This window comes from Desulfofundulus sp. JL263-se, assembly GCF_056316025.1.
The window spans coordinates 2,567,396-2,625,066 of record NZ_CM149993.1; the positions used below are offsets into that span (position 1 = coordinate 2,567,396).

Sequence of the window (57,671 nt, forward strand, 5' to 3'; positions counted from 1 at the left end):
AAGTCCTATATATTTAATTAGCATAGTTTAGCGAAATATGAAAGTGCTTGATTTATAAGGCTTCGGAAAATTTGCTTTTGGTTTTGTAAATATGATTGGATGCAAAAATGTAAAGTTTGTCCCCACTGTGTCCCCAATTTGTCCCCAATAAAAGTGTCCCCAAGTCAATGTAAATCAATGCTTCCCAGAAATGCTGTCCCCAACAATATGTGATGGGATATGTCTTTCGCTACAATTTTCGCTTTCGATAAGGCCAAATATGCCTTAACATACATTTGCACCAATTGACCTTTAGGATGCTTGCGACCAGCATGATTGTTCCGGACAGGAAATTAAAAGCCTAATTTCAGCTGCAGCCTTCCAGGCAGGGGCGGCAGATGCCGATCGCCCAAAACCTTGGCTGCTACTGCGGCCTAAAATAAAAGGATGGTTACCCCCGGTGCCTTTTATTAAACTTTCCCCGGGCCGGGCAGACTGCCGGCCAGGCTGCTCACGAGCATTCCTCTTGGATCACATATGCCGGCAGACTGCCTTGCTTACGGGTCACAGACCGCGGCTGCGGCCCAAAGGATAACCGGCTACTGTATGTTCCAGAATACCTGTTTGCGTATTTTGGTTAAACCTTACAACTCCCAAACCGGAATGCACCCTGTCGGACGGCAGGGTGCACGGCTTTTTCCTGTTTATTTAATGTATGCCGGGCCGTAGGCCCATGGGGTAGCCCTTCCGCAGCAGCGGAAGGTTTCCCACCCGGTAGAAAATCTTTTCCTTACTTGTATTTTTCAATACATTCCGGAGTATCGTACCGGGGTGAATTTACTTTTGGTGAAACTTCATAGACACTGATTTTACCCTGGTAGGGCTGGAGTAAGCTTTTTAATTCAGCGGGCCGGCTGGAAGTCAACCATGCCTCCTGGGATTTTTCATCGGCTAATATTACCGGCATCCGGTGGTGAATATCTTTTATAAGCTGGCTTGCAGAAGTGGTAATAATGCAGCAGGAATAAATTTTACCGCCGTCGGGCAAAGTCCAATAACTCCATATACCTGCAAAGACAAAGACAGTTTTATCAGGCAGTATAATGCGCAGCGGCCGCTTACTGCCATTTTCCTTTTTCCACTCATAAAAGCCATCCGCCGGGATAAGACAGCGGCGGCGCGCAAATGATTCCCTGAAAGCCGGCTTTTTATCCACTGTTTCTGCCCTGGCATTAATCATTTTATAACCTATGGACGGATTTTTGGCCCAGCGGGGTATAAGTCCCCAGCGCATAAAGACGAGGCTCCTTTTACCACCATTAGTGCCAATAACCGGCACGTCTTGCCCGGGGGTAATGTTATATCTCGGGTTATAATTAAGTTCTCCATTGGCAAGCTTAAAGTGGTTTATAAGCGTTTGCCCGTCAACTGTCAGAGTATAACGCCCACACACCGGTGCTCACTTCCTTAAAGCCGTAAATATTCCTGTTTCCTGCATATTACATATAAATGATTAAAAAAATGATAAGGGTACGGGTGGTGATGATAGAAATGTCCTCGTACCCTCTATTTTTATCGGCACAAAGCAAATTCCATAACAAGGGTATCAGTAAACCCTGAAATTCCTAAAACAACTATAACTGTAAGTAAAGGCTGGCTGCAGGCACTCCTGTTGCACCCGGCATGGAAGCCGGGTGCAACCCAACTTGTCCAACTGCCTGCTAACCGCCAGCGTGTTTCAATCCTCACCCGGCATGGAAGCCGGGTGCAACTGTTTGCATGTTTCTGCCAATTCGCTCACGACGTTTGTTTCAATCCTCACCCGGCATGGAAGCCGGGTGCAACCTGGCCAATTATGACCATTAAATTATTTTGAAACTGTTTCAATCCTCACCCGGCATGGAAGCCGGGTGCAACGGCGGCTTGCGGCGGTGGCCGACGGATTCTTAAAAAAGTTTCAATCCTCACCCGGCATGGAAGCCGGGTGCAACCAGGGATGCGGATGAAATTATCTTGTGGCCCGAAAAGTTTCAATCCTCACCCGGCATGGAAGTCGGGTGCAACGAAAGCGGCGGGAACAGCTCTTATGCCGGAATAGGTTTCAATCCTCACCCGGCATGGAAGCCGGGTGCAACCTGGACACCCCGGACGCGGCCTTCCTACCGAATGTGTTTCAATCCTCACCCGGCATGGAAGCCGGGTGCAACCGCGTGCCCACCCCGGTATTTAAATCCAGGGACGGGTTTCAATCCTCACCCGGCATGGAAGCCGGGTGCAACTCCACCCACCCGTTTAAATACCCGTATATATCCCGGTTTCAATCCTCACCCGGCATGGAAGCCGGGTGCAACTGGACACCCCGGACGCGGCCTTCCTACCGAATGTGTTTCAATCCTCACCCGGCATGGAAGCCGGGTGCAACACCGTGCGGTTCCTGGCCGAGCTGCCTATTACCTTGTTTCAATCCTCACCCGGCATGGAAGCCGGGTGCAACCCCGAAAATTATATACAGGCCGACCTGGGAGGAAATGTTTCAATCCTCACCCGGCATGGAAGCCGGGTGCAACACAGGAATATCAAACCGCTTTGCGCCCAATTTGATTGTTTCAATCCTCACCCGGCATGGAAGCCGGGTGCAACTTATCACGGCAAGCATTTTTTTGACCTGTTCCCAGGTTTCAATCCTCACCCGGCATGGAAGCCGGGTGCAACGGGTTTACGCAAAAACAAACACTGGACAGAAGATGTTTCAATCCTCACCCGGCATGGAAGCCGGGTGCAACCCAATTGGAAAACGGTAAACGTGGAATCCCATCTCCTGTTTCAATCCTCACCCGGCATGGAAGCCGGGTGCAACGAGGGCACAATGCCGGAGGGTATGCGGGTGCAACCGTTTCAATCCTCACCCGGCATGGAAGCCGGGTGCAACCTTTCCTGTTTAGTAATTACTATTCCCCCTCGATGTGTTTCAATCCTCACCCGGCATGGAAGCCGGGTGCAACTTCAGCCACATGCCGTATTGACGCATTATGCGGGGTTTCAATCCTCACCCGGCATGGAAGCCGGGTGCAACATACCCACGTTTGAAGAGGTCCAGCGAGAGAATTATGTTTCAATCCTCACCCGGCATGGAAGCCGGGTGCAACAGCCGGTTCAAAATGGCCCAGGATTTTTCCTCCTGTTTCAATCCTCACCCGGCATGGAAGCCGGGTGCAACCAATTGACGATCTACCTCTGAAACATTACAATCCGGTTTCAATCCTCACCCGGCATGGAAGCCGGGTGCAACGCCACCAGAAACGCAGAACAGGCCCAAATTGCCCTTGTTTCAATCCTCACCCGGCATGGAAGCCGGGTGCAACTGACCAGGTACGATTTCAATGCCCGGGAGATTGATGTTTCAATCCTCACCCGGCATGGAAGCCGGGTGCAACAGAGGTTATAGTACCAAGTTCACAGGGTATACCTGTTTCAATCCTCACCCGGCATGGAAGCCGGGTGCAACGGCCGAGCTGGATATGGAATATAATTTTGACGATGTTTCAATCCTCACCCGGCATGGAAGCCGGGTGCAACTATGTTACACCTCCTACTGGGCCTTGCGGCTTAAGTTTCAATCCTCACCCGGCATGGAAGCCGGGTGCAACACCGAACCGTGCTGGACAACATGGTCTACTGGATGTTTCAATCCTCACCCGGCATGGAAGCCGGGTGCAACGCGAGGTTCTGGGTGTTACCGGCGAAATGGATGTTGTGTTTCAATCCTCACCCGGCATGGAAGCCGGGTGCAACAGTTCGCAACATAACTTCTTTTTCTATGCGGTTTTGGGGGCCGCCCTGCGCGAACCAGGTAACCCGTGAGTTTTTTGATAGGCCACAAGCACATCTAACTGGCCGGGCGACCTTTAAAATACTTAATCGCGATACTTCCAAGATTTCTGCTCCACTAGGGATCCGCGCACCACGCGTTTTGGTCCTCACCCAGCATAAAAAACTGGTGTAAACTTATGCTACTCGAATTTAGCCATGCCCCGCGGAGGCCTTTACAGAATCAACGGCCCATCGAAGTCTACATACCGGTCCTGACCGTAAACCCTTAGCGAGCTTCCCCGGCCGCCATGCAGTATATAGATGCGCAAGCTGTCCCGATTCTCATCGATGACTTTTCGGAGCTTGTAAATGAGTTCTTCAAGCTGGGCCGGTGTTACCCGGCACTCAAAAAGAGAATACTGAACCCGCTGGCCAAAGTTCTTGCAAATGGTGGCCACTTTCCGCAACCGGGCCTGCCCCTCCCTGCCATCCATATTCACGTCATAGGCAACAATGATGTCCATCCGCTTCATCGGGCAACAAACGGCGCGTACTCGGCCGCATCCTGGCGAAGGTGTCGCGCCAGCAGGCGCGCTTGGATGTGGGGGAGGAGCCCCACGGGCACCCGTTGGCCCAGCAGAGGATGGGTAAGCTCCTCCTGTTTCCTTTTCTGATAGGCCTCCAAGAAGGTTCGGCGAGCCCGGTCGGTCAATTGGATGGCGCCTCCCGGCCGTTCCAAGAAATCTTTTTTCGTTATCTGGCGACGGTTTAGGAGCGTCAGCACCAGCCGGTCTGCAAAAAAGGCCCGGAACTCCTCCATCAGGTCCAGGGCCAGAGCAGGCCGGCCGGGGCGCAGGGCGTGGAGGTAGCCGACCTGGGGATCAAGCCCGACCCCCTCACAGGCCGATACGCAGTCATTAACCAGCAGCGCATAAGCAAAGGAGAGCAAAGCGTTTACCGGGTCCCGGGGCGGCCGCTTCGTTCTTACTTCAAAGCGCAGAACGGGATCATCCACCAGGATGAGCGAACTTAATACCGAAAAGTATACGGCGGCGGCCCGGCCTTCGATTCCGCGCATTTCATCCAGATCCTCCGAGCTGTTCGCTTCCTTTAGGGCTGTTTCAAGTTGCCGGGCGGCCGGTTCAAGCCGGCAGGCAAGTTCCGGGTTGTCGCGCATTCCCCGGAGCAGTACGTGGCGGGCATTTCTAATCTTGCCGGCCACGAAGCGGCGTGCCAGAGTCGTGCGGCGGCACATATCTCCATAAGCCTCGTGCTGGGCACGCCGCAAAAGGACGTTGCCGGATACCGGCCCGGCCAGGCGGGCCCGGAACCGGCCATTCTGGTCAAACCATATTATAGTGCGGCCATCCTCGGCAAAGCGGTGAATCAAAAAGGGGCTTAAAAGTACGTTGCCAAAAATGGCCAGCCCTCCCAGGTGATGCAGGGGCACCTGGAGTCTTGGAACCCGCTCAACTTCCACCTTGAGCGTATCGTGATCCAGGTGAATGTAAGCACCCTGAGTTTGGACATATAAGGTGTTCAGGAGTTGATGTATCACTTCCATTCACGCTCCAGCCAGGCAGGAAGGTCGCGCAGGGCAAAGGGCATACAGGCATCCACCAGAGAACAGTCCCGGCAACGATTATCGGCTGCCGGCGGAGGCAAGAACCCTGTTAAGAACAGCATACGCACATCCAGGGCCACCTTTTCCACCTGCGAGCGGAGTTCGGGAGTAAAGCGAACTTCCCGCCTCCGGCGTGATCCGTGATGGTACATGGCTCCCCTGAGCACGGGCCGCCCCAGCATTTCCTCAAGGCATAGAGCCTGGGCGCAGAGCTGAACCTCGTCGGCTTGCCTGGCCCGCCGGGGACCGGCCTTGTACTCAACTGGATAGGGAGTTCCATCCGGCAGGAACTCTACCACGTCCGCCCTGCCGATTAATCCCAGACACTCCGACCAGAGAGGCACGGCCAGCTCAACTCGAACGCCTTCCGCATTGTAGTCGTCAGGAAGATCCACATTCTCGTGAACCCGCCGCCCCCGTAAAGTGAAGAGGTTTTCCTCCCAAACCTGTTCCAGGTGGATTAACGCGCACTGCCTGGGACAGTATACGTAGTGCTGCAGCGCGCTGATGGGGATAAGTTCTTCCACGGCTAGACCAGCCGGGTGAGGGTAACACCCGGGGGCACGTTCCCCTCCTCCACCATAACCTCATAGTCGTTGAAGCTGCGAGGCACGCTTACCCCTTCTTTCCGGCTCACCCTGACCAGCTCGAAGAGCTTGTGTGCCGGAGCATTGCCCTTAGCGTTCTCGTGTGTGAAAACCCAAAGGCCGCGCACATGCATCTCACCCCTTGAAGCTGAGCGGTCGTACTCGAAAAGGTTCCCCAAGGCCTCCCAAAGAGCCTCAAGATCTTCCTGGCTCACCTTGGTCTGCTGGGCCAGAAAAGGGTTGTAGAAGCCATGAGCCCGGTAAAGGCCATAAGGTACAATCGGTTTCCGACCCATCTCAGTGGTTCCTGTTGCCAACCGCTCCTGCGTGGTGCGAGCCTGACGGGTTATGGAGATATCCAAGGGAAAGATTGGATCCAGGGAGCGGGCAAAGGTCAGCTGCACGGGTCCTCTCACCTGCCCAGCATTCAAGCCCGTGGCAAGCACGGCCCCAAACATACGGATATCGAAGTACTTTGCACATAGCCGCTTGCGCGCTTCCTCCCGGGTTTCACGGGTGATGGCCTTGCCTTTGTAGCTCTTGGCTGCCTTCGCCAAGCGCTGGGCTAGTTGCTGAAGCTTTTTGGCAAGATCCTTCTGTTCTTCTTCAAGGCCCTCTGCAAGCAACCTGGCAATCTCCTTTTGCTTTAGAGCCTCAGCCGAGTAGATGAGTTGATCCCCGTCTACCAGAAAGCCCGCCTCTGCTTTGCACTGAAGCCAGGCCAGAAATTCCTCATCTTCCTGTTCAGTCTCGGTAAGAGATACCTGCAAGGGCTCTACTCCGGCCTCCTTGAAGGCCTCAAAAATAAGGGTATTCAGAGCTACCTCGCTTTTAATAAAAATATCCTTCTTGAGAACCAAGGCCACATAGTCCCGCACTTTGCGCTTCAAGGCCACATCAGTCATCAGGCCATGCATAGTCTCGGGGTCGATGCGGGGCAGGTTGCCCGCATCAGGATCACCGTTAGGGTTACCGCTCTTAACATCAAAGAGCAGAATGAACTCGTGCCGCCTATTGGGTTCTAGGTGTGCCTTTTTCACACTCACTGTGCACCTCCTCAGCTTTTTCGGCGGAGCTCCGCCCGCTGGTGGTAGTAGCCCAAGGCAAACTTAGCCTGAGCCCTAGGGTTTAGTGTCGAGGGGAAACCTTGCTGGGCATCAAAATAGGAGAGAATCTCTTCTAAAAACCCCTCGATCTCCCGGTAACCGCGCCCCTCCCGACGGATCTTGGGAAGATGGGCCACCTTGGCCCGAGCAAGCAAGAGAGCAAGGTTCGCCGCAGGCGCTGCAGCTGTAGCTGCATAGAAACGGTCAGTCAGGGTGCTATTCAGGCTCCATCCAGAAGCACGCTGCTGGGCTTCTTCTAGCACTGCAAGGAGCCTCCCACAAAGGTAAGCTGGTTCGTTGCGACCGCAATCCAGTTTTTCCATACTTTTCGCATCCTCCCTGCCATGAGTTAAAGCAAGTTTAAGCATGGCCGCCAGAGGGTGGAGCTCCCGGGGATTTTGCAAAACCCTGGGATTGCGAAAGCGGCGCAACGCAACTCCCAGGATTCCCTCACGTAGTCTCAGACCCAAGTAGGCTGTACGCAGGAGGCTCTGTGTCAGGTTAGGATCACCGGCTTTCAGAGCATCCAAAAGAGCTGGGATGGGGAACACTTGCGGTTCCTTCCCAAAAGGATCTACTATCCTCTGCCCCTCTAGAAAAGCCCTGAGATTCTTTTTGAGTCTCCCTACAGAAGTTTCAAACCACTCCCGTACCACCAACCTCGCCTTATTAGCCGAAAGTACTGCCAGGTAAAAGCAGCTTTGATCAATGTTCAAAGAGCTTGTTCTTGCCGTCCAGGGAACGGCCAGCAAAGAATCTAGCTGGGAAAGCTCTGCAGGTGGTCCAGTTTGCCCACCAGCATTATCCAGCACTGAGCCCAAAAGAGTTTCGAGATCATAGGTTTGATCCTCGCAGGTAAGCTCCACCTTTCTATCCAGCCAGAAAATTGCAAGCTGGTTTTCCAAACTACTGGCTCCAGGGTTGTTTACCAGAGCGCGGCAGTGTCGTTCGGCCCGGATCAGGTAGTCGAGAGCATCCACTGCATCGCTCCCACAGGTAATACAGGTTGGAGCGTTCTCGTTCTGGTTCTTGCCAAAAGAAGTAAAGGCATCACAGTTAAACGAACTTACCTGACAGTTCTGACCCAGAACAGTCACTACACGAGGCAAGATTCGGAGCACGGGTCCTTCTCTACCGCATATCGCACAATAAGCCCTATTTTTTGCCATCAGCTCCCGAGCGAGGTACTCTGCCCAAAAGGCTTGCACCGCCTCGTCCTCGGTAAGGTACTTTCCCTCCACCCGAAACTGCACGAGATCCCTGGGCCCGACCCGCTCCCGAATCTGCTCTGCCTCAGATGATTTTAGAAAAGCAAGCAGTTGTGCCAGTTCCAGGAGCCCTGTCTCTCGATGGGCTTCCTCCAGGAGGGCGAGAAAGCCTTCATGCAGGAGCCTGGCTTCCTCTTCCTTACCGGGCTCGGCCTTGCCCAGGGCGTAGCGAGCATCGTCCGAAAGCAGGTAGGGCTTGAGGTTCTTCTTCGATGGGGTGCCGGAACGCTGCCGATCTGGTACCAGGAAGGCGCGAACTTCTTTCTGCGTATACGGACCTTCTAGATAGGGCCTGCCCTTCTCAAGGTTCACAATCCATTTAGGCACCTTCGGTTTGTACCCTGTGGGCGGTAACTCGCCCTCCCGCCGAAAACGCTTCACGGCATCGACCAGGGTTCTAAGCATTTTCTCCCTCCTCCAGCCGGTAAAGCTCCTGGTACTTCTCTGGCGGCACCTTAAGCCAGCCCTGTTCCAGCCGCGCCGGGAAGAAGAAGGCCTGGGTATAGCCCTGAACCCGCCGGGCGCCTTGCGGACCATGCCGTATGAACTCGAGATCTCCCCGCTTCTTACTTGCCACATAGGCGATGTCCAAAAGCATATTCCCCAGGTTCATGTCCAGCTGTTGCGGCTGGTCGTCTTCCCCGGCTGGTGCAAAAAAGGCCGCAAACTCCCTGGTGCCGAGATAGGGTCGTTGATAGCACTGTCCCCTCTCCACGCGGCGGTTGAACTGGTCGCGGTACTTGTAGATCGGATCATTGGCCCATGGCTGCAGAGACATTTCCGCCCGGATCAGGTAGGCCACATTCTTAAGCACCAGGCTACAACGCTGCTGGCGGGCATCCTCCACAAAGAATGGGTTGCTTCCCTGGCGCCGGTCTATCTCGTTGCGCAGAATTACCATTTCGCTCCCTATATTGAGGACGCCAATAGCTCTAATCTCATAACGGAACTCCGGTTTCCAGAAAATAGCCTCCAGTACCCCCCGTGCCGCCGAAGGAGTCATGACCGGGTAACTCACTCTTTCCACCTTAAATTCCGGCCGGGTAAAGCAGGCATACTCCCCCCACACTTTAACCGTAACCATTCCGGTCCGCTCCACCTGAACACCTCCATGCGTGTTTCGATCCTCTCCCGGCACAAAAGGCCGGGTGCAACCACGTCAACCAGGACAGGGGCGACCGTGACGAAACGACCTCTTAAACAATTAGATCACCGGGGTCGTAAACGGGCCCCACCAGCCCCAGGCGCTCGTCATATCCCCCGGTCCAGCGGTAGAATCCCTCTCCGAGGGGCTCCAGCAGTCCCTCTTTTTTAAATTTCACCGCCTCTTGCCGGAAGAGACCGACCAAATAGGGCTGCAGGCGCCGCCAGGTCGTACGACCCGGCTGCTTCCGCCACTCCTCAAGCCGCTCCCCCGCCTCCCCGTACGGGGCGATTACCGATACCGTCTCCTCCTCAATCAAGCGGTAAAGGCGGGCCACCTCCGGGTAGTCCAGATCACGGCGGTATTCCTGAATTCTTTTCTTATCCAGATCCACATCCGCAAAGAGCCTTCGGAAATATTGCCGGTAGAGCTCCGGATCGTGAAGGCTTTCGGCCGGGCGACCCCTTAAAAGGAGCCGGGCCTTTTCCAATCCCGCCTTATACGGTCCCCGGGGAACCCTGCCCTCAGCCGGCTCAAACACCACCACCCGCCCCTCGGCTAGCCGCCCCTCCCGGTTGCACCTCCCGGCCGCCTGGACCACCCGGTCCAAGGGCCCCACCGCCCGGTAAACCACCGGGAAGTCCAGGTCCACCCCCGCCTCCACCACCTGGGTGCTGACCAGGCGCACCGGCCTTCCATCTTCCAGCCGGCACGATACTTCAGCAAGCACCCGGCGCCTATGAGCCCCGCAGAGGAGTGTGGAAAGGTGGAACACGTCAGGCAAGCCGCCCAGGGCCTTAAGCAGTTCCAGCGCATCCCGGCGGGAGTTGAGGACCACCAAAACTTGCTGCAATTCCCGGATCTCACCCGCCAGATCCTCCCACGAGATCGGTTCCTTCCGCAGTTCGTAATCTACCCTTTTTAACCGCTGAAAATATTCACGGTACCGGGGCACGATCTCACGCACCTCCAGGCCGTAAAACTCCTGGAGGTAGGGTGTATCATCAAAGGCCGGCTGGGTGGCGGTGGAAAGGACCAGGGTTACCCCGTAATCCTCCACCAGCGCCCTCAAAACATCCAGGGTGGGCCTGAGGATTTCGGGAGGCAGGGCCTGCACCTCATCAAGGAGAATAACGCTTTGGGCAAGATTATGCAGCTTCCTGGCCCGGGCGGGGGTGTTGGTAAAGAGACTTTCAAAAAGCTGGACCGTGGTGGTAACTATCAGCGGAGCGTCCCAGTTTTCGGCCGCCAGGCGCAGCCTCAAAGCCAGTGGGTCCTTCTCCTCGTCTTCTGGTACGGGCACCTGGCTGTGATGCTCCAGGACGGCCTCAACCCCCAGTATTTCCCGGTAAACATCCGCCGTCTGCTCGATGATGCTCGTATAAGGAATAGCCACTATTACCCGGCGCTTGCCGTGCAACACGGCGTGCTTCAGGGCGAAGGCCAAGCCGCTCCTCGTTTTTCCGCCGCCGGTGGGCACGGTAAGGCGCCAGATGCCGGGCGGACCTTCGGCAGCCCTCAGGCAGGCCTCGTAAACCTCGCGGCGGACCCGGTTTGTGGGAGTATCTGCACCCCGGGTCGCAAGAAATGACTCCTGGTCTTTCACAAAACGGCTCCAGAGCTCGGGGATTTCCGGCCAACCTCTTCTTACCTGTGCCGGCTCCGGAGCAAAGTGCGCCTCCGTGTCCAGGTAATCCGCGTCCACCAGGGCGGAGAAGATCATGCGGATGAACAGTTCGCGGCGGGTGTCCCGGGCGGGTAGCGGGCGAAGATGCGGCGGCTTGGGCAACGAAGCCAGGGCCTCCTTCATAACTGAAAGAGACCCGGGTTCCTCTTGCAAGAATTCTTCCAGATCCTGAGCCAAGCGGCCGGCAGCAGCAAGGCCGGCATGGTGGCCGCAGACGGGCAGGGCAACATCCTTCCAGCCCTCTGTATTCCCGGCGGCCCGGGAAAAAAGGTAGTAGATTAGGGCAGCACCCCATACGGCGTGCGGCACCCGGGGGTGATTTCCCCCCCGATACTGCGCCTGCAGGTAGTCTTGAAAGGAAGGGTTGAACTTCCCCAGGTCATGAAAGAGGCCGGCCCATGCAGCATGGGCCTCACCACCGAAGGGGCGGGCGAAGACGGCCGCTCGCTCGGCTACTTTCTGCAGGTGAGAAACTAGATCGTGCCAGTTTCCCTGAGCATTTGGTGTATGGGCATAATAATGGAACATATTGAATAAAATTCGACCTAATCCAGGTTAACTCCTCCTTTTTAGGATAAGTTTTCCACCCCGGTGGCCAAAATATGCCACCCGCTATAATGCGACCGCCGAAAGGCGAAGAAAAAGCGCCGCACCAGCGGCGCACCCTCGCTGAAGACCCAAAAGAAATACCTTAACGCCGGTCACTCTTTCCCCCTTTCCATCTCCCTGGCGTACTCCCTGGCTATCCTGCCGATTTCGCAGTCTGCACTGACCTCGCCGGGGTCATCCTTGTCCACGGGCAGGGGCCGGTACAGCTCTATAACCTCGCCTTTCCCGCTTGCTCTCGCCTCCCGCCTGCGTAGCGTCCCTGCCCACGGCTCCCTTTGAAGCGGTGGAGATTGAAACCGCCCGGGTGGGCAAATACGGCAAGATCACCTGTCAGGGCAAAGTTTACAACATCCCTAGTGCCCGGATTGGGGATACGGTCCTACTAAAGCTGTGGTGGGACCGGATAGAGATCCTAGACCGGAACCAGCAGTGCCTGGGCACTTTTCCCCGGGAGTACACCATGAAAACCAAGCCAATTGACTGGAGGGGATACTTCAGCATCTTTATCAAAAAGCCCAGGGGGGCAAGGCACGCCACCATGTACCGTTTTCTTCCCGAGCCGGTACGCAACTATCTGGAACAAGGGAACCCCTCAGCATACCGGGAGCGGCTTAAGTTCATCCATACCCTGCTGGAAGAGAAATTCACCATGGACCTAATTTCTGGGACCCTTGAGAAAGCCCAAAGCCACCGGTGGGCAGACCAGGCCTTTATCCGGCATTTACTGTACCAGGCTGCCAACCCGGACAAGCCCCTTGAGCAATTAAACGAAAACTATACACTGGACAGCGTGCGGCAATATATGCCCCAGGTCAACGTCTATGACCTGCTGGTGCCCCGGAAGGAAGGGGGTGAAACCCATGGCCGGAGCGTCTTTGAAAGAACAGTGTAAGGCCTTGAAACTTGCTCAAGTGCCCCGGATTTACCTGGACATCCCCTACAGTGACCGGGAACAGTACCTTACCGACCTGTTTAAGGTCGAGCTGGAGACGCGCTGGGCCAACAAAATCAAGCGCCTGGTCAAGAAAGCCGGCTTCCCTGTGCATAAGACCCTGGGTGATTTTGATTGGCAGCCGGTTACCCTGCCGGAGAATACCGCCATAACTGATCTTACGGACCTCAGCTTTATTAAACGCCGCGAAAACGTATTGGCTCTGGGGGCCGTGGGCACGGGAAAAACCCATCTGGCTATCGCCTTGGGAATCAAGGCTTGCACAGAAGGGAAAACGGTTTGCTTTTATCGCTGTCTTGACCTTGCAAACACCTTGTTGGAAAGCCACCGCCAGGGCCGTTTAGGCAAAGCAATGGATGCTTTGAAAAAAGCAGATCTTGTCATAATTGACGAGCTGGGGTTTGTGCCCCTGCACCGTGACGGGGTGGAACTGTTGTTTAATGTTGTAGCCCAGGCTTACGAGCGCCAGAGCATAATCGTTACCTCTAACTTGCAATTCGGCCAGTGGAATACAGTACTGGGTGACAACCGGCTTACGGCCGCCCTGATTGACCGGCTGGTCCACCATGCTCACATACTGGCCTTTGAAGGTGAAAGCTATCGCCTGCAAAAAGCGCTGTCGGCCATGCCGGAGGAAAGAAGCCAAACAAAAAACACTTTATCTTAACTAATTCGCGGGATTTAACCTTTTTTCGAAGGGAGCGGCGGCCTTGACTGATTATTGGGTGCCGACGGGGCGGCTCCGGGGAATATGTCATTATAACTAACCCCGCCGGAATCACCATTGTACCACATGCGGGGGCCCCGGCCGTCAAGGCTACCCTTCGACGCCGCCTGCTAACATGGATTTTAGCCTCAAAGGCTCTCCAAGGAATATATTTTAAATTGCGTGATGGCAACCAAACTGTGTATTTTTTAATTGCCAAATTCGTTATTTTATACTTGCCAAACAGAGGGTGCTGTCCTTTATATTATTTCAATAAACAAATGCGTAATTATCGAAGCCAACTTCAATGTTCTCTAATTGCAGGTTTGAATTAATAAAATCGGCCTCTTGCCCCAGCCGTATGGGATAATTTTCTATATTCGAGGTTTTTATCCTTTGCCTGTTTCACCACAGGCAGTCTAGGAACCTAAAAAGGTAAATCAGTTGCTTCCACTATCTTATCTCCAGAAGTATCAAATTTATCAGCTTCATCGACTAATTCCAGACTTCCAAGTATAACTTCCTCAGGCAAATCATCGAGATACTCTTCTTGTATTTCTTCAGGTTCAGGTGGTATTGGTTCATTTTCATCGATATTGGGAATATTATCCCCTCCGGAGTAAAGAGTTGGTGGTTTACCCAATTCCTCCCACTTCTCGGACCGTCGTCTGAAGACACTATTAGCAACATCAGCACCTAACCTTAATGCCACGAGGTCCTGGTTAAGTCGCTTTAATCCTCGGATATTAAGTTTCCGGACTTTTTCTTCGGCTTCTTTATAGGAAATATCAAAATGGACGAAATAGCGATCGGGCTGTTTTTTTAACGCACATGATTTCTCATTGGTCTTAGAGATAAACCCAATGCAACAAAGATAATTTAATGCCTGATTGACTCGCCGCTTTTCAATACCAATTTCAGCAGATAAATATCTAGTTGAAATTCCCACATATGGCCTACCTGTTATAAGCCCTTCTTTATATTCTTCAAATAATCTCTTGCAGACCTTGATTAGAACATTCTTAGTTTTGTCATTCAGAAGAGGAAAGCTGATAATGTAATTTATATAGTTTTGCATGGTTATATCAGAATGTTTTATATCATCCCTTATTTTCTGTGGTAACCTGTGGAATTTAATAGCCAGCCTAGCAAACCATTTGTTCCAAGTGGCTCTACCCTCCGGCATATGGACATTAAAACGTTTAAGTTCGCCTGTTTCAAATGCAGCGAAACACTCAACCAAGTCAAAGCGGACATCACCTTCCGCATGACCATGCCAATCTTTGAAAATGAACCGATCAGTGGCTTTATCTTGACTCCATGTAACGCTAGGGTTATTCTCCTCATGGAAAGGACAGCAGAAATATTGATCAGAATCTGGCAAGTCGTAGCCATAATAAGAAAATACTTTGCTTGCAAACTCAGGGTTGCATAGTATATGCTGCTGTAATTGTTCCAACTGATTTAGTGTATTATTAGAGCCAATACTGGGTACTACAACCTCTTCTACAACCTCTTGTTTGGGCACTACAACCTCTTGTCTTGGTACTACAACCTCTTGTTTTGGTACTACAACCTCTTGTTTGGGTACTACAACCTCTTGTTCGGGTACTACAACCTCTTGTTCGGGTACTACAACCTCTTGTTTGGGTACTGCAACCTCTACTGGGAGAGAATTCTTTTCAGTAGAGGTTGTTGTACCTTTCTGTCTGTATAATTGGCCTATAATATCTACGTCAACATCAATATTCTTAGCCTTTGTCAGGTAAAGGATTAGTCTAGCGATTTCATCGATACTTACAACAGGTAAATCTAAAGGTTTAATCTTCTCTGTAATAATATCATGTTGGATGAAACGGTACTGGTATCCTCTCACTTTCCCGTAAACATGGCGTTGCCGTCGACCTTTACGGATTTCCCAAATTCCGGGTTGAGAAACTTCTTCCCTTAATCTTGGACATCTGACCAGTACACCGCAACCGCGTGATGTTTTTATAATAGGAGCATCTTTGAGAAATGATAACTTACCTGTTAAATTACTAATTATATCAGAACATTCGAAATCTAAATCAATATCAACAATATTATCACCTAAGTAAATAGCAAGAGCTGTTATGGCTCTTATATAATGATCTAACCATTCACCGAATGAAATAAGTTTGCGGGAATGTTCTGCACCTAATTCAGGCCATCTTTTCACAAGGGGCTTTTTATTTTCGTTTGGTATTGGGCTCCAACCAAGTTTGAACATAACCTCAGCCTTTTTATGAAGGTCCATAATAAATTTGCTATCTACGCTCATATGTTATGGGCCTCCTCTGCTGATTGTTAATCTTCCCGTAATAATATTATGTACTATTAGGAAACATATTGTCAACAAGAAGTGGCTTTACAGGGAAGCACATTCTCTGCTATAATTATGAGTAGTATATTAGGCTGAGGTTTGACAGTGACTCCGAAAAGCTTTGTCGTTGCTGGGTTAAGCGCGTGTTACAACAAATGGGGGTCTAAAATCTGGAAGTACCCTCAACCCTTGAGTTGCAAGGGCTTCTCATTCTGAGATGTCAAACTCCAGTTAGGAGGAATAATATGAAAAATATTGGAGAGAGGATTGCTAAATACAGGAAGATAAAAGATTTATCCCAACGAAAGCTTGCTTCTCTTACTAAGCTTTCTTATGGATATTTATCCAAGATTGAAAATGGTACAAAAATACCAACGATAGAAACATTAAATATTATCGCAAAAGAGCTAGGCATCCCAATATCTTGGCTTATAAGTGATGAAGAAAGTGATAGAAATAAATTTGAATGGTATTATAAGCTCCCAAAGGAAATCCAAAGGTTCCTTGCAGATGAAAAATCTCGTGAAACTATCGAAATAGCTTACTTTTTATATAAGAACAACTTTCCTTTAACTGCTATTAAGGGTTTATTAATATGGCTATGGTTATTTCATCATGAATATCTAAACTTATTAACAGCAACCTATAAAGGAAAACCCAATACCCACTTAGTAGATTTAATGAAAGGTATTTCGAAAGGATACTTTAATATAGGAATCAAAGAAGGGCTTTATGAATGATAAACATAAGGTAAAGGGAAAGAAATTGTTACTACTTCTACTTTGAAGGTCCCGCATTATTAAAAAACAGTACCAAAAGAGATATCTGGTTTATAAACTGATAGTTTAAACCACTTGGGCTACTATATGCCCTGCTGCCAAGTTATAGTAGCCTAGAACCAACGCCCGTGCCATACAGTATTTTCCTAACAATCCCCGTAAAGACAGCCACTATTGAGGTAAAGACATAATGGAACAGCTCGCTTTTGCAGAGAATGCCCATTAACACCTTTAACAAGTTCTCATGATTTACCATCTCAATAAGTTTTATTACAATGTTCAAAATGGTCAAGAAAAATAGACATATTTTCCGGCAGTACCATTTAAGCTACAGTAAACTTTTTGCCCTGTTCAGTGCCCCACCGGGTGCGAGGTTCGAGTTTCTTTAAGTCGCAATCAAGTCGGGAAAACTAGAGTTATTTTCATCATCGGTTGGTAGCCACCATGAGCAAACATGGAGCTCTGTCATACTGTATCCCCCATCAGAACAACATATCCAAATAATACCAGAGAGGGTGCCGATATTACGATAAATAACATACTCATAGCTTGCAGAATTTTAATAAAGGATAAGGTACCGATCTATAAATTATAAGACCTGCCATAAACTGGCAGGTCATCTTTGAAAAAGTATCGTCTAGCTAGAAATAATACTTAGTTACTCATCTTCAAAACCATGACTCTTAAACTTTAGGGTACGACAGTTTTCGGTCACTATTCTTACAACATCGTTCGGTATCCCTTCGGGTACCTTTACCGTTATCTCAAGGTTAATTTCTACATCCGCTCCCACCAGGGAGCTTAAGTGGGAGATTACCTCCTGGGCAACGACGCCGGCGTCCCGTACTAATCTGGTACTATCTAATGTTACACTTCCGTAAAAACGCTTGTACTTAGGTCGGTCAGAAGTAATTAATTCCTCATCAGGTTTTGAAGAAGTTATAGCTCCTTTACCAAAACTTACTCCTGGCTCATTATTTTCTAAATTACTGGCTTCAATATAAGTAGAATAGGTAGTTTTACTAATATCATTCTTTCTTTTTGCTTGAGCTTCTTGGTCTAGCTGCCGCTGAGCTACTTCAGGTTTAACCAAGACACTGGCACTATCAAAATGAATATTTGTCATTATTAAATCTCCAAACTTTAAACCCTGATATTTTCCGTTTTCGTCGACATTGGTAGCATAGGCAAAATACTCAGTTCCGCAAATACCTTCACGGATTGTCTCCATTAAAACCGTCTCATCTTTGAGTCTGGGTAAATAGCAATAGGTAGTCAGATAACCCCATAAAGTTTTAATGTTAATATGCGGGTTATCTTTCCAGAGCCAACGGTCTAGTTCCATCTTTAAAAGAGCCGGTGACCAATAAACAATTAGTTGTTCAGCATTTTTCAACTTTTTATTGGCCCGAATAACCATACTTTCAGTACCGCCAGAAATACGGGTCACATCCCACGTTATGGGACCAGTTCCTTCCTGAGTGGGTACCAATAAGTAAGCATAAGCTTCTTGAATTCTAATATCCACCGTTTCACTGAACCGCTTAACATTGGATGTTACTTGTTTAGTTTGAAAAACATCTAAATTCAGTTCTTCTTTTTCTTGATCAATGGATTTCCAAGCCAGATATTGCTTGACTGCCCGCTCCAGTTCAGGTACTCTTTTTTTATCCGTGGCCACAAATACTAGGGTATTGCGATACTGACGCGGGCTGCTGCCCCTATTCTCGAAAATATCCTTAGCTGCTTGCAAAGCCGGTGATTCATCAGAACCCGAAGAATGATACTGTTTATATTCCAAAACTACTAAGCGAGTAGATTGCTCATCCGCAACATCAGCACTACTACTGGGGGCCATATGTACCCCAACAAAATCACCTTTATCCTTTATTGATAGCAACCTCTTTTTAATTTCTCCCTCTACCTCATCTTCTCTGACCTGTTCAGCTCTGTCAGCAGCCAAACGGTTAACACTAGGACGGGTATCAAACCAAAAACGGGTGTTATCACTGTACAAATATGTTAATTGTTCACTTAAACGGCGTAAGGCATCTCCGAATGTAGCTGAAGACTCTCCGGGCTGGACGCAGCCTAATTTAAGACGTACTTCCTCAAGCCCCCGCACCTTCTGGGCTGCCACCGACGGGGCGCTGCCTATGAAAATGGTCCTGGCCACCCGCCGGCAAGCGGAATAGCGGCCCAAGTTGGGATTGTCCCTGTCTATGGTTAAAGGCCTGGACACAGGCCCGTCAATGTCGGCGTCAATCACCGCCGGCCAGCCTTCCGGCAGGTACCGAGTCATCTCGTGCCGCACCGGCGGGCTGTCCAGAGGTAAAGTACCGGGCATAATCAAAAGGGACTTATCCTCCCGCTCCCAGAGCTGGTGAATGGCAGCCGCCATCAGGCGTAAAACCCCGCGGGTGCGCTGAAAACGCTCCAGAGTGGACCAATCCTGGTACAGCCTGTCAAAAAGTTCCGGGTGAATGGGGTAGGCAGCTTCCATTCTGCGCTGGTATTCAGCTTCGCTGCATTCCCTGGGGAATTCATGCAGCTGCTCCCGGTACATATTCATGAATGCGGAAATTACGGCGTCGCGAGCGGCATAGTCAACAGAAGGGCTGAACAGGCGGCGGCGCACAATTTCAAAGCTTTCTTCCATGGCCGCGGGCTTCCACACCGACTCCAGCCGCCCGAAGGTATTCTGCAGCCTTTCCAGGGCTGCCTGGCCGCCTTCGCCGCCAATCTCAATGTCCGATGCCGGAATACTGGTTACAACCATGGACCGACGGGACCGCTTGGCCCCCTCGGTAAGGGCCTGGGCAAAGGTCATGTTGGCATCGAAGCTGCCGGCACACAAACCGCTTACCCCGTAAATATTGCGGGCAAAGGCCACCCACTCGTCAATGAGCACCAGGGCGGGGCCAAAGGTGTCCAGCAGTTCCTTTATTACCCCCGACCCCGGGGATACCCCCTGCCGATCCTCTTGGGCCACCATTTGAAAGGCCTCCGGGCCTCCCAGTTGATAGGCCATTTCCCCCCACAGAGTGTTTACCACCGTGCCGTCGGGCTTTTTGCGGGGCTGGGCCGCGGATAAATCGGTACCCACCAGCACCGCCCGGGAAGTCCTAGGCACCTGGTTAATCCCGATATCGTTTAGAATGGATTCCAGGCCCGGGATGTCCCCCGGCACGATTTGACCACCGAATAAGTGATAGAGGGCCAGCATAGAGTGGGTTTTACCACCGCCGAAGGAAGTCTGCAGTTGGACCACAGGGTCGCCGCCCCTGCCGGAGAGCCGCTTTAAAGCCACTTTTAAAAGGTGGGACATTCCTTCGGTCAGATAGGTGCGCCTGAAAAATTCCACGGGGTCCTGGTACTCCGGCTCTGCTTCACCCAGCAAGACCTGGGCCAGATCGGCGGCGAACTCCGCCTGCTGGTACCTGCCCGAAGCCACATCCGGGTGGGGGGTTATTACTTCGCGCCAGGGCTTAAGGCCCGACGCGGTGCCGGTCTGAGTGGCGTTCCGGGCACTCTTTTTCCTTTCCTTTTTTGCCTCATCCTCAAACCTCCGCCGCAACAGATCCCTGCTTAACTTCTTTGACAGCCGGGCATGTTCGGAAGAGACGGCCTCCAATAAGCGGGTAATGGTGTCCAGGGCCCGGTAAGCATCATCGGTGGTAAAGGGCTGCTGGTGGGCCCAGCGGTTGCGCACTTCCCTCAGCTCGCTGACGTAACTGCGCCCGGTGTGCCCCAATTTCGCCTGGAACACCTCGTTCCAATTATTCCACATGATGACCAGGAGGGCCTGAACGTCCAGGGACAAAAAAGCTTCCTCGGCTTCCTTGCCCTCCTTTTTGCCCTCCAGGCCTATGGTACCCGGAAGGGATGTTTCAGAGACTATCTGCCACCACCTTTTCCCCCATGCGGCTTTAAGCTCCCTGGCTATGAAGGGGCGCAAGCCCCTCCGTAGTATTTCCAGTCCCTTCCCCACCCGCTCCAAGTTGCTGTATGACATAAAAGCACCTCCTCGCTCTTAAGAGAGTCGGCCCCTATTGCGGCTGGTCCGTCAGTTGGGCGGCTAATTCCAGCAGCCTCGGCCAGGCAACTACCAAGCTGTTGTAGGCTAGGGCTTCGCCAGCCCAGCCTTTTCGCTCGCAGACGGTAAACAGGCGGTACGACAGGTCCCTGGCCGCCTCTGCCATTGGACCAAGTTTTTTCAATAAGCGGGCCGCGGCCTCTTCCCCAAATTTCTCCAAAGCAAGAATCATGTACTGAACCGCCTCCCAGACAGTTAAACGGCTGTCGGTGGCCGGATCCCAATCTTCGGAATAATCTGCCCGGGCCAAGAGTTTTACCTTCCCGCCCTTGGCGGCGACGATGCCTGCGTCCACTAGTCCGCTTACACTGGTGTTTTTGGCCTTGGACAGAGTTTCCGCATCCCCGTACGGGCCTTCAGCCATGCCGTACTGCTCGAACCAGGCCACTGCCCAGCGGGTATCGCTGTCGTATTCCCCCTCCTGCTCGGCCAGGTATTCATCCAGTACTTGATTAATTAAGGCCAAAGCGGTACGCACGGTCATGGGAGAGCCGTCGGCTTCCAGCACCTTACTATAAGAAGAGAATACCGCCATGCCGGGCCCAATGGCCGCTTGGGCCAGGTCCACCGGGGCAATGTGGCTCTGCTGCAAATTTTTCAGAGCCTTTGGCAGCTGTTTCTTAAGGACTGAGAGAAATTCTCGCCGGGTGGCCACAGGGGCGTCCGAAGAGCGGGGACGGCAAACCAGCACGATGGAGGAAGCCAGGGCGTTGGTGCCGGAAGCCACCGGGCGATTGGTTAACTCCGTACGCATGGGCCAGGTGCCGGTGATTTGAAAACCGAATGTCACCAGGCTGTTGAGCATGGTTTCCCAACCCGTAGAAGCCACCACCTGACTGCCGTTTTCCTTAGCAATTGCATCCCCGCCGTTTTCCGCTTGTTTAAAGGCATAGTAAACGGTTACGGGATAGTCAGGATGGGTCCGGCTGCACATATGTTGAAAAGTTTTATGTAAACCTCGCTCAAAATGCTCTTTAGCTTTTTTCCTGCTGCCTCCAAAGCGATAAGGTGTGGCCACCAGTTCTTCGTTCTTAGGAGTAAGTAGTGTTCGGAACAATTCCGGGTAGATATCCCTTAAGGTGTGCCTGAGCCAGACGTAAAAGAAATCCGCCAGGTCAGCATAACCTATATTGTCGTAATAGGGTGGGTCTGTGGAAAACAATGATTGGGTTGCTTCGCTTAATATAGACGCAGCATCGCCCTGCTGCACTCGTCCTGCGGTTTTAGCAGGAGCAGCTGCCACTGCTTCAACCACCCAGTTGACACAGGAGTGCCAGTTGCCGGTGGATTCACTAAATGGATTTCCTTCGGCATAGTCCCAGTTCATGGGTATTGCCTGCCTGGCAAAAGTATTGCGAATGTTATCACGACTTACATCCCAGGAACATATGGACGAACCTCTATCTGCCAACTTATCCAGCGCCAGAGCCAAATAGGTTGCCACCGCATCGGCATAGGCCACAGCCCCGGTGCCGCCCCGGGCCAGGGGGATGTTATCACCGGCCATGCCAGCAACGAGAGCATCCTGCAATACTATTTCGCGGATTTGGTTAACCAGCTGGCTGAGGGTGGTTAAGGCCACCAGTTGACGGGGGGTGAAAAGGTCGGCAAAGGTGGTAAGACCGTATAGCGGAACATTAACTGCAGCCTTACCCACCAAATCACTTTCCGGCTGCCATTCCGGCACCGCCCCGGCTGCAATCGCCGCCTGTTCCTCTGTGGGCGCCAGATACACCCTGCCCTGGTGCCCTTCGACCACCACCGCCATCAGTTGGGCCTGCATACGCCCGGCCCGGCCCTCGGCCCGGATGTGATCAAAGGGCACCGGAGTGCCGCAGCACAAGCAGGTAGCCCCCCGGCGGTTGACTGTGCCATTCGGCGGTGTCCCCTTGCCGGTCCGGACACTAAAACTAACCTTCGGGGGATTCACCGTCTTATCCACCACCGGCTCCACCCAGGCCTCCTTGCCCTTCTTCTTGGATAACCAAAACTTACTGGTCAAAGGCATTTGGGCACCACAAGCCGGGTTGGGGCACTTAACCGTTCGCACCCACAGCCAGGCAATCGCATTGGCCTCCCCGCCACCATATTCTTTGGGTAATTGCACTTTGGGGTATAAATGGCCAATCTTTGCGTAAGCCATATCCCGTACCATCCGGCCGTAGTAACGTACATCTTCGGCCAGCCCGGCAGCACCCCGGTAATCTGCCGTCCCACCGATTTTCCGCCGGGCCTCGGGGTTCACCGGGGGCAGGTTGGCAAATCTGGGGGGAATTTCAATTAACGCTTTGTTAATCAACACTGCCACCGGGTTTAAGTCACCGGCACAGGCCATTAATCCCAGTCTTTGTGCTTCAAGGGGTATGCTACCACCCCCGGCAAAGGGGTCCAGTACCGGTGGAGCATGCTCGGCCAGAAAAGCATTTACCTGTTCCGGCTCAATGTCAGCGGGTAGAGTTATCCCTTTTTGTCGCGCCACACTTTTGGCAATCTCCAGCCTAGCTTTATTGATGACCTGTTCGTTTCCACTGTTTTCCCATTTAACTAATTCCTCAATAAGGCCAAATAAACGCCGGCGTTCTTCGTCCGCTGCTTTTCCTTCCAAATATTCACCGGGGTCGTCCACCAGGCTGGCGAAAAGCACCGCCCGACAGGTAGCTAAAGGCTTGCGGGACCACCATAAATGTAAAGTTGATGGATGACCGTGGCGAATAGACTTTTCTCGGGCACTTTCTTTATTAATTGCTTGTAAAGGTAATGCTACTTCAATAAGCTTCTTCCTATAGTTCATATCATTCGCTCTCCTCTGTTTAATAATTCATCAAGCTTATAATTTACACTGGTAGCAGCAAAATCCGGCTGAGTTGTAAAGGGTTGTTTGATATAAGTTAATGATGCCACCTGATTATTTTCAATAATGGCCACGGCCAGAATATAGTCCTCCGGCTTGTTTAAAGCCGTGAGAATTTCATTCTTAGTTACAGTTACGGTCCTGGCCCCGGCTACCCGCCCTTTAACCTCTATAAATCTCAGCTTGCCCGTTCCTGGTACCCTACTTTCAATATCGTAGCCGCAATTTTCAGCGGATACATCCCTCGGCTCAAAGCCCAGAGCCCTCTCCTTTTCCATAACGGCGGACATGGCCAGCCTTTCCACAACCCGCGTCTCCCCGGCAAAAAGGCCCGGGTCAGGCTGCCGCCCCTCCCTTAACGAAGCCAACAGCCCTGCCGGAACCACCAGGGCCCCTCCTATTACAACCGGTGGCCGAGGAGCAAGCTGTTTTTCCAGCTCCAGCTCTTTGAGCCGCTGAGTTAAGCGAGCCTGTAATTCATCCGCCCGGCGCCGGGCATTTGCTGAGTTTAAACGAGCATTGACTTTCCCTGCTTCCTCCTGTAATTTCAACTCTTCGGCCCGGTGGTCCCAATAAGCGATTTCCTTAGTTAGCCGATCCTTGACCGCAACCATAATTTTGTTGACCATTTCTTCCTTGCGCTTTTTGACATTGGCCAGATGCCGGGGCACTATGTGTTGTATGGCATAATCGATTGAAACTTTCTCCAAGGCTTGGCGCACCCAATGGCCTAAATCTAATGATTCCATTAAGGGTAATTCTTCCGGTTTCAAGGGCCTGTAATCTAAATAAGGTGCATAACCGGCCTGCCGGGCTCGGTTATTACGGTCTATCTCTACAAATTGCATTTGCCGGGATACCACCCTGCGATTTCCCCTGGCATCGGTATGCCCGTCAACAATGCTATGTTCCAGGTAAATCAGGACCCGGGGCTCAGTACCCATATCTTTTTCATCTACTAAAACAGTACCCTGCTTAAATAAGCCGCGGTATTGCTCAATAATTAAATCAACCACACTGTCCAGCAATGGATGGCCCGGACATATGAATGTGGCCATAGGTTTACCAGGTTGATTAATTAACTCTTTCTGAAAGCATACCCGCTCATACCTTGTGAGCACAGGCTCGCCAGTACCAATTTGTCTATCTCGCTGGCGAATGATGGCTGGTACATGAGTAATTTCATACCGCCGGGGCTCCCGCTCTCTTATATTGCCACCCAGCAGCTTAAATGCCTCTATAAAAAAGGAAGAAATAAAATGAGGTTGCAGCCTTCGAGCCTCTGCCCGCTCCATTTCCTCTTTAATGGCTAACACTTTACTAGTATCCATACTGTCCCGGGCTAAAGCTCTTTCTTCCAATAATTTTGTAATACGGTTACGGTCCAGGGCATTATCTACTACTTGATTAAGTCTAGCGCGTACTTCGGGCTTTTCACCGTAGCGGATAGCTTCCATAAGCAGCTGGCGAAGCTGGGTTCCCTGGAATACTTTGCCCAGTACATCAAAAACGGCACCACCCAAGGCTTCCCGCTCGGTTTCTAGTTTATTCAGCAGGCGTATAAAGACATCGCCTTCCCTAGTTTCTTCCGCTACCAGGTTCCATAGGTGACACACTTCTGTCTGGCCAATACGGTGGATACGACCAAATCTTTGCTCCAAACGGTTAGGATTCCAGGGTAAGTCATAATTTACCATTAGGTGGGCCCTCTGCAGGTTTATACCTTCGCCGGCGGCATCAGTTGCTATTAATATATAGACATCTTTATCCTGGGTAAAACGTTCCTGGGCCTTTTTACGCTCCTCGCGGCCCATCCCACCATGAATGGTTACCACTGCATCTTCTCGCCCTAACAGGGTGGTTATACGACGATACAGATATTTAAGGGTATCTTTATGTTCGGTAAAGATAACAAGTTTACGCCGGTGCCCCTGGTTATTAAATACCTGATCCACAGCCTTAATAGAGCCCCGCCCCTGTAACAAACTAGAAAGTTCTTCCCATTTCTTATCCTGACCACTTTTACAGAGTTTGCGGGCCATTTTTTCCAGTCTTTTTAGGGTAGCAATTTCAGCTTCTAGTTCAGCTATAGTTCGGGCTGCTGTAGCCTGGTCAACGATTTGTTCCTCGACTTCCTCTTCTCGGGACCCCGGAAAATCCTCAATATCCTCAATGTCTTCGGCGGAAAGAATGGGAATGTCCCAGGTTAAATTTATGGCTGAGTCAGCTCCGCGCTTGTTTAGTTTTTCTTCACGTAATCTCTTTTCCAGTCGTTCCCGACGCCGGCGTAGGGATTGGTAAATAGCTTCAGGAGAAGAGGCCAGCCTACGCTGCAAAATGGTCAGTGCAAAGCCAACTGTGCCTTTGCGCCCTTCGTTTTCTAAAGCATCGGCCCTGTCCCACTCTTCCCTCACGTATTTGGTTACCTCTTGGTATAATACCGCTTCCGGATCTGAAAGTTTATAAGTAACTGTATAGGCCCTTCGTTCCGGAAAAAGCGGAGTACAGTCAAATTTCAGCAATTGCTCCTTAACCAGACGCCTCATTAAATCGGAAGTATCTACGACATGAACACCATCCCTAAACCTACCCTCAAAGCGGTCTCCGTCTAAAAGTGCCATAAAGAGTTGAAAATCCTCTTCTTTGCCGTTATGGGGAGTAGCCGTCATAAGCAAAAAGTGCCGGGTAAGAGTTCCCAGAAGTTTACCAAGCTTATAACGTTTAGTAGCTTTTACCTCTCCCCCAAAAAAGGACGCACTCATTTTGTGGGCTTCATCCACAACAATTAAGTCCCAGTCAGTTTGTTTCAGCTTTTCCTGAATTTCTTCGTTGCGACTTAAAAAGTCCATCCTACAAATAATCAAGTCTTTCTCTGCAAAGGGATTACCGGTACGGCTATCCTGGACGGATTGCCTAGAGATGATTTCAAAGGGTAACTGAAAGCGACTTGATAACTCATCCTGCCATTGCTCTACCAGGCTACCCGGGGCACAGATTAAGCAACGCTTCAAATCGCCCCGAATGAACAGCTCCCTAATAAAAAGACCTGCCATAATAGTTTTTCCGGCTCCCGGGTCGTCAGCCAACAAAAACCGCAAAGGCTGCCTGGGTAACATTTCACCATAAACGGCAGTTATTTGGTGGGGTAACGGTTCTATTTGAGATGTATGTATCGCCAGCATAGGATCAAATAGGTGGGCAAGCTTGATGCGGTATGCCTCGGAAACCAGTCTGAACTTTCCTCCGTCAGCATCTAACTGCCAAGTTTGCCCGGGAGAAACAAGCTCCAAAAAAGCTTCTCTATCCCTGTAAAGTAGTTCCTGGCCGGTTTGCCCCTGCTGGTCTTTGTAAGTTATTTCTACCGCAGCGGTACCATACCAGGTGACATCAATAATGGTGACCGGAGCATCGGGCAAAATGCCTTTAACCATTGTGCCCCTGGTCAGATCTTCCAGCTTCATTTATCCCCTTCATTCCTCCTTAAATTTAAGACTTATCTATTCTAAGTTACAAAATTATAAAGTTTGAAACTAATTCCAAAATATAACTCTATTACTTAATTCTAAAAGAATATAAAAACTCCTCTAAATTACTGGTATTTACAAGACCGGGATAATAAGGCATGCAAGTACAAAAAAATAGGCCTTGTTTATCAAAGTAAGCCTATTCAAATGGAACCTATTGATAAGAATCTTACATAACGGCCCCTAAAGGACATTAAAACAAGTGAGAATTTCCGGCGGTACCTAACCAAACCCTTTAAAAACTTTCAGCTTGTTCGGCACCCCAGGGGGTGCGTGAGATAATCAAGGAAAGGAGGTGAATGGAAGCTCCTGGTATTTTATCCGTACCTGGTGAAGGCTACTGCATCACCCCGGCTCGTATGCCGGGGATAATTATTTCTAAGGAGGTTGATTTAGATGAAAACTCATAACGTAACCCCATACCCGGCCTACGGCCATACTGATTTGGTAATGTTTCATGCAGAACTGGGTGAAGTAAAACTCGTTTCCGTCAGGGAGAAAGAGTCTATTCCCGGCACCGACCCGGTCCACACCAGCCAGGCAACTGTTATAGACAGCAATGGCACTTCACATGTTGTTACTCTTTGGGAGCTTTGGTATAACCAGCTACCACTACCGCATTTTATTGTTGAAAGAGAAAAAGAAATGAAAGAAGAGCAGCAACGAGAAGAATTACGTTATGAAGAATTATTCTACCACCAGGAATATGGCCTTGTTCAGGTTATTGACAGAGGTAACGATAATATCTGGAAATGCCGCTTACTCTCTAATATCGATGTTGACTGCCCCATCAAATTTGACCTGAACCTGGATACTTTCTCCGAAGAACACCTGCTTCCGTACGAGCAGCTCAAAGAGTTTTATTGTTATCGTAGTGAATTGATCCCGATATCCAATCTAAAAAAGATTAAGCCCAAGGACAGGCATCTTTATGCGGTCTACAGCGACAGTTCCTATGACATCCCAATGGAAGGCTTGGAGGAGTTTGTCTTCGTAGTTGCTGACCTCCCCCGCCGAACTTATACCCGGCATATAAGCACTCTTAACGGCATTAAAAAGGTTACCCGAAAAGAATGCCCCAAGGTACTGGCTGTTGGTGAAACTACCGGTAAGTTTTATATTATCCCGGCATTTTTGCTTTGGCGGGTTACCGGGGAGTTTAAAGTTAATGCCACAGGAGAGAAGGTTGCTGAACGGTATATATGGCAGGACCCTCAAAAATCAGAATTGATTCCGGTAGAACCGCCAGAGTGGTTTACTTATTCCCTTCTGGGAAATAACCGGTCATCGGTCACAGAAACAGCAGACGAGACAATTCATGAGGAAAAGATGTCCTTCTATACTGATAACAGTCAAGTTCCTACCAAACAAGTACTGTTACAGCACGTAAACCGGAATGCGTGGTACTGGAAATTACCTCCGGTATCCGCCAAAGAATTAGGCCTCAGCTTAGTAAACATCAACTGGTCAGGAAAGCCGCTAAAGGTAGAAAGCCTAGTCGCAGTTATAAAGGTTAGGTATAAAGGGCGGCAATATAAAATCCCGGTTTTCCTGGGCCCCAATAGAGAACTGAAGGTAAAGGTGCGGTCACGTAAAGTGGCCGCTTTTTTATGCCGCTACACCAGCTTGAAGCATGCAGAGTTACGCTTATCTAAGGTAAACCGTTAGAAGATGGTATTAAGGGCGGCCCCAGTATAACGAGGCCGCCCTTAAATAGGATTTAAATAAAATAAAGAAAGGATGGGATAATCGTGACTGACAAATTTAACCCAACCCAGCATTTACGCACAATAATAAGGAGGCGGAAAGTAAAAGATCCAAGTACGGGCAAGGATAAATGGGTAACCGAAGAGCACCAGTACCTGGACGTGAAATGGCGGATTGTCTGGTTCCGGCAGGTATATCCCGAAGGCTTTATTGAAACCCGGGAAATAGCTGTAACTGATCATTTGGCCCGGATAGAGGCTATCGTATATGACAGCGACCCTTCTAGCGGAGGTAAACGCCTCGCGCAAGCAAGACGCCAGGTACTGGCCTCCGCTTTTCAGGATTATACGGAAAAAGCTGAAACTCAGGCTATAGGTCGGGCATTGGCCCTTGCAGGATTTGGAACCCAGTTCTGTGATGAACTGGATGAGGGGGATTCTTTTAGTGACAGTCCTGTTGAGACTACTGGTAATCATCACCCTTTTAACGGAAAATCCCAGCAGCAAGGTGAAAACAACACACCTGCAGCTGAACATATTTATGAAGCCGCTGCCAGTAAAGGTTTATCCCGGCAAGATACTAACCTGCTGTTGTATTTTAAGTATCATAAAAATAACCCGGCTGAGCTTAACCATGAAGAGATTACGGAATTTATCCAAGGCATTAAAAACACTTCAGCGGAGCGCCTACAGGCCTTTGTTAAGAAGCTGCGCGACAGTATGAAACAGGACCACGTTGCTTAAGAACTAAACACCGCCCTGCCCGGTGTTGGCTAAATGCCACCGGGCAGGGCTTTATTAATTCCAAGGGGGTGATTTTGCTTGGCTTGGAAACAAAACAAAGCCACTGTTTTAACCCATGAGCACTGGAGAACATTAGTTGATTTCAGCCTTAGAACCATCCTGGCCGTTGCGTTGAGTACCATTCAGCTAATCAGCAAGGGCACCTTTAAATTGGTAGATATTATTACTTTAACTTGCAGAAGGAAATAAATATGTACTGGACTTATTGCCGTCAATGCGGTAAATGGAGTGTTTCCGCCTCTCCCCTTTCTAAACTCCGCAACACCAATTGCCCCTACTGCGGTCATCCTTTAACCGAAGATGATGAATACGGGCCCAGTGCGAACCCGCCATCAGTAAAAGAGAAAGGGAGTGATGAGATCAGTGATGAGAGTTGATAATTTGGCCACCCCCAACAGGGGTGGCCAATCTAGTTTTGCCGTAGTCCCAGAAGATAACCATATATCCACCGCTGCCTTTAATACAGTAAAAAAGCTCAGGAAGATAAAGCAAGAATTAAATGCCTTTTTTGTGGAACGGGAAACGGTTATTAAAGACCTTATCCGGGCCCTGTGCATAGGTGAACACCTATTTCTTGCCGGACCTCCGGGTAGTGGAAAAAGTATGCTGGCCCGGGCCTGCTGCAGTCATATCGAAGGCGGGCGTTTCTTTGAATGGTTATTGAACAGAACCACAGACCCCTCCGCCCTGCTGGGCCCCTATTCAATTAAGGCCATGGAGCAGGATAGATTTATCCGTAAGTCAACTAACATGCTACCGGACGCCCATGTGGTATTCCTCGATGAAATCGGGAAGGCCAATGAGCCGGTGCTTAATATTCTGCTTTCTATACTAAATGAACGTATCTTCCATAATGATGGCAAACCAGTGCCGGTTCCCCTACGAACCTTAGTAGCGGCCTCAAATGAGATGCTTGACGATGACAGTCTCTCAGCCCTATATGACCGCCTGCTTTTCCGACATCAAGTGAATAGGATTAAGGACCCTTCAAACCGGGTGAAGATGCTGCAAATGACCGTTTCCCAGCGGGCAAACCCGGTAAAACAGCATCCTAAAACCACGGTTACCATTTCGGAACTGGAGATGCTTTCCTCTTATATAAACACAGTAGCCATACCGGACATGGTTTATCGTACCTTTGAAAAGCTGCTGCGGGAATTAGAAATTAACCACGGTATAACTATTTCCGACCGCCGGGCCGTTGCTTCTATGAAAGTATTACAGGCAGAGGCAGCATTAAATAACAGAGACCGGGTGGCATTATCGGATTTCCGGGCCATCACCCATGTATTATGGCAGCGGCTGGAAGAACTGGATGTGATCGAAGAAGAAATCGGTAAGCTAGTAAATCCCTACGAATTGGAACTTAAGAAATTAAAGGAACGCATAGCCGAAATCCACCAGTCAGTGAAAGATATTGAAGACCGCACAGAAAAGACTAACAAGGCCATAGAAGCCAAAGTGCATTATGAAGAAATTATGAATAAGCTAACGCAACTGGCCAAGCAGGCCCGGGAAGCCGGATTTGATAACTCTGAGATTTTATATGTCCGTTCCCGGGTTCACCGGTTAAACCAAAAGATGTTACGTGAATGTTTGGGGATTGGAGACCCCGGAGAAGATGACGAGCTACAAGCGCCGTTTTAGGAGGTAATAATATGGCTGAGGCTCAGAATATTCCCAATTTATTTGGTTTATCCCAGAAACCCGGATATAAAACCCAGGTCATTAAGCAGGAGATGTATGATGCCGACCTTTACCAAGACATGCTGGATTTTTCACCAAATCTGAGAGAAATAGTGGTCAGGGGTAAAAACTCTCTGGCCACTTTTGATAACCTTGCCCAAGACATATACCTTGCCCTTTTTAAGCTGAACCCGGAATTAAATCCCGATGAGGTTATCAAGCCGGAATACCTGCCGAACAAACGGATACTGGTTGCCATGATGGAAAACGAGGACTTCAAGCGCCTGCATTCCATGACCCGGTTGGATAGCGTAGGGACGGGCCTGGGGACCCAAGTTCTGGTTGAAAAGATATTGGGAAAGTTAGAGCAGCTAAATAATAATCAAGGCGGCAACCACCCTACTTGTGATGATGAACAGCAAGATACTGGTACCTGCAACATTAACCCTGAAGTGGCTAAGAAAATGCCAAATGTCAGCCAGGGCGAGCTTTATGATGTATGCAAGTCAGCCCGTAAAGAAGTTGAAGAAACTATAAAAATGGGCAAAACTTGGTGTATCGAGCCAGGTAATCCTAACGCCCGTATCAGTTATCAAAGTAAGAAAAAAGCTCTGGAAAGACTACGCAGCAGCCCCAAGCTAAAGCACCTTACTGACCTGGTAGGAAGGCTGCGGCAGGTGGCAATTAAGTGTATGAAAAAAGGTGTTGATGGCTCTAGTATTAAAGAAGTATCAGTGGGGAATGACCTGGAAAAGGTATTTCCCTCAGAAATGATGCTTTTAGCCAATAATGTAACCCGGAAAGACTTCTACCGTCGTTATCACCAGCGGGAATTAATTCAATACCGGTGTGACGGTACCTCTCCCATGGGCCACGGGCCGATGGTGGTATGCTGTGATGTTTCTGGGTCCATGCGAGGAAAACCAGAGGAATGGTCCAAAGCTATGGTGGTGGCATTGGCCGAGGTTGCCCAGCGGGAGAAACGGGATTTTGCCTGTATCTTATTTAACAGCCAGTTGGTGGGCACCTGGATTATTCCGCGCGGAACATGGGACCCAAGCTCGTTAATTGACGTGGCCGAAACGTTCCCAGGTGGCGGAACTTCCTTTACTTTTCCACTTGAGAAAAGCCTGGAACTTATTAACACCAGCCGATTTAAGCATGCTGACGTAGTATTTATAACAGACGGGAAATGTAGGGTTCCGGGAGAATTGTTGGTTCAAATTAACCGGGTAAAAGCACAAAAGGAGTTTATTATTATTACCGTGCTAATAGACACCGACGGCAAGGATATTGAATCTGTCCAGGAATTTTCGGATGAGGTAATACTAATCTCCAACCTGGCGGATTTAAACGATGATGTCGCTGAAAGGTTAATTTCTACCTTATAAGCTACTACGGGACGGGCCTGGTTAAAGGGGCCCGTCCCTAACATTTTACGGAGGTGAATGTCATGTCTATTATTGCTGTCAGTTCTAACAAGAACATTCAATTAAATCCCGACTGCCTGCTAGGCTACCTGGAATTTCACTCTATCCCTGAACTACGGATACACAAGGCCGACCTGACCAAGCTATGGCATAAACACGGCTTACCAAAGGAATTTCTACCTAATGAGATCAGAGCTTGTGATGCTTTCCGTCGGGCCACGGCATCAGCACAAAAAACCGTAATCGTTAACTGGCAGGGCAGGCAGTACACCGCAAGGCTCATGGTGAGAGAAGTTAAAAGTGATATAAAAGAAATAGTTCGGCTGTTAGTCCGGGAGGTCGTGGATACGAGGAATGAAGTTTTGGAATATGCTACTGTTGGTAAGATGGTCTTTAATCGAGAAAAGGAATCCATGGGGATACAATGTAAGAATGGCTTTTTAACCGACTTGGACTACCAAAAGATACTGGAACAAACTGTTACCACCTTTAACGAATACGTAAACTACCATACCCGGGACACCATTCGTAATATCGTCAACAAGGTTATTCGCTCCACAAACCCGGTGAGAATCATTCCCCGCTCCCAGGGAAAATTCATCCCCAAAAGGGCTCACGGTACACTCCTTGGGTTACAGGGGTTGCTGCAAGACCTAAAACCCTATTCCACTACCCAGGAATGCTGTATGGACCTCATACCTATTGTAGATACCGCAGAACAGCGACAACTGGTTGCCCGGCGCGTAAATTCGGAACTTGGTGCTGAACTGGATGAAATGGTAGCCGAACTCGCTGAACAGTTAAGTTCAACTAACAAGAACATTAACATTGAAGCCGTACAGCGCATGGCCAACCGGGCCCAGGACATACAGCGGCGGGCCTTGGAATATGAGAAGTTATTAAATGTCAGGCTTTCTGTATTACGTAGCCAACTTGCTGAATTTATTAAAAGGACTAAGGCTTCTAATGTGCTCGAATCCAAAGAAAATATCAGTATTTGTTAAGCCATTAGGGCGCCGTTAATAACAGCGGCGCCCTTTAACTTTACGCCTTTACTATAAATACAGAAGTAAAGTATGTACGGTCCCCACAAGATATACTTACAACTTATTACTGAATGAGATGAGGTTTCTGGATAGGGAGCATTTCCGGGTTATATTGTTAAATACCAAAAACCGGATATTTAAAATTGAAACGATATCGATAGGCACGCTAAATTCATCAGCCGTCCATCCCAGAGAGCTTTTTAAGTCTGCGATTAAAAACAGCGCTGCCGCAGTAATTCTAGTGCATAATCATCCCAGCGGGGACCCTACTCCAAGTAGTCAGGATATTATTGATGTAACCCGGCGGTCAGCTGAGGCCGGTGAAATCCTAGGTATTGAATGCTGGATCGTGTTATAATCGGCGATGGCGTCTTCACTAGCCTTAAGGAAAAAGGATTGCTATAAAAGCTAATATCACATGTTATAAAAAAGGCTTCCATTTATCTGTTAACCGTCTTCTGTTTTCAAGCACCGTATAAACTTCTATTACCAACTATAGGTTAAACTGAATACCGGCATACCTCTTAAGTTCGGCTACGGTTTCATCATGGGACATGGCCTTGCGGCAAGGGCGGTCACTAGTTATGTTGTCGTAGGAGTCGGCATGGTTAAATAGACACTCCAAAGAAATTTCTTTCTTCTTTTAGCCCTAAGGATAACCTTCACTGTTCTACCATTTGTGGTACTTTAGGAGATCCCATCTGCGATAAGCACCAGATTTAGTGTGAAATTGTATTTACACTCGCATACCTCCGGCAAAAGGATAACCCACCTTTTTTATAAGCCCTTCTTCCTGTATGTAATATTAGTAGAAAATGCTTAAATGTTAGAGTACCAGCCGTGGGTAAAACCCCTCTCTTACAAAGCACTCCACAAAGCTTTTACCATAAAATACACCAGGATAAGCACCAAAATCGGCCAGGCGTATGACAGTAGGAGAATGCCCAGCACCACAATCAGACCCACTGCTAGTATTTTCGCCAGTAACTCCAGCATAGGAGATCAACTCCGTTACTTTATAAGATAATAAATCACCGTGGCAAGACCTGCTGCACCCGTAACCCAGATAAGTTTTTGGATTACAGAAGCTATTACCTCTTTTCTTACCTGTCGGTAAAAGTCTCCCGGCAGCTGTTTTAGTTCTCGATTACGGACCACAGCCTTAAAAGCCTCAGCCCTGGAGCGGTTAATCAGAGTATGTATAGATTTGATTTCAGGCCAGAAACGCCCATTCTCTTTAAGGTAGGTAGCAAGGACCCAGATAAGGGTTAAAAAACCGTCCGAAAGCTGCTCACCTGGAAATTCCTCCCTGCCCTCCTTTAGCTCGTTGTACTTGGTAGCAGTGAAGTTCAGCAGGGACTTATACAGCGAATCAGCCTCTACTGTCTTTACGGACGGGGTACCTGCGTAAGCTATAATTCTCGCTGCAATATCTTCCAGAGTTAGAGAACATATGCTCTTAAGGTCACTGCACTCAAGAGCATGGCTCAAGTCAGAGAAAATATAGAGGTATTTATCTACCGCTTTTTTACGCTTGCCGCTGTTCCAATCCTTTTCGGCTGACTTAACCAGTACAGCAGCATAATAAATTGCTGTAAAGTATCCTATACTCCTGCCGTTTATTTTTACCCGAGCAACTGGATGAAAATTAGTTACATATTCATACAATTCAGATATAGCAGTTGACGCCTTTTCTAACTCATTATTACTAAGCATTTTCGAAATGTTATTTGATATATAGTCAAACCATTTTTGGACTTGATTCTGTGCTTTCGGCACAAGATTTATATAAAACCGCTTACTTTCCAGGTCTACACCTTTGAACTCCAACCCAAGGGCCGGGAGGTCTTCTGTGAGCTTCTCCGCTAGCCCGCCGAAAAAGGTCAATAAAGTAAGCTTGTAGGCTTCTTCATAGAAGTTAAGAAATTGTTTTAGCTGTTTTATGAATTCTTTCTCTCTATTATCTATATTATTTACTGCATTAACCAGTTTTCTATCATGACCAAATGCTTCGTTAATAATCCCCCTGGCTATTCGCCCTCCAACAAAGGGAATGGGAATAGCAATGGCCCCAAGGATAGAACCTGCCACGGTTGCTACTTTTTTTACATCCTTTTGTGCAGATATTTCCCGGGTAGTCTCAACAAATTGATGCATACTTATTGTTAATTCCCTCAGCTTACTTGCAAGCTCTTTGGAATGTATAGCCATCGAAGACCGCAGGAGTCCCGCCAGTTTATCCGAAAAGCAGTACCGCTGAGCTAATCTTTTGTCCGGGAGGTTTTTAGCTAGACTATCAAGGAGTACCTTATATTCATTTAGTAGGTGTGTAAAGTCAAATAACTGCTCTATTTCCTCGGCAAGCTCTTTTGGGTTTGCCACACGGAAATATGTCTCCATGAGCTCTTTAAAGGAAAGAGTGCAATCTTCACGTTTAGCCTCTCGCTCTAACTTAACAAGCTTTGAAAGCCTTGATTCTATCGGTGCTATCGCTTTTTTTACATCTGCACTGGCCTTTGCAGGGATATATTTTGCAAGGTAATTAAAAATATTGGAAGGCAGTTTTTGTTTCAAGTGATTTTCCAGGTCGCGGTACTGCGATTTTGGCTGGCGAAAGTAAGTTTCAAGTTGTGCATAGCTTACTTTCATATTAACCCCCCAACATTTAGAACAAGTCGAAAATATCGAGGCCGCTGCTGACACCATCTATGGCATCAAGACCTTCAAGAATGTCGTGCACCTCAGAGAAATCTAAACTTGTACTCATATTTTCTACGTGGCCCAGAGGGCTAAAATCCCTTATGAAATCCACTTCTGGGTATTCGATATCGGCATGGTTTGAACTTTCGGACACGACGGTTTCGCCCCCCATCCCATTGGATGCCGAAGAAAAGACGAGGTGACCGTCTTGGAACACTGAATGCCCGCCCATGGCATTTGGCATGGATGTAAGCTCTATCCCACCATCTGCACTTTCAAAAGTTTCTCCTCCAAAAACATTAGGACGTGAACTGCCAATTTTATGTCCCAAAACGCTGCTTCCCTCATAAAAATCAAATCCACCGAAATGATTACGCTGAAGAGAACCGGCAATTATACTTCCTTGGCTACCAAGCGCGTCGATTATGTCATAACTGCCATCAAGGTTTTCCTGCACGATGAATGACTTGTCACCAAAGATATCGCCAACCCAGTAGTCGCCAAGTGTATCTCCGACCATTGGTAAGGACATTAACCCAGAAGTCATATTTAAGCCTGTCATTTTACCGAATATAAAACTATACAGGGCTGCAGACATTTTTTTCTCACCTTCCTAATTTATTTATGAGTTGCTCTTTTGAGGCATATGTAACCTATTACTCTATTTGATGGGAGCCGCAAAGCAAAGCGATGGCTTCTGCGCTGGCCCCTATAAACATGGGTGCAGGGCTCCATATCAAGGGTAGCTGCTCGATCTTTTTTAGAAAGAACAAACTTTCTGTCATTTATAGGAAAGGAGCCTGTTGGGTTAGGTATTTTATTTTAGTAATCACTAAAAGCAGAAAAAACGACCATGCTGCTTATGGCCGCTTTTGATTAAAAATCAAGCATTCTTTAAGCAGCTTGGCAGCCATAGCTTTCAAAGCCTTAGGCCCATAGCTTTGCGTCCCGGTCTTTCGACCGGTTTGCCCGGTTTTTAAAAATAAAGCTAACAAGAATATACAATAAGATGGCGAAAGTAAACTTGATATATTTAGCAGTGTAAAGGTACTAGGTGTCATAATGCCAAATATTGTTGAAATGTGTTGGCATATACTGCTTAATAAGGTAAGTTATTCTAATAATTCAATATTTCTATACATTATATAAATTTCCTGCAAAGAATTAGAACTTTTTTGCCATTTTATAAAGCTTTAAATCCTATAATTACAGAGTATTTTTCATTTCGCGGAATAAGCGAAACCAAATCTGCTGGAAATATAGATACACAAGCTTGAGAGGGATAATGGTATGGATACAGTTACCCCGGAGCGGTTAACGGAATTTGAACAATACTTAATTAGCACCGACAAAAAGACCAGCAGGTGAGTCTATTTTCTCTCTGGTATGAAAATCAATGGGAGAAGTCTTCTCCCCTTCCTGCCTTACACCCGTTGAGTTTAGCAAGTATAAACGCTTGCTTAATGAGTAATAAGAAACCAGCCACTTATAATAAAGCAATGGTAGCCCTTAGTATTTTGTAAATGGGCTATTAAAAGGAGGATATTGCCAGCATGGCCTAGAAGGAGAGCGAAATGGTTATCAAAGAAGGAACAGCTGCAGCTATTGCGGGCTATCTCAAAGAAGTATGATATTTTCAGGGATGCTGCGGTAATCATGCTTATACTCCAAGGAAGGCTGCGGGTGTCCGAAGGTGTTTACCTTAAGAAGGAAGATGTTATTTTGTCCTAGCAGAAAGCCAAGATTATCATCCGTTATGGTAAGGGGATTAAATGGCGGGAAGTGCCGCTGAATAACGATGCCAAAAAGGCACTATTACAATTATGAGTCCACCAACCTGGGAGAGAGTCCCTGGTTTTTCTGTTCTCCCAAGAGAAACAAGCCTTTTACCACCAGGGTCATACAGATGGCTGTCAAGAAGTATACCCGCCTTACTGGGTTGGTAGTGACACCCCACCGGCTGTGGCACACCTTCTACCACAACTTGGTGGCAGACGGTATCAGCCTAGATGTGATGGCCATGCTGGCCGTCAGCTCAATATCAAGATCACAGTAATTTACACTACTCCTGGAGAGCGGGATCTTAGAGCTGCAGTTGACAATCAATAAAGACTCCGAAGGTAAGAAAAAGAACCAATGTTATTGTAATGTTATAATCAAAAAGCTGCCCCAATTACTGGATGCAAACCTCCAGGATATCTACTGGGTGCTTTAACAACTTCTGGTAAGCTACGAATATCTGAATAAAATGGCCTCTGGGGTTAAGAACAATCTTCAAAACCAGCTAAATCATCCCTACCCAACCTATAAAAAGCTATTCAAGTGCATAAACGGCAAGGCTGTCCTACCTTAATGTAACATTGTAACAATTTATAATTAACATAAGTTCTAAGGCTCATCCCCATTATTTCGACATACTTCAAAAGACAAACATTGTATAATTAATTAACAATAATTCAGAATGGAAGGAGGGAAGGATATGCGTAAAGGTATAGCCTTACTTTTATTAGCGACGTTATTAGTATTTATATGGTGCTCTACAGCCTTCGCCGGCACCGGCCGTTGGATCGGAAACAGATATTATTACACCTATGATGATGGTACTACTGCAACGGTGTACAAAATAGGAAATAGATGGTATATTCACTGGGATAATGGACTTAGCGCAACATCTTACAGAATCGGTAACAGGTTATATACCGACTTTAGCAACGGCTTAAGTTCTATGAGTTATCGCCTGGGTAGTAGATATTACACTGATTATAGTAATGGATTATCTTCAAGTAGTTACTGGCTGGGTAACAGATATTACACCGATACCAGCTGGGGTGATCACTATTCTGGATATTACTTGGGCAACACCTGGTACGACTACAGGTATTAAACCCACATTACTGTGATATAAGGGCGGTCCCCTTTCCGGCCGCCCTGTTTATCTAACATTATAATTACAATCCTGTCATGGAATGACTGTAGAACTCGATATCCTCGTGCTGCTGCACCACCAGCCGGTACAGCCTATCTATATGTTCGAAGAGGAGCTCAAAGTCTTTACGGACGCTGTTGACCTCTGTTCCCCTCAGCTCATGAATGAGACCGTTGACAGCCTAGCTGCTTTCTAAGAAGCTATATCAATTATACGGTGCTAACCAAGAAAACAGACTTAAGAAGGTTTAAAATAGCCTGCCCGGAGCGAAGTTGCCCAACTAACTTAATACAACCTGGAGCAGGTACCTTCTCTATTTAACAACATCATCGGCAGCATCTTATCTTAGGCCGGTAAAGCGTTGTCCGTGGAGCTGACTACCCGCTTACGAAAACTTCAACCAGGCTACGACTTATGTGGTCACGTTGATACCTGGCAATATCCACTGGAAAATGAAGTAAGATAGTAATGCAGGATATGGCCGTGGTCACTGGCAAGAGTATAACCAATTTAGCCAATGGCCTGTATCAGGTTATATCGACCTTCGATAATATAGTCAATATAACCCAAATCATGAAAATTAACGCTAAGGTTGCCGCTACGAATATGACCATTACCCACCAACGACATTAACTTGACTTCGGCAGCGACCAAAGGTTATGGGGATGTATAGGCTATTACCATGCATAAAGTAGCCGATCTGATCTTCCAGACAATAAAGCTGGGCCAGATAACCCTCACGGAGCTGGCAGCTAGCATGGGCCGGATAATCCCGCTGGCCCAGAGCTGGTCGTAAACTACGAGACACTGTTTGGCGAAATGGCCACCCTCAGCGGGATTAAGGGCTCTGCTACAGAAGTCAACATCTAGTTCCAAGTTGTGCTACAGGGACTGATACTGCCGACAAAGAAAATATAGGAGGCATTACGGCTGCTGAGTGCGGAGACCGGCAAATAACTGATTCAGATCTGCGGACTTGGCAATGACCTGTAGCCAGGTTCGCCCTTTTGAAGCGTCCTTGGCCATGCCGGTGGTCACATTATAGTTGTATAACAGTACCCTAGGATTTCTTCACTATTCTGCCCTGGCAAAAAATGGGCAAGAAGGTTCTCTTGAGCAACTGCTACAGCCAGTGCGACGCCACGGAGATTCTAGGTAACAATATTAACAGCACTGTCCTTAACTACGTCTCATGCTGTTATAACAGTATCCTGTTATCCTGCTATAGCAGCATCCTGTGATTCTGCTATGCTATCATGCAAGCTGCGCTGCTATTTATCATTACAGGATCCTGTTATACTGTTATCCAGTGATACTGCCATATCTGCATCCTGGGATACTGTTGTGTTGTTACCCTGTGATACTGCTATAACAGAATCCTGTGATGTTGTTATAGCAGTATCCTGCTGTCCTGGGATACTGTCATCCTATGACAGGAATTCTATAGTTGTGACCAACCGGCTGATTATCCCTGTGACTGCCTGAAGAAGTCCGGAACCTCAGACTAAATTACCTCTGCACTAGGTAGGCTTACTACTTACACCAAAATAACTAGAGAGATTGGTAGCAATATAACAGGATAACAGTATAAAAGTATAAAAGTATAAAAGCATAATAAAATGAACCTGAGGACAGCAGCCAAAGTAAAGCAATATCATTCGACAGCCTGTCCCCCTCTATCGAATATTGAGGCCACCATAGCAACCCTAGTCCTGACCAGCTCTCAGATCGAACCTTCCTGACCAAAGAAGAACCATACGACAGGCCACCGGAGCCATGAATAAACCTTCCGTAAAGTAACGGAGGACAGCGCCGGGGGCACACCATGGTACTGTTAAGGAAGGGGCCAATGGTAGTGGCGCAGTGATATCTGCTCTTATGGCTACATCCCGCTGATTTGAATCCATTGAGAAGGCAACAATTTAATACCGGCTGCTGTCAACCCGCTGCTGGTAATTCTTTGCTCACTGGCCAGGGCTGCTTTAAACTGATTAACCTGTTGAATTTGTTCCTATCTTAGGCCAAGAATCTTAGGCCAAGAAGCTGGCCGTGGGCTGTCGGCGGCATATCGGCTCCCATGCTCGTGGCAGTGGCAGCCAGGAACACTAATGGCGGCAGGCGTACTCCTTTACTTTCAAGCTGATTATTAACCTGTCAATATTCCTGTAGTAGACCGTAAGCGGTAGTGGTAACCTTAAGTCTAATTTAAGGACTTCGACCCGGAATCCCCGCTTGGCCAATGGAGGTCAAGGTATTAAGGCTGTTACTTAACCAGGCCATTCTGGCAATCGGACCGATCTACATTTCACGATCTCCGAAGGTTTCGTAACCAGGGCCTGGCGGGATTAACCTAATAGGCTGCCGCCATTGAAATAGTTCATCACCCAGTACAGCAGCCCTTGATCAATACCGGCATGATACTCATTTAATTGACCATCTAAACCACTTATTTCCATTTAAAAGTTACCGATGGTAAGGCACCGTCCCGTCATTGGCCTGTAGTTATCGCCGTACGTATTTTCCAGGCATCTGCCAGTAAAGATATATTGGCTGCAGGTGCCTACCCTACTACATAAAAGGCTGCTGCGTAAAGTCAATTCGGGAACCTGTAATTGTGATTGCCAGCAGGGTGCGAGGTATTGCGACCGGCAATACCCCGTACCCACTAGGTTGGTGGTGTCTATCGAGTAAAGGTTCAGTAGGTCGCTGGTTTTGGCTTAAGTTTACCGGCAACAACCAGGTATTGTTATTTCCAGAGTGACCTTCCCTTTTGTTATTGCCAATATGTAGATGCCCAGCAAATATTAGGCTGTTGAATATGTCGTTGTGGGGGTAAATTATATGGGAGACATTGTTTTCTCAGTTGTGGAACCCAGGGGACGCTTTCCCGGAGCTTGTATTCGTGTTCAGCCGTAATTTGGCCGGGTACTATGAAGCCTTTCTCTAATTCATAATCAAATGCAGCAGCAGCCAGGAACAAAGCCAACTTTAACTGACCAAGTAACCGGATTATAATCTCCATAGCCAGGTAGGTGTTAATGGTATAACAGTAACAACTACTATACTCCTCCGCATGAGGCGCATAAATTGCAGCAGCATTAATAACTACCGGCTTCGTATCTATAGGATCATTATTAATAACAGGATCATTAATAATATCGACAGGATTACTAATACCTCTGTTAGCAAGTACGGGGTTCTTTCGTTCAGTAACGTCAGAAGTAGTGGCAGTTTCGGGAATACTCGACTTTGTGAAATCACCTCGAGCTGGTAATTGCCGTTTTATCATTCTTCCAGAGGCCTGTGCTGGAATGTATTCATTTATAAGGTGGTAGTAATGGTGTTGGTTCTTAATCTCCTTAATCTTCACATGACCAATACGTTCTTCCCACCACTTCTTAATATAATCAATAATGGTATAACCTGGGCAGGCTTGGATAACAAGGTGAGCATGAATAGCTACGACTTCACCTGAATGAGGGTTTTCTTTAGAAACACCACCATTAAACTCGTACTCCCAATTGCGCCTCTTACCGTAATCCCGCAAGGCACAATCCAATGCATTAATCCTACTTTTTACCCATTTTACATCTACGTCCGGATGCCTGTTAGGGTCTATTGATAAGATTAAGTGCTTCAATGTCCGCTTACGCTTCATAACGCTTCACCTCTCAAAATGGATACCCGCAAAGTTCGAAACCAGGATTACATTACATGTCCTGCGCATTTGCCAATATATAATACCTTTCATAACTAATAATTGCTCACAACAATGAAAAAACCCGGATAACCTACCCGGGTTGCGGTACATAATAAACCTTTTGCCCCAGCCCTACGACCTTCCCATTTCTTGGGCATGGTTTTATGTAACATGTAACATTATTAACAGAACATATATTTGGTTAGCTGAGCTCTATAAATTATCTTAACCAATAAATAGCCCTGGTATTGGTGAGCTATTATATTACCTAATTAATGCCAAATTTTGATACTCTTACCATTATCTTTAAAAGTCAAAGATAGTGAATTATCGTAAAAACCTTGGGAGAGAAACTATCTCCCTTCATCAGCTTTATAGCATATGCTTACGGCGGCCCAACATAAATGAGGGCCGCCGTATAATGTTCATAAAGGGTGGGAAAAAACAAGGATGGATTTCCGGCCCCCTAAGTTTTCAAGAAGGCATATTTATAAATGATGAAATTGCCTGAAGACCACCTATCCATCACCCAAAGTCCAGCCCAACATTTTTCCACTATGTCCGGGATTAGAGCACCGCAAGTTATTACTTGAGACGAGCTAGAAAGAAATGCCCAACAGCTCTACCATAATCTCAAGCATTTCCCACCATGTGGCTGTAAAGGTATGGTTTTTTGGTTACTAGCACCATTAAATTCAACTTAATAAAGGAAATTCAAAACAATAATGCTAAAGCTAAAGGTAGGACAAGGGATATTCTTTCTGCAACTGTTGGATACCACGTTTTCCCATACCAACATTGTCCAGAAAACTGGGGGTAATATACTATCTAAGTATAAGTACCCCAGGGAGTAAAAATATTAAAAACTTTGACATTAATTTTGAAGGAAAATTCGCTAATTAATGTCAATACCTATAACGAGAGCCAGGGAGAGATTCAGTTACCGGCACTATGGACCAAAAGCAGCAGGATCTAACTCCCTAGCACCAGGACCTCAAGATTAATAAATATTACTGCTACCGTAAAAACGGAGGTCATTATATAAAGCTTTTAAATGAGGTAAATTCTATGGCAGAAACAATGAACGCTGCGCAGGTAGCAGAATATCTTAAAATCTCTAAATGGCTGGTTTACGAACTAGCCAAAAGAAAAGAGCTCCCGCATATTCGTCTCGGTAACCGCATTCTCTTTCGAAAATCTACAATCGATGCATGGCTCCAATCCTTAGAGAATGAAAGTACTAAGAAAATAACAACTGATATAGGCCGACTCAGGAAAATCCAAGCGTAATTATTAACCTACCGGGTTGTCCATCTGACAACCTGGCTTTTTTGTTGGTAACAACAAGTTGCATTTTCCTAAGAGAAAGGGGGATTAAAATGGCAGGGTCAATTGAAAAGCGCGGTAAAAATTCCTGGCGGCTGGTCGTTTCCGGTGGGAGGGGACCGGACGGCAAGAGAATAAAATATACCAAAACCATCAAAGCCAGTAGCCGGCGCCAAGCAGAGAGGGAATTGGCTAAAATGGTTGCAGAAATTGAAAAAGGTCTATATGTTGAACCTTCTAAGCAAACTCTGGCAGAATTCCTCCGTTACTGGTATAAAGAATATGCTGAGAAACAAACTGCACCCAGAACACATGCACGCTACTTACAATTAATTGAAAAAAGGATTATCCCGGCTCTGGGTCATCTCAAACTGGAAAAGCTAAGACCATTACATTTGATAAAGTTTTATAACTCACTACAGGAAGACGGGGCCAGACAAGACGGTAAAAAAGGTGGATTATCACCAACAACAATTACACAAATTCACAGGATTATACATAAGGCTTTACAATGTGCTTTAGAGTGGCAGATCATCCCTCGTAATGTTGCCGATGCAGTAAAACCGCCGCGAAAAGCAAAAAAGGAAATGGCTTTCCTTTCCGAACAAGAAACCATAACTATGCTGGAAGCCGCCAGCAAGGAAAGTCTACAATACTATGTATTATTACAACTGGCTGTTGGAACTGGGCTACGTAGGGGTGAACTATTAGGTCTACGTTGGCAGGATATTGATTGGGAAAATAATACTCTAACGGTGAATCAGACCAGCCAGTACTTGCCGGGCCGGGGGATATTCTTCAAAGAACCAAAATCAAAGACTTCGCGCCGGGTCGTAACAGTTCCCATGCCTGTAATGGATTCTTTGAAGAAACTGAAGGCAGATCAAGCAAAGCGAAAACTACAATTGGCTGATATATGGGTGGATAGTGGATTAGTTTTTACTACCTGGAACGGTGCTCCGATACATCCTGATACTATATCAAGCTGGTTTCCTAAATTTATGGAAAAGCACGGCCTGCCTAAATTACCCTTCCACGGCTTGCGTCATACCTCAGCCATTCTCCTGCTTTTAAAAGGAGTTCATATGAAGGTAATTTCCGGGCGGTTGGGACATTCATCAATAGGCATTACGGCTGATACTTATAGCCACATCGCCAAGTCTCTGGACCAGGAGGCAGCAAACAAAATGGAAGACCTATTTCTAACTAATGATATTACAACTAAAAAGAAAAAGGCATAATTAAAGCCAGGATCTCTACTCCTGGCTTTTACATTTCTATAGTATAGTCCGTTGATATCCTTAAGGAACTTTAGAAAAAGCAAAGGTGTCCCCAATTTGTCCCCAATTCGCTAATTCTGCCAACTTCGCTATAAATCGAAAACGCCGCAAACCCTTGCGGCGTCTGGCCTTTTTCTGGCCTCCCGGGAGGGATTCGAACCCCCGACCGACGGATTAGAAGTCCGTTGCTCTATCCAGCTGAGCTACCGGGAGATAAAAATGGAGCGGGTGATGGGAATCGAACCCACGCGACTGGCTTGGAAGGCCAGGGCTCTACCATTGAGCTACACCCGCCCGCAGGAAATCAGTTCTCCTTTTGCGACAGCACTAATATTATACATAATAATCGGGCCGGCGTCAAAGGTTTTTATATTCCTTTTTTAGCCACGGACATTTAAATGTAAAAAATATGTCCCTCTATTTCGGAATCGATCACCAGCAAACCATAGCTGGGCCTTTGGCCGGGCCTGGGGCGGGAAATGCTGCCCGGGTTGAAAAGTAAAATTCCTTCCATAGTTTCATTTAAGGGTACATGGGTGTGGCCAAAAACCACCGCATCCACTTCTTCCTGGCAGGCCCGGTAAAATACCCTCTGGTACGAGGTCTTTACCCCCAGCTGGTGGCCGTGAGCAAGCAGGATTTTCTTACCCCCCAGGTATAACAGTTCTTCTTCCGGCCCCGCCCCAGGAGGGTCACAGTTCCCGGCTACCCCCTGAACCGGAACACCTGCCACCGCAGCCAAGCCACGGGCGTCCCGGAAAAAATCCCCCGCGTGCAGGATTAGATCCGCCCGCTCCATCTTGATAACTGTTAGGGCAGCATCGAGCTTACCGTGGGTGTCGCTAAAAACCAGTATACGCAAAAAATTATCACTCCAACTCTAACCTCATTTCACTTTACCATTATAAAAACCCTCAATCAGTGATTTCAACCGGCAAACTAACCTGCCCACCTGGCTAAAAATTCCCTGGCCGCACGCAAGGCCTTTCCCCGGTGGCTAATTTGGTTTTTAGTGTCCCGGTCTAGCTCGGCAAAGGTTTTCCCGTATTCCGGGTAATAAAAGAGGGGGTCATAGCCGAAACCTTCTTTCCCCCGGGGCTCGGTGGTAATTATTCCTTCACATGTGCCCTCGGCGGTTTTTACTTCCCCGTCGGGAGTAGCTATGGCCACCACGCACCGGAAGCGGGCAGTACGCTTTTCCCAGGGGACCCCTTCTAAAAGTTTTAAAAGTTTCTCATTATTGGCCTTGCTGTTCCCGTGTTCCCCGGCAAAGCGGGCTGAGTAAACCCCCGGCGCGCCGCCCAGGTAATCCACTTCCAGCCCGGAATCGTCTGCCATGGCTAACTCTCCTGTTGCTGCAGCAATCTCCCTGGCTTTTTTTACGGCGTTTTCCCAAAAGGTATTCCCGTCCTCTTCCACCTCCGGAACACCGGGATATTCCGCCAGGGAAACCACTTCAAAATCCATGGATTTTAACATATCCTGCAGTTCACGCACTTTTCCCTGGTTTTTTGTTGCCAGCACCAGGCGCAACAATCTCACCCCTTTATTAGTTCCGCCATTTCTCCTAGCACTTCCCGCTGGTAATCCACCAGTTTTTTTATACCCTCCTCAGCTAGGTCCAGCATCCGGTTTACCTCATCCCGGTTAAAGGAGGCCTCCTCTCCCGTTCCCTGTATTTCCACGAATTTACCGGCGCCCGTCATTACAATGTTCATATCAACTTCCGCAGCGGAATCCTCTGCATAACACAGGTCCAGTATTATCTGGTCCCCAACCCTGCCCACACTGACGGCAGCCACGAAATCCCGCAGGGGCATTTTTTCAATTTCCCCGCTCCGCACCATCTTCCCCAGGGCGTCGGCCAGGGCAACAAAGGCCCCAGTTATGGAGGCCGTGCGTGTTCCCCCGTCGGCCTGAATAACGTCGCAATCCAAAATCACCGTTCGCTCCCCCAGGGCCTCCAAATCGGTAACAGCACGCAGGGAGCGCCCAATAAGTCTTTGTATTTCCTGGGTCCTGCCGCTTACCCTGCCCCGTACCGCCTCACGGGCTTTACGCACCTCGGTGCTCCGGGGCAACATGGAGTATTCCGCGGTCATCCAGCCTTTCCCCTCATCCTTGAGCCACACGGGCACCTTATCTTCAACACTGGCGGTGCAAATTACTTTAGTATCGCCTACCTCTATTAAAACTGAACCTTCAGCGTATTTGGTATAATTTCTTTTAATGTTTACCGGTCTCATTTCCCCGGGTTTTCTGCCATCAGGCCTATCCACAATAAATACCTCCTCACTTTTTAGATCATTATCAAATCCGGTAACTTTTGTTTTCAACAGCCGGCTCCACCGGGCCGCCGTACCCCTCCCCGGCCTGGCGCACCAGTTCCTCCACCCGGTATTCGGGCCAAAAATGAGTGATAACAAACCTTTTTACCCCGGCCCGCCGGGCCAATTCCCCGGCCTGGCGGGCCGTATGGTGCACCCCCGACAGGTACTCGATGTCCTGTTCCAGCCCGCTTCCTTCACTTAAGTAAATATCCGCCCCTTCGGCCAGGACCGCCAGGTCGTCATTGGGAGCGCAGTCCCCGGAAAATACAATTCTTCCCTTATCTCCTTGAATGGAAACGGCGTATCCCGGAACGCCGTGGGGCACCGGGAGAAAATTCAAGGACACACCTTTTATTTCCGCCCGACGCATCTCTAATCCCCTTATTTTTTCCCGGGGCAGTTTTTCATAGGAAACAATATCCAGCCCGGCTTTCTCCCGGAGAGAATTAAAGATTTCCACAGGTTCCCCGGGCATATATACCTTAAGGGGCCCGTCACGGCCCTTTTCCCTTATGGCCCCCTCCATGGCGTGGCGCAGGCAATATATGTCCGCATAATGGTCCGGGTGGAGGTGGGAAAGTACCAGGACATCTAATCTTCTGAAATCAATATGCCTGCACAGGTTACTGAAAGAACCGTTCCCCGCCTCCAGCATTATATTTACGTCTCCCGCCTGCACCAGGTAACCGGAACAGGCCCCTCCGGCCCGCGGGTACGGAGCCCAGCAGCCCAACACCGTAAGGCGCATAAAAAATCACCCTTTCTTTTATCCGTCCCTGGCCGTCAAGCAGCACCCCACTGCCCCGGCATATTCGGGATTATCAGGTACTATTACTTCTACCTTAAGTTCTTCGCCGATTATGCGGCGAAGGGCCTGGCTGCGGGCCACCCCCCCGGTAAAAACCACTTTATCGGACTTTAATTTGACCAGCATGGGCCTTACCCGCTTAAAAATAGTATAATTTACCCCGGCAGCCAGGGATTCCAGGGAATAGCCCTCTACAATTTTCCCCACCAGCTCGGTTTCGCCGAAAATGGCACAAGTAGACGCCAAATCCACGGGATTTTTGTAATACATGCTCAGTTCATCCAGGGTTATGTCCAAAACTGCGGCCATATTTTCCAAGTATCTGCCTGTGCTGGCGGCACATTTATCATTGGTTTGAAAGTCCATTAATTTCCCCCTGCGAACAAGGGCCACCTTGCTGTCCTGTCCTCCCAGGTCCAGCAAGGTAAAATCCTTAAGGCCTGTCTGGTAAATGGCCCCCAATACGTGGGCCTTTATTTCCGGAATAGCCCTGGCACCCTTAAGCTTCACGGTCTGCCGGCCGTAGCCCGTGCTGACCACATTTTTTACCTGCCCGGCCCCTACATTCAAAAGACCCCCGAGGTCAACGGTAAGACTGCCGTTTTCCAGCCTTCCCCGCTCCCGGTAAAACTTTATTGTATCAAAGGTAAAAAATTTCATCATTTCCCGTTCATCCATAAGGGCAACCTTTACATTGCGGCTGCCCAGGTCCACGCCGCACCACAATCTCCCTCACCTCAGCATTTCCACGAAGGCATCTAGTCTCATTTTTGTACGGGCATCCAGGCGGTTGGGCTTATCCCCTTCCAGGGTCAGCACAGGCAGGTTAATCCTTTGCCGCACAATTAAATCTTCAATTTGCCGGAAACAAAAACTCTGGGCATAATGAATAAGCCCGTCCAGCTGCCTTTTTTCACATTCCCGCAAAATATCCTCCAACCGGTAAAAAATACCGTAGGGATACGAATATAACCTGTACTGTTCCACTAAATCACCGGTATCGAAAGGCATGGTAAACTGGCGCTGAACTTCATTATACACCACCCGGGCCCCCAGCTCTTCCAGGTAATCGTAGAGATCGTCCATAATGGGGGGCACTCCTATGTAGCCCAGGCGCACCTCACCATTTTTAGGAGTTCTTTTCCTGATATTATTCAGGAATTCATCCACCCGGGCCCCGAAGCCTTCCGGATCACCCTCGAAATCACTGCAATTAATCTGGTAAAGGTGGTTATCCCAGCCACTGACCAGGTTCTCCTTCCAGGTTAGCTCATCCAGTTTCCAAACCTTTCTCCTTATCCTGTCCAGGCGCTCCTTTTGCTCATATACTTCTCTCCAGCCCACGCCAAAATACTTCATTAGTTTTTCCAGCTGCAGGCGCAGCAGATCCGGGTCCCGGTCAAAGGGATACGCAAAGGGAACCACTTCCACCCCGACCAGCTCCAGGGTTTCCATCAGGGCATGAGTATTGCTGCAATCTCCCTGGGTAACCGCAATTAAAATTTCTATATCCCCGCTGTTTATAACGGTGCTGTAGATCCCTTTTATCCAGGCGCATACATTGCGGGGATACCCGGCAAGCTCGGCCTCCTCAACCATCGCATGGGGATTTTCTCCGGTTATAAACACATTATTTAAATCCACCGGCACCATTCCGGCAGCATAAACAACTTCCACCGGAATGGTAGTGGTAATTCCAACTTTTGTCGCCAATGTTATCCCCCCGGAAAAAGTTTTGCCATAATACCCTTTATTTCCTGCAAGAGCGAGCCAATTCCCGCTGAACAATATTACTGCCCCAAATTGTGGAAAGGAAGGGATAAAGGAGGTTTTCATTAGCCGTAGTTTCCCTGGTTTTCCCCGGAAGCCGCTTGTTATATAAATTTGCTATTAGCTTTCCATATCAGGAAAAAAATATTAAAAAACACCGCCGAAACATCCTTGGCGGTGTTTTATCACTTTTAAGAAGCCTTAAGGGCAAAATAATTGCTGATTCCCTTAACTACGGCCTCAGCCGCCTTAGCCTTATAGGCATCCTGCCTTAAGAGCCTTTCCTCCTCGGGGTTGGAGATGAAGGAAACTTCAACCAAAACAGCGGGCATGGTTGCCGTGCTCAAAACCACAAAATTGGCTTGTAATACACCAAGGTCCCGCCGGCCCAGGGCCTGCAGCAATGCAGAATGTACTTGCTCTGCCAGCAGCCTGTTATCGGCCTGGGAAACTCCCGTGCCGGCAACGTTATCGCGCCGGTAATAGGTGCTGGTACCTTGCTTTTCAGGACTGGGATTGGCGTTCATGTGTATACTTACGAAAATTTCGGCCCCTGCCCGCCTGGCAATCTCCACCCGCTCTTCCAAGCCTACAAAGGTATCAGTTGATCTCGTCAAAATTACCCTGGCACCGTTTTGGCGCAACAAGTGGGCGGCAAGCAGAGCCACGTCCAAATTGACATCCTTTTCTTGTAATCCGGTCGGGCCCTTGGCCCCGGGATCATATCCCCCGTGCCCGGGATCAATGGCAACAACCCTGTCCTTTAAAGATTCACCCAGCCTGGGAACATATATTTCCACTAAAAGTTCCTTACCCCCGTTATTTTGCTTGGCAGAAAACATTACAGAATCCTTTACATCAAATACCAGGCGCACGGTATCAGGGTTTTTGCTAAACCAACCGGTGCGCAACTTACTTACCAGCTTACTGTTTACATCTATCTCTTTCGGGACATCCCCGGGCCTAATTCCCTTTAAGTCAACCACCAGCCGGTCAGGATTCGTCAAGGTAAAAATGCTATGCTCCATGGCTGCTGTCGCCGTAATGGTTACCACGGTACGGCCACCGGCTTCCCGTATAGTCAGCTTTGCCAGGCGGGGACCGGTGTCTTGGCTTGCATCCCCTTCCCGGCCGTCACCGTTGGCCGGGTCACCGCCATTGGACTGGTCATCTCCGGAGTTATTGTCCGGATGCCCGCTGCCGGGATAATTTCCGGGTTCTTGCCGGTTATCCTCTTGCTGCCGGTTTTGCGATTGCTCTTGCTCCGGTACGGAAGCTGAAGCAGTGTCCACGTTGACCAGCCAACCAGCTATCCAGCCAATGATACCACGGGACAATTGAACCTTATACCACTCTCCGGCTTTTTCCAGGATATTCATGCGCTCCCCGCGGCTCACCTGTGTTACCACCTGGTGATTTGTACCCGGCCCGCCACGGACGTTAACATTATCCGCACGGACAACTGCTTCCCCGGTTACCGGCGCAGCCTGATTTTGGGCAACCTCCTTTACTTCCACCAGCCAGCCGGCCACCCAGCCTGTCCCCCCTCCGGGCAGCTTAACCTCGTACCACCCGCTGGAAGCAGCTGTAACGGGCAGCCGGTCGCCTTGTTTCACCCGGCCCACTATGGCATTTGACGTGCCCGGCCCGCTGCGCACGTTCAAAATACTGGCTTTAACTATTGCCTGCCTGGCCGTGCCCCCGGTACTGAAACCGGGCTGACTGCCCCCCGGTGCAGCAACTTCCTTTACTTCCACCAGCCAGCCGGCCACCCAGCCTGTCCCCCCTCCGGGCAGCTTAACCTCGTACCACCCGCTGGAAGCAGCTGTAACGGGCAGCCGGTCGCCTTGTTTCACCCGGCCCACTACGGCATTGGATGTGCCCGGCCCGCTGCGCACGTTCAAAATACTGGCTTTAACTATTGCCTGCCTGGCCGTGCCCCCGGTACTGAAACCGGGCTGACTGCCTCCCGGTGCAGCAACTTCCTTTACTTCCACCAGCCAGCCGGCCACCCAACCTGTCCCCCCTCCGGGCAGCTTAACCTCGTACCACCCGCTGGAAGCAGCTGTAACGGGCAGCCGGTCGCCTTGTTTCACCCGGCCCACTATGGCATTTGACGTGCCCGGCCCGCTGCGCACGTTCAAAATACTGGCTTTAACTATTGCCTGCCTGGCCGTGCCCCCGGTACTGAAACCGAGCTGACTGCCTCCCGGTGCAGCAACTTCCTTTACTTCCACCAGCCAGCCGGCCACCCAGCCGGCTTTACCGCTGGCCAGGCGAACTTTATACCAGTCTCCTTCCCGTCCCAGTACCGGCAGGCGGTATCCTCTTTCAACCTGGCCCAGTATACCGTATTGCGGACCCGGGCCGCTACGGACATTTAATACCGTGGTATTTACCACTGCCTCTGATGCTGCCGCACCCTGGCCGGAATAGCCCAATAAAAAAAACAACCCTATAATTACAGCCATTAGCCATCCAATGTTACCCCAGGATATCTTCCTTGCTGTCTTCATGGCCAAACTCCTTTTCTTTTTTAAATGGTTTTATCAATCAAGGAAGTACCCTCCTTACAATTCAACACTTTCTATGGAATTCCTTTGCTAATCGACTATTTCAAACATTTACCACCTCGCTCCCTAAATGGAATTGCAGAAATTTCCTACAAAATTAGACTAAATACCACCCCAAAAGGTTCCAGGGTACCACACACAAAATTAAGGCCGGGGCTCCCAGGCGAGAGCGCCGGTAACATAACAAAAAAATACCCCCTCACGGGGAGATTAACTTTTTAGCATATCGGGATTTCTTTCCAGGGGAATACTCAAATCCAAGTGCCCGGCCAGGGTTTGTACCCGCTGCCCCTCTACCAGTATGACTACTTTTTCCACACTGGGAAACTGGGTAAGGGTATTTACTATTGAATAAACCGTAATCAGTTCACCCGAAGACCCCCCCGGGTGGTTTTCAACCAGCTCCTTTGAAAAATCCACCGTACAGAGGCCATCCCTAATGTTTATGTCCAGCAAGCGAGTTCCCCGGGGCATAGTAGGCAATAACCCTTCAGATTCAGGCCCCTTACACAATTCCTCCATGGTTTTACGGGCAATACCTGCTACCTTGGGCACTTCCCGCCGTTCGGGAACCAGGTAGCCTTCAGCGCCGGCAAAATAAAGTACCACTGTGGTGGTTTCTTCACCCGTTATCTTTTCATCTCCGGCTTTACTAGGATTAGCGGGATTCCGCCTTGCCCCCTGCTCCTCACCGGCGGAATTGGACGGGGTAGCAGAACATCCGATAAAGAAAAAGACCAGTAATAGAGCTGCTCCCAGAACAAATTTTTTCATTAACCATCCCTCCTGCCGGGTTGTCCAGTTTATTTAATATATATGAGCCCGGCAGGGTAAAATATGTTTACATGCTGTTGATTTTTTCGGGAAGGTGATAAGTATCAAACGGGCTTTGCAGATTTCCATTTTTATCACTGTTCTGTGCTCAGCCGGAATTTTAATAATGATACCGCCGGCCCGGGCAAAGTGCCCGGCCTGCACATCACTCACTAAACCGGTACGCGACCTCGCCCTGGACACTCCCAATATCTGCGGTGTAGATGTTCTTAGGTTGCAAGAGGAATTAAAACAATTGAGTTTTTATAAAGGAAAGCTGGACGGGGTTTTCGGTCCCGAAACGAAACAAGCGGTTGTTCTTTTTCAAAAGGCCAATGAATTAAAACCTGACGGAGTGGTAGGGCCGGTTACCAGGAGGACCCTGGAAAACTCGGTATATGATCTGGCAATAAGAAATGAAGTTCCGCCACCAAAAGGCAAAGTGGATATTTTAATAGATACCAGGCGTTGCCTCCTTATCGTTTTATCAAATGGTGAACCTTACCGCCAATACAGCGTAGCCGTTGGGAAACCCAAAACCCCCACGCCCATAGGAAATTGGCAAGTACAGAGAAAAGCCTTGAATTGGGGAACCGGCTTTGGTACCCGCTGGATTGGCCTGACGGTTCCCTGGGGAATATACGGCATTCATGGCACCAATAAACCCTACAGCATAGGAAGTTATGCCAGTCACGGGTGTATACGTATGCATAACAGAAATGTGGAAGAAATTTACCCGTGGGTCAAGAAAGAAACCCGTATAATTATAATTGGTAATCCCTTTACCTATAGGAGTCCTAATTTCCGAATAATGCGCCATAACGAAAGGGGTTCCGACGTTATGGAAACCCAAAGACTTTTAAAGCGGCACGGTTATTACACGGGGCCCATAGACGGGATATGGGGTAATGGCATGGAAGAAGCGGTTATTAAATTCAGAAAGGATAAAGGTATGAGATATGATAATGCCGTAGATTCTGAAGTATATAAGGCCCTGGGAATATAACTTATGGCCGGTGCTCCGGCTTAACAAATAAATATAAAGGCAGGCAGCGTTAAATGCTGCCTGCCTTATGTTTCACGCGGTACCCTCTTCCACTTCTTCCTGCAGCATAATGATTTGCGGCTTAAAATCAAGTTTATCCAGCATTTCCTTGTATTCGCCCGCGGTAATTTCCTCCCAAGGCTTCCCCGCCAGGGCCACCAAAACGCCTTCCATGACGTTGGTCCCGAAAGAACGCCCGTTAAGCACCGGCGTCGTTGTAATCAATGTTGATACACCCCGGTCTTTTAAAAACTTGACATCATCCCGGGTAGTGGTATTGGTAACGATTACTTTTCCATTAAGTCTTGGAGGAAAATATTTTTTAATGTAGTGAAAATCCCCGGCTATAATGTCGGCATCATAATAATAACTGGCAAATTTTTTCGCCCTGGACTCATTTTGTTTATCCTGTTTTTTTCCTGTTGGATATAACATGCTAAACGGTAAGCGGCATATTATGGGAAGCAATTTTCTTCCCAGGCTTTTCAGCTTTTGTACCGATTTTATGGGATAAGGAATGCCGACCGCAAATATCAGGTCCCCGAAGGTCATATCGCAACCGGCCTCGGAAAAGGCCTCGGCCATGCCGAAGCGGTCCACGGCACTTACCATGAGTACTCTGGTACCGGGCTTAATGAGGTTTGTTTCCCTGAGCAAGTAACATACAGTTTCCCGCTCCAATGTATTTTTCAGGCCACTGCCGTCCACCACCGGGGTGGTCTTAGCAGCCCGCATCAATTTCAGGCCATCGGCAAAAGCATAGCGCTTTTCACCCGCATAAATATAAACATCAATTCCGCCAAGCCCTATGGCATCCACCTTGCCATCCAACTCTTTTATAAGGCTGATAGCCTTCTTAAAATCACCGTCCGTTCCCTGGCGGCTTATTTCAAAACTCTCCCCCGCCAGTTCCACCTGCACCCGGTGATTCCGCCTGGAAGAACCAAGACTTACGCTAACTACGCGTTTCAAAATAAGACCTCCTAACCGGCTGCAATTAGCACTTCCTTACCATTTTAACCAAATCAAGCTAGAAATACAAGCGGCGGGCATACATCTGTTCTTCCAGGAGCTGCTTAACCTCTTCCGGACTTATTTTTTGCAGTGACTCTTTGGCCACATTTCGGGCATCCTTAAGAGTTATGGCCCTGATGACCTTTTTCACTTCCGGGATGGCACCGGCGGCACAGCTGAACTGCTGAACTCCCAAGCCCAGCCAGAGCATGGTGGTCAATGGCTCGGCGGCCACTTCACCGCATATGGCCACGGGCTTTTTGGCTTCCCTGGCAACATCTACTACATGCTTTACCAGGCGCAATACCGCCGGGTGGAGGGCCTGGTCCACCTTACTGGCGTCACTCATCCTATCTACGGCCAGGGTATATTGAACCAAATCATTTGTCCCGATACTGAAAAAGTCTACTTCCCGGGAAAATAATTCAGCCATCAAGGCAGCTGAAGGTACTTCTACTAAAAGCCCTACCTTAATGTTTTTGTCATATGCCGCACCCCGTTCGTCCAATTCTTTTTTTGCTTCATCCAGCAGCGCCTTTGCCCGGCGAAGTTCCTCTATACGGCTAACCATGGGAAACATTACCTTTACCTGGCCAAGGACACTGACCCTTAAAATGCTCCGCAACTGGGTTTTAAAAATATCTTCAAAACTCAGCGACAGTCTTATCCCCCGGCACCCGAGGAAGGGATTGGGCTCATAATGGGCCGGGCCACACCATACCCTTTCCCCTTCCCACATATCCAGGGTCCGCACTATCACGGGGCGCCCCTTCATTTTTTTAACCACCGAGGCATAAAATTGGTATTGTTCCTCTTCATCCGGAGCCTCTTCCCGGCCCATGAAAATATGCTCGGTACGCAGCAAGCCAATGCCCTCCGCCCCTTGGGGCAGGGCACAATCAACTTCTCCCACATGGTATACGTTAACCAGCATCTCCACCCGGTGGCCGTCTTGGGTAACGGCAGGAAGATCATGCAGGAATTGCAGTTCCTGCTTATAGGCCCTGTAGGTTTTCAACCGATCTTGATAGTCTGCCAGGGTACCGGCGTCGGGGTTAACAATCAGCCTGCCGTTACTGCCGTCCACTATTACCAAGTCGTCATTTTTTAACTGGTCAATGAATTCCCCTATACTAACCACTGCGGGTACATCCAGGGAGCGGGCCAATATGGCCGCGGTGGACGTGCGGCTGCCGCTTTCGGTGGCAAAGCCCTTAATTTTTGAACGGTCCAGGTGCACTATATCCGCCATGGTAACGTCCCTTGCAACCACCACCGCATCCTCTTTTAATTGGGGCACAGGGGTCCATGACTCGCCCAGCAAAATTTTTAGCAGCCTGCACCCCACATCCCGGTAATCCGCCCAGCGCTCCCGTATATGCTCATCTTCGGATTCACGATAAAACTTTATAAAGTGGGAGAGGGCCTCTGCAACGGCAGCCTCAACATTAACCCCCTCCCTTATTAAATCCGCTATTTCACTTTCCAGGGAAGGGTCTTCCAGCACCATTAGCTGGGCCTGGAATATACCCGCCCGGTCCCTTCCGAACTCCGAGACAGCCCGGGAATATATGCCAGACAACTCTGAATGGCACTGGCTAATTGCCCTGTGCAGTTTGCCCAGTTCCCTTGCCACCTCGTCTTCACT

At 48.8% G+C, this 57,671-nt stretch carries 43 protein-coding genes, 2 tRNA genes, 1 pseudogene, 1 CRISPR repeat array and 1 riboswitch (1 of these 48 cut by a window edge); of the genes and pseudogenes, 17 read left to right on the plus strand and 29 right to left on the minus strand.

All coding sequences use genetic code 11. The features are described 5' to 3' along the window. Nucleotides 1-769: 769 nt before the first annotated feature. The 8 genes from ACX4JR_RS13310 to cas3 all read right to left on the minus strand — a co-directional run bounded on the left by ACX4JR_RS13310 (nucleotide 770) and on the right by cas3 (nucleotide 11,733). Entirely contained in the window at nucleotides 770-1,432 is a 663-nt protein-coding gene (locus tag ACX4JR_RS13310) for an SOS response-associated peptidase (RefSeq protein ID WP_476058510.1), read from the minus strand. 282 nt (nucleotides 1,433-1,714) lie between these two features. Beyond that, a CRISPR array of direct repeats spans nucleotides 1,715-3,771; the repeat unit is 37 nt; unit sequence GTTTCAATCCTCACCCGGCATGGAAGCCGGGTGCAAC. 251 nt (nucleotides 3,772-4,022) lie between these two features. Beyond that, nucleotides 4,023-4,322, minus strand: coding sequence for a CRISPR-associated endonuclease Cas2 (gene cas2, locus ACX4JR_RS13315; RefSeq protein ID WP_476058511.1), 300 nt, complete (start codon nucleotides 4,320-4,322; stop codon nucleotides 4,023-4,025). Next, on the minus strand, nucleotides 4,319-5,347 hold the full coding sequence (gene cas1c / locus ACX4JR_RS13320; protein WP_476058512.1) for a type I-C CRISPR-associated endonuclease Cas1c: 1,029 nt from the start codon (nucleotides 5,345-5,347) through the stop codon (nucleotides 4,319-4,321). Before cas1c ends, cas2 begins: the two co-directional genes overlap by 4 nt. Further along, the gene (cas4, locus tag ACX4JR_RS13325; RefSeq protein ID WP_476058513.1) at nucleotides 5,344-5,940 is read right to left on the minus strand and encodes a CRISPR-associated protein Cas4; all 597 of its coding nucleotides are present in this window, start codon (nucleotides 5,938-5,940) and stop codon (nucleotides 5,344-5,346) included. The genes cas1c and cas4 overlap by 4 nt, the downstream gene beginning before the upstream one ends. Nucleotides 5,941-5,942: 2 nt before the next feature. Further along, nucleotides 5,943-7,046 (minus strand): type I-C CRISPR-associated protein Cas7/Csd2, encoded by a 1,104-nt coding sequence (gene cas7c, locus ACX4JR_RS13330; RefSeq protein ID WP_476058514.1) that lies wholly within the window; start codon nucleotides 7,044-7,046, stop codon nucleotides 5,943-5,945. Nucleotides 7,047-7,057: 11 nt separating this feature from the next. After that, nucleotides 7,058-8,779: a type I-C CRISPR-associated protein Cas8c/Csd1 gene (gene cas8c, locus ACX4JR_RS13335; RefSeq protein WP_476060566.1), complete on the minus strand. Its 1,722-nt coding sequence runs from the start codon at nucleotides 8,777-8,779 to the stop codon at nucleotides 7,058-7,060. Then, nucleotides 8,772-9,473 (minus strand): type I-C CRISPR-associated protein Cas5c, encoded by a 702-nt coding sequence (cas5c, locus tag ACX4JR_RS13340; protein ID WP_476058515.1) that lies wholly within the window; start codon nucleotides 9,471-9,473, stop codon nucleotides 8,772-8,774. The genes cas8c and cas5c overlap by 8 nt, the downstream gene beginning before the upstream one ends. Nucleotides 9,474-9,570: 97 nt before the next feature. Then, the gene (gene cas3, locus ACX4JR_RS13345; RefSeq protein WP_476058516.1) at nucleotides 9,571-11,733 is read right to left on the minus strand and encodes a CRISPR-associated helicase Cas3'; all 2,163 of its coding nucleotides are present in this window, start codon (nucleotides 11,731-11,733) and stop codon (nucleotides 9,571-9,573) included. 310 nt (nucleotides 11,734-12,043) lie between these two features. Here cas3 and ACX4JR_RS13350 point away from each other — a divergent pair, with 310 nt between their 5' ends. Both ACX4JR_RS13350 and istB read left to right on the plus strand, forming a co-directional pair. Continuing rightward, entirely contained in the window at nucleotides 12,044-12,706 is a 663-nt protein-coding gene (locus tag ACX4JR_RS13350; protein WP_476058517.1) for a Mu transposase domain-containing protein, read from the plus strand. Next, nucleotides 12,675-13,433 carry an IS21-like element helper ATPase IstB gene (gene istB / locus ACX4JR_RS13355; protein WP_476058518.1) on the plus strand — a complete coding sequence of 253 codons (759 nt, stop codon included), beginning with the start codon at nucleotides 12,675-12,677 and terminating at the stop codon, nucleotides 13,431-13,433. The genes ACX4JR_RS13350 and istB overlap by 32 nt, the downstream gene beginning before the upstream one ends. Before the next feature lie 466 nt (nucleotides 13,434-13,899). Here istB and ACX4JR_RS13360 read toward each other — a convergent pair whose 3' ends face one another. Next, nucleotides 13,900-15,774 carry a hypothetical protein gene (locus ACX4JR_RS13360; protein WP_476058519.1) on the minus strand — a complete coding sequence of 625 codons (1,875 nt, stop codon included), beginning with the start codon at nucleotides 15,772-15,774 and terminating at the stop codon, nucleotides 13,900-13,902. A gap of 287 nt (nucleotides 15,775-16,061) precedes the next feature. Between ACX4JR_RS13360 and ACX4JR_RS13365 the strand changes: the two genes are divergently transcribed. Beyond that, a complete protein-coding gene (locus ACX4JR_RS13365; protein ID WP_476058520.1) occupies nucleotides 16,062-16,556 on the plus strand; it encodes a helix-turn-helix domain-containing protein in 495 nt (164 codons plus the stop codon). 697 nt (nucleotides 16,557-17,253) lie between these two features. Here ACX4JR_RS13365 and ACX4JR_RS13370 read toward each other — a convergent pair. The 3 genes from ACX4JR_RS13370 to ACX4JR_RS13380 are packed head-to-tail and all read right to left on the minus strand — an operon-like array spanning nucleotide 17,254 to nucleotide 27,003. Beyond that, nucleotides 17,254-20,610 (minus strand): Swt1 family HEPN domain-containing protein, encoded by a 3,357-nt coding sequence (locus tag ACX4JR_RS13370; protein ID WP_476058521.1) that lies wholly within the window; start codon nucleotides 20,608-20,610, stop codon nucleotides 17,254-17,256. A 34-nt stretch (nucleotides 20,611-20,644) separates the two neighbouring features. Further along, the gene (locus tag ACX4JR_RS13375) at nucleotides 20,645-23,482 is read right to left on the minus strand and encodes a DUF1156 domain-containing protein (protein WP_476058522.1); all 2,838 of its coding nucleotides are present in this window, start codon (nucleotides 23,480-23,482) and stop codon (nucleotides 20,645-20,647) included. After that, on the minus strand, nucleotides 23,479-27,003 hold the full coding sequence (locus tag ACX4JR_RS13380; protein WP_476058523.1) for a helicase-related protein: 3,525 nt from the start codon (nucleotides 27,001-27,003) through the stop codon (nucleotides 23,479-23,481). Before ACX4JR_RS13380 ends, ACX4JR_RS13375 begins: the two co-directional genes overlap by 4 nt. A gap of 459 nt (nucleotides 27,004-27,462) precedes the next feature. Between ACX4JR_RS13380 and ACX4JR_RS13385 the strand changes: the two genes are divergently transcribed. The 8 genes and pseudogenes from ACX4JR_RS13385 to radC all read left to right on the plus strand — a co-directional run. Next, nucleotides 27,463-28,734, plus strand: a complete 1,272-nt coding sequence (locus ACX4JR_RS13385; RefSeq protein WP_476058524.1) for a hypothetical protein — start codon at nucleotides 27,463-27,465, stop codon at nucleotides 28,732-28,734. Nucleotides 28,735-28,817: 83 nt separating this feature from the next. Beyond that, on the plus strand, nucleotides 28,818-29,516 hold the full coding sequence (locus tag ACX4JR_RS13390) for a hypothetical protein (protein WP_476058525.1): 699 nt from the start codon (nucleotides 28,818-28,820) through the stop codon (nucleotides 29,514-29,516). 78 nt (nucleotides 29,517-29,594) lie between these two features. Continuing rightward, nucleotides 29,595-29,765, plus strand: a complete 171-nt coding sequence (locus ACX4JR_RS13395) for a hypothetical protein (RefSeq protein WP_476058526.1) — start codon at nucleotides 29,595-29,597, stop codon at nucleotides 29,763-29,765. A 2-nt stretch (nucleotides 29,766-29,767) separates the two neighbouring features. Continuing rightward, on the plus strand, nucleotides 29,768-29,953 hold the full coding sequence (locus tag ACX4JR_RS13400; RefSeq protein ID WP_476058527.1) for a hypothetical protein: 186 nt from the start codon (nucleotides 29,768-29,770) through the stop codon (nucleotides 29,951-29,953). Further along, nucleotides 29,943-31,223 (plus strand): AAA family ATPase, encoded by a 1,281-nt coding sequence (locus ACX4JR_RS13405; RefSeq protein ID WP_476060567.1) that lies wholly within the window; start codon nucleotides 29,943-29,945, stop codon nucleotides 31,221-31,223. The genes ACX4JR_RS13400 and ACX4JR_RS13405 overlap by 11 nt, the downstream gene beginning before the upstream one ends. An 11-nt stretch (nucleotides 31,224-31,234) precedes the next feature. Next, on the plus strand, nucleotides 31,235-32,653 hold the full coding sequence (locus ACX4JR_RS13410) for a vWA domain-containing protein (RefSeq protein ID WP_476058528.1): 1,419 nt from the start codon (nucleotides 31,235-31,237) through the stop codon (nucleotides 32,651-32,653). A 62-nt stretch (nucleotides 32,654-32,715) separates the two neighbouring features. Then, nucleotides 32,716-33,696 (plus strand): DUF6744 family protein, encoded by a 981-nt coding sequence (locus ACX4JR_RS13415; protein ID WP_476058529.1) that lies wholly within the window; start codon nucleotides 32,716-32,718, stop codon nucleotides 33,694-33,696. A gap of 74 nt (nucleotides 33,697-33,770) precedes the next feature. Then, nucleotides 33,771-34,143, plus strand: a pseudogene (gene radC / locus ACX4JR_RS13420) (RadC family protein); the annotation flags it as partial. A 453-nt stretch (nucleotides 34,144-34,596) separates the two neighbouring features. On the opposite strand, the gene ACX4JR_RS13425 reads toward radC, so the two are convergent. Genes ACX4JR_RS13425 through ACX4JR_RS13435 form a run of 3 tightly spaced genes read right to left on the minus strand, consistent with a single transcriptional unit; the run spans nucleotide 34,597 to nucleotide 37,036 of the window. Then, nucleotides 34,597-34,734 (minus strand): hypothetical protein, encoded by a 138-nt coding sequence (locus tag ACX4JR_RS13425; protein WP_476058530.1) that lies wholly within the window; start codon nucleotides 34,732-34,734, stop codon nucleotides 34,597-34,599. 15 nt (nucleotides 34,735-34,749) lie between these two features. Then, complete coding sequence (locus ACX4JR_RS13430) at nucleotides 34,750-36,387, minus strand: hypothetical protein (RefSeq protein WP_476058531.1); 1,638 nt, start codon at nucleotides 36,385-36,387, stop codon at nucleotides 34,750-34,752. A gap of 16 nt (nucleotides 36,388-36,403) precedes the next feature. Further along, a complete protein-coding gene (locus ACX4JR_RS13435) occupies nucleotides 36,404-37,036 on the minus strand; it encodes a hypothetical protein (RefSeq protein ID WP_476058532.1) in 633 nt (210 codons plus the stop codon). 296 nt (nucleotides 37,037-37,332) lie between these two features. Further along, nucleotides 37,333-37,418, minus strand: a riboswitch (cyclic di-GMP riboswitch). Between the two features lie 565 nt (nucleotides 37,419-37,983). Between ACX4JR_RS13435 and ACX4JR_RS13440 the strand changes: the two genes are divergently transcribed. The 3 genes from ACX4JR_RS13440 to ACX4JR_RS13450 all read left to right on the plus strand — a co-directional run bounded on the left by ACX4JR_RS13440 (nucleotide 37,984) and on the right by ACX4JR_RS13450 (nucleotide 39,560). Then, nucleotides 37,984-38,169: a hypothetical protein gene (locus tag ACX4JR_RS13440; protein ID WP_476058533.1), complete on the plus strand. Its 186-nt coding sequence runs from the start codon at nucleotides 37,984-37,986 to the stop codon at nucleotides 38,167-38,169. 67 nt (nucleotides 38,170-38,236) lie between these two features. After that, complete coding sequence (locus tag ACX4JR_RS13445; protein ID WP_476058534.1) at nucleotides 38,237-38,494, plus strand: tyrosine-type recombinase/integrase; 258 nt, start codon at nucleotides 38,237-38,239, stop codon at nucleotides 38,492-38,494. Nucleotides 38,495-39,404: 910 nt separating this feature from the next. Then, a complete protein-coding gene (locus tag ACX4JR_RS13450; protein WP_476058535.1) occupies nucleotides 39,405-39,560 on the plus strand; it encodes a hypothetical protein in 156 nt (51 codons plus the stop codon). 181 nt (nucleotides 39,561-39,741) lie between these two features. On the opposite strand, the gene ACX4JR_RS13455 is transcribed toward ACX4JR_RS13450, so the two are convergent. Both ACX4JR_RS13455 and ACX4JR_RS13460 read right to left on the minus strand, forming a co-directional pair. Beyond that, nucleotides 39,742-39,882 (minus strand): hypothetical protein, encoded by a 141-nt coding sequence (locus ACX4JR_RS13455; RefSeq protein ID WP_476058536.1) that lies wholly within the window; start codon nucleotides 39,880-39,882, stop codon nucleotides 39,742-39,744. A 2,255-nt stretch (nucleotides 39,883-42,137) separates the two neighbouring features. Further along, complete coding sequence (locus tag ACX4JR_RS13460; protein WP_476058537.1) at nucleotides 42,138-43,022, minus strand: hypothetical protein; 885 nt, start codon at nucleotides 43,020-43,022, stop codon at nucleotides 42,138-42,140. 1,110 nt (nucleotides 43,023-44,132) lie between these two features. Here ACX4JR_RS13460 and ACX4JR_RS13465 point away from each other — a divergent pair. Beyond that, entirely contained in the window at nucleotides 44,133-44,354 is a 222-nt protein-coding gene (locus ACX4JR_RS13465) for a helix-turn-helix domain-containing protein (protein ID WP_476058538.1), read from the plus strand. A gap of 233 nt (nucleotides 44,355-44,587) precedes the next feature. Continuing rightward, complete coding sequence (locus ACX4JR_RS13470) at nucleotides 44,588-45,631, plus strand: tyrosine-type recombinase/integrase (protein WP_476060568.1); 1,044 nt, start codon at nucleotides 44,588-44,590, stop codon at nucleotides 45,629-45,631. A 175-nt stretch (nucleotides 45,632-45,806) separates the two neighbouring features. On the opposite strand, the gene ACX4JR_RS13475 is transcribed toward ACX4JR_RS13470, so the two are convergent. The 10 genes from ACX4JR_RS13475 to ACX4JR_RS13520 all read right to left on the minus strand — a co-directional run bounded on the left by ACX4JR_RS13475 (nucleotide 45,807) and on the right by ACX4JR_RS13520 (nucleotide 53,925). Next, nucleotides 45,807-45,883 (minus strand) — tRNA-Arg (locus ACX4JR_RS13475). Nucleotides 45,884-45,890: 7 nt separating this feature from the next. Further along, nucleotides 45,891-45,964 (minus strand) — tRNA-Gly (locus ACX4JR_RS13480). Nucleotides 45,965-46,064: 100 nt separating this feature from the next. Continuing rightward, nucleotides 46,065-46,532: a metallophosphoesterase family protein gene (locus tag ACX4JR_RS13485; protein ID WP_476058539.1), complete on the minus strand. Its 468-nt coding sequence runs from the start codon at nucleotides 46,530-46,532 to the stop codon at nucleotides 46,065-46,067. A gap of 77 nt (nucleotides 46,533-46,609) precedes the next feature. Then, nucleotides 46,610-47,203 carry an XTP/dITP diphosphatase gene (locus tag ACX4JR_RS13490; RefSeq protein WP_476060569.1) on the minus strand — a complete coding sequence of 198 codons (594 nt, stop codon included), beginning with the start codon at nucleotides 47,201-47,203 and terminating at the stop codon, nucleotides 46,610-46,612. A gap of 5 nt (nucleotides 47,204-47,208) precedes the next feature. After that, nucleotides 47,209-47,916, minus strand: a complete 708-nt coding sequence (gene rph / locus ACX4JR_RS13495; RefSeq protein ID WP_476060570.1) for a ribonuclease PH — start codon at nucleotides 47,914-47,916, stop codon at nucleotides 47,209-47,211. A 64-nt stretch (nucleotides 47,917-47,980) separates the two neighbouring features. Next, nucleotides 47,981-48,748: an MBL fold metallo-hydrolase gene (locus tag ACX4JR_RS13500; RefSeq protein WP_476058540.1), complete on the minus strand. Its 768-nt coding sequence runs from the start codon at nucleotides 48,746-48,748 to the stop codon at nucleotides 47,981-47,983. An 18-nt stretch (nucleotides 48,749-48,766) separates the two neighbouring features. Next, complete coding sequence (locus ACX4JR_RS13505) at nucleotides 48,767-49,534, minus strand: acyl-CoA dehydratase activase (RefSeq protein ID WP_476058541.1); 768 nt, start codon at nucleotides 49,532-49,534, stop codon at nucleotides 48,767-48,769. 6 nt (nucleotides 49,535-49,540) lie between these two features. Continuing rightward, the gene (locus tag ACX4JR_RS13510; protein WP_476060571.1) at nucleotides 49,541-50,461 is read right to left on the minus strand and encodes a 2-hydroxyacyl-CoA dehydratase family protein; all 921 of its coding nucleotides are present in this window, start codon (nucleotides 50,459-50,461) and stop codon (nucleotides 49,541-49,543) included. Between the two features lie 308 nt (nucleotides 50,462-50,769). Then, the gene (locus ACX4JR_RS13515; protein WP_476058542.1) at nucleotides 50,770-53,094 is read right to left on the minus strand and encodes an SH3 domain-containing protein; all 2,325 of its coding nucleotides are present in this window, start codon (nucleotides 53,092-53,094) and stop codon (nucleotides 50,770-50,772) included. A gap of 267 nt (nucleotides 53,095-53,361) precedes the next feature. Beyond that, nucleotides 53,362-53,925: a GerMN domain-containing protein gene (locus ACX4JR_RS13520; protein ID WP_476058543.1), complete on the minus strand. Its 564-nt coding sequence runs from the start codon at nucleotides 53,923-53,925 to the stop codon at nucleotides 53,362-53,364. Between the two features lie 94 nt (nucleotides 53,926-54,019). Between ACX4JR_RS13520 and ACX4JR_RS13525 the strand changes: the two genes are divergently transcribed. Beyond that, nucleotides 54,020-54,970, plus strand: a complete 951-nt coding sequence (locus ACX4JR_RS13525) for a L,D-transpeptidase family protein (protein WP_476058544.1) — start codon at nucleotides 54,020-54,022, stop codon at nucleotides 54,968-54,970. A 72-nt stretch (nucleotides 54,971-55,042) separates the two neighbouring features. Here ACX4JR_RS13525 and ACX4JR_RS13530 read toward each other — a convergent pair whose 3' ends face one another. Both ACX4JR_RS13530 and ptsP read right to left on the minus strand, forming a co-directional pair. Continuing rightward, nucleotides 55,043-55,981 carry a quinate 5-dehydrogenase gene (locus ACX4JR_RS13530; protein WP_476058545.1) on the minus strand — a complete coding sequence of 313 codons (939 nt, stop codon included), beginning with the start codon at nucleotides 55,979-55,981 and terminating at the stop codon, nucleotides 55,043-55,045. 58 nt (nucleotides 55,982-56,039) lie between these two features. Beyond that, nucleotides 56,040-57,671: the 3' portion of a phosphoenolpyruvate--protein phosphotransferase gene (ptsP, locus tag ACX4JR_RS13535; protein ID WP_476058546.1), read on the minus strand. The gene runs 102 nt beyond the window's last position; 1,632 of the gene's 1,734 nt are visible here — the last part of the coding sequence; its start codon lies off the right edge, out of view — the gene reads right to left on this strand; the stop codon is at nucleotides 56,040-56,042.

What these genes read in the sequence shown, in the direction of transcription:
- ACX4JR_RS13520 (WP_476058543.1), bottom strand. Translation starts at nt 53,925, where the DNA reads ATGAAAAAATTTGTTCTGGGAGCAGCTCTATTACTGGTCTTTTTCTTT.
- ACX4JR_RS13500 (WP_476058540.1), bottom strand. Translation starts at nt 48,748, where the DNA reads ATGCGCCTTACGGTGTTGGGCTGCTGGGCTCCGTACCCGCGGGCCGGA.
- ACX4JR_RS13465 (WP_476058538.1), top strand. Translation starts at nt 44,133, where the DNA reads ATGGCAGAAACAATGAACGCTGCGCAGGTAGCAGAATATCTTAAAATC.
- ACX4JR_RS13365 (WP_476058520.1), top strand. Translation starts at nt 16,062, where the DNA reads ATGAAAAATATTGGAGAGAGGATTGCTAAATACAGGAAGATAAAAGAT.
- ACX4JR_RS13385 (WP_476058524.1), top strand. Translation starts at nt 27,463, where the DNA reads ATGAAAACTCATAACGTAACCCCATACCCGGCCTACGGCCATACTGAT.
- ACX4JR_RS13510 (WP_476060571.1), bottom strand. Translation starts at nt 50,461, where the DNA reads ATGGTGCCGGTGGATTTAAATAATGTGTTTATAACCGGAGAAAATCCC.
- ACX4JR_RS13375 (WP_476058522.1), bottom strand. Translation starts at nt 23,482, where the DNA reads ATGAACTATAGGAAGAAGCTTATTGAAGTAGCATTACCTTTACAAGCA.
- ACX4JR_RS13425 (WP_476058530.1), bottom strand. Translation starts at nt 34,734, where the DNA reads ATGCTGGAGTTACTGGCGAAAATACTAGCAGTGGGTCTGATTGTGGTG.
- ACX4JR_RS13435 (WP_476058532.1), bottom strand. Translation starts at nt 37,036, where the DNA reads ATGTCTGCAGCCCTGTATAGTTTTATATTCGGTAAAATGACAGGCTTA.
- istB (WP_476058518.1), top strand. Translation starts at nt 12,675, where the DNA reads ATGGCCGGAGCGTCTTTGAAAGAACAGTGTAAGGCCTTGAAACTTGCT.
- cas3 (WP_476058516.1), bottom strand. Translation starts at nt 11,733, where the DNA reads ATGTTCCATTATTATGCCCATACACCAAATGCTCAGGGAAACTGGCAC.
- ACX4JR_RS13470 (WP_476060568.1), top strand. Translation starts at nt 44,588, where the DNA reads ATGGTTGCAGAAATTGAAAAAGGTCTATATGTTGAACCTTCTAAGCAA.
- cas2 (WP_476058511.1), bottom strand. Translation starts at nt 4,322, where the DNA reads ATGAAGCGGATGGACATCATTGTTGCCTATGACGTGAATATGGATGGC.
- ACX4JR_RS13405 (WP_476060567.1), top strand. Translation starts at nt 29,943, where the DNA reads ATGAGAGTTGATAATTTGGCCACCCCCAACAGGGGTGGCCAATCTAGT.
- cas8c (WP_476060566.1), bottom strand. Translation starts at nt 8,779, where the DNA reads ATGCTTAGAACCCTGGTCGATGCCGTGAAGCGTTTTCGGCGGGAGGGC.
- ACX4JR_RS13410 (WP_476058528.1), top strand. Translation starts at nt 31,235, where the DNA reads ATGGCTGAGGCTCAGAATATTCCCAATTTATTTGGTTTATCCCAGAAA.
- ACX4JR_RS13515 (WP_476058542.1), bottom strand. Translation starts at nt 53,094, where the DNA reads ATGAAGACAGCAAGGAAGATATCCTGGGGTAACATTGGATGGCTAATG.
- ACX4JR_RS13400 (WP_476058527.1), top strand. Translation starts at nt 29,768, where the DNA reads ATGTACTGGACTTATTGCCGTCAATGCGGTAAATGGAGTGTTTCCGCC.
- ACX4JR_RS13445 (WP_476058534.1), top strand. Translation starts at nt 38,237, where the DNA reads ATGCCAAAAAGGCACTATTACAATTATGAGTCCACCAACCTGGGAGAG.
- ACX4JR_RS13360 (WP_476058519.1), bottom strand. Translation starts at nt 15,774, where the DNA reads ATGAGCGTAGATAGCAAATTTATTATGGACCTTCATAAAAAGGCTGAG.
- ACX4JR_RS13460 (WP_476058537.1), bottom strand. Translation starts at nt 43,022, where the DNA reads ATGAAGCGTAAGCGGACATTGAAGCACTTAATCTTATCAATAGACCCT.
- ACX4JR_RS13415 (WP_476058529.1), top strand. Translation starts at nt 32,716, where the DNA reads ATGTCTATTATTGCTGTCAGTTCTAACAAGAACATTCAATTAAATCCC.
- ACX4JR_RS13450 (WP_476058535.1), top strand. Translation starts at nt 39,405, where the DNA reads ATGACTGTAGAACTCGATATCCTCGTGCTGCTGCACCACCAGCCGGTA.
- ACX4JR_RS13370 (WP_476058521.1), bottom strand. Translation starts at nt 20,610, where the DNA reads ATGTCATACAGCAACTTGGAGCGGGTGGGGAAGGGACTGGAAATACTA.
- ACX4JR_RS13380 (WP_476058523.1), bottom strand. Translation starts at nt 27,003, where the DNA reads ATGAAGCTGGAAGATCTGACCAGGGGCACAATGGTTAAAGGCATTTTG.
- ACX4JR_RS13430 (WP_476058531.1), bottom strand. Translation starts at nt 36,387, where the DNA reads ATGAAAGTAAGCTATGCACAACTTGAAACTTACTTTCGCCAGCCAAAA.
- rph (WP_476060570.1), bottom strand. Translation starts at nt 47,916, where the DNA reads ATGAGACCGGTAAACATTAAAAGAAATTATACCAAATACGCTGAAGGT.